Here is a 57,671-nt window from a genome sequence, read left to right on the forward strand (position 1 = left end):
CAGTACCCAGAAAAATTGCTAGTCAGGTATCTAGTCAGGTATCTATTCAAGACGAAGATTTTGCAGCTTTAGAAGCACTACTGGGTGAGAATGAAGATAACGCACCAGAAGTTAATCAACCTGCTGTAGTCAAGGATCAAAATACTTCTTCTCCATCAAAACTAGAAGATGAGTTTAGTGAGTTGGAGGATTTGTTAGCACAGGCTGATCAAACAATATCCAATACATCAACAACATCAGGAAAAACTGCCAGTAGTAAAATTCCTCGTCCGGCTACTCGTCGGACACTCAAAGAAGAAACCATGAAAGTCCCAGTTAAACAACTGGATGACATGAGTAACTTGGTTGGGGAGTTGGTAGTAAATCGCAATACCTTAGAGCAGGATCATGAACGTCTGCGACAGTCACTAGATAACCTGTTGGTGCAGGTACAGCATCTTTCAGACGTAGGAGTAAGGATGCAGGAATACTACGAGCGATCGCTTTTGGAAGCATCTCTCCTTGCCAGTCGTCGTTCTAGAGAACAAGGTCACTCATCTGGCAATTCCCATGATCGTGGCTTTAGCGAAATCGAAATGGATCGGTTTACGCCTTTCCATATTCTGGCGCAAGAAATGATTGAGTTCATCGTGCGAGTTCGGGAGTCAGCCAGTGATATTGACTTTGTTACCGAAGAAACAGAACAGGTCGCCCGACAGTTACGCCAAGCAACTAGCCAGCTACAAGAAGGACTAACAAAAGCCCGAATGGTTCCCTTTACCCAAGCTATTGACCGCTTGCGGCGAGGAGTGCGGGATAATGCCATTAAGTATGGCAAACAAGTAGAGTTAGTCACGGAAGGGGTTGATACCTTGGTTGACAAGATGATTTTGGATCATCTCACAGATCCTTTGACTCACATGGTCAATAATGCGATCGCTCACGGCATTGAAAGCCCAGAAGTACGGCAAGCTGCGGGTAAATCAGCCACAGGTATGATTAGTATTCGCGCCTTACAACAAGGAAACCAAACTGTTATTTCTGTAAGTGATGACGGCGCAGGTATTGATCATCAAAAAGTTAAAAACAAGGCAGTTAAAAAAGGTATTCTGACCCCCGAACAGGCAAGAACCATGACTCGTCTGGATACCTATGAACTTTTATTCCTCCCCAGCTTTAGTACCGCCGATGAAGTAGACGATATCAAAGGTAGGGGTGTAGGTATGAACGTAGTTCAGAACGATATCAGCGAAATTCGCGGTACAGTTAGCACCGATTCCACCCTAGGTAAAGGAACTAGCTTTACGATTCGGCTACCACTAACGCTGAGTATTTGTAAAGCCTTATTCTGCGTTTGTAATAGAACCAGAATTGCTTTCCCAATGGATGGTGTCGAAGATACCCTAGATATTCCTACCAAAAATATTCAACAAGATGCTGATGGACAATCATTTATTGTCTGGCGGGATACCATACTTCCCTTCAAACCTTTAAAAGATATCTTAGTTTTTAACCGTCAGTTGACCCGTGGTAACGTCTATGGCGTTAGCAGAGATGATGACACAATTTCCGTAGTCGTCATCCGCTCTGGTAATACCATGATTGCTTTACAGATTGATCAAGTCCTGAGTGAGCAAGAAATTGTAATTAAGCAATTTGAAGGTCCAGCACCTAAACCCAGTGGTATAGCTGGTGCTACAGTTCTCGGTGATGGCATGATTATGCCTATTGCCGATGTCTTAGAAATCATTGATATCTTCCAAGGGAAGATGTCGAAAAATATTGGTGGTAGTTGGCAACAACACAATATTCCCCCTGCCCTTGACTTTCCTAGCGTTGATAAGGTGGAAACAACTGTGTTAATTGTTGATGACTCGATTACAGTTCGAGAACTCCTATCTCTCACCTTTAATAAAGCGGGTTATCGTGTAGAACAAGCCCGTGATGGCCAAGAGGCTTGGGATAAACTCCGTTCTGGTTTACCTTGCGATATTGTTTTCTGTGACATCGAAATGCCTCGTTGTGATGGACTAGAATTTCTCTCCCGGATTCAGAAAGATGACAGTTTGAATCACTTACCTATTGCTATGCTCACCTCTCGCGGTGCTGACAAACATAGACAAATGGCGGTGCAACTCGGTGCTAGTGGTTACTTTACTAAACCCTATTTGGAAGAAGCTCTTTTAGAAGCTGCTTCTCGGATGCTGAAAGGAGAAAAACTCGTGACTACTTAACCAGCTTTGATCACTATTGAGTAAATTAAAGAATTTTCAAGGTTTTACCCTAACTCAACTAAAATTTCTCTCTAAAGACGTATTGGAGGGCAAATTGAATCGTGGTATTAAAAAAACACGATTACAAAGAGAAAATCATGTTTAGAAATTTTAATGTTCGTATTAAATGGAAATGGATGTTTTTTGCGGTTTTGGGCATTATTTTAGTTAATACTCAAGTTTTTGCCCAAGTACCAATCAGACCGATTAAACCAGGTATCATCAAAGAGGGAGTAACACAAGTACAACTCAGGAATGCAACAGATAGACTCGATAAAATTGAAGCTTTATTCACCAACATAGAAAGTAAACAAGTCTTTAGACAAGAACAATCAGAGGAAATTAGTAAATCTACCTTTGAATATGCACAAGCTGTAAAAGCTGCTTTAGACAACGCCCTAAAAAATGCCGAAACTTTAGCTAAAACCCAAGGAAATAGAGGCAGTATAGACCCTTTAGCTACATTTGAAGAAGCCGAGAAAGCTAATGAGCCACGACTACAAAAAATTCAAGAAAGGGCAAATGTGATCGAAAGGCAGATTAAAACAGGAGTAGTTAAAGTTGATAAACCAGTTATTGAAAAGCTATCAGTTCCAGAACGCGCCGAGTTTTTAAATTCCCTAGAACGACCAACAAGACAAATTTACATTAAAAATTTACCAAATTTATTCAAACCTGTTATCAATACACCGCAAAAAGAACCAAAGCTGCTTAAAGATTCTGCTGAAAACTACCAAAGTTTTATTCCAGAAACTACACACAACACAATGGCTAACTATGATGTCGCCATTACAGTTTCTAATCTGCTGCAAAAAGTTAGTAACTTCATTATACCTCCGGCTTATGCCGCAGTTGCAGCACCATGTATTGGTTTAGCCATATCAAAAAATTGGACAGCTTTGGCTGCTTGTGTTGTTAACTCAAGTTCACAGGCTACACAAATATATAACGAGTTTGTTCGCTGTTGGAATAATGCTTCAGGATTTTGGAAATGGTTTAAAAAAGTTGCTTGTTTAGCAAAGTTGATTATTCGACTCGGTTAACAGGACTTAGACAAAACCGAGGTAGAAAAAAGGACTAGAGACTAAATTACAGTTTCTAGTCCAATTACAAACTAATTGGTAACACACTATAGCTACCAAAGATTTTCAAGATTTCTGTGTAATTTTGTAACTCTCTTAAAGCAGATTTCATGATCTGTGCATTCACATCTGCTTCAATATCTAAATAAAATAAATATTCTCCCAAAGAACGTTTTGTAGGACGGGATTCAATGCGACTGAGATTAATACCCAAACGAGCAAATACTTCCAATACCTTCATTAATGCGCCCGGTATATTAGCTGCTACGCTGAAAGCTAAGGATGTATGAGTACAATCAATAGTATTATTTTCCTCCGTACTAACTACCCAAAACCGAGTACAGTTTTCTGGATAATCATTAATCCCCCTAGCAAGAATAGGTAAATTATACAGTTGTGCTGCCCGACTAGAAGATATAGCCGCTGTTGTTGCTTCCTGTTCTAATCCCTGTAGTGCTTCAGTAGTCGAATTCCTAGGAATTAAGTTGACATTTGGTAAGAACTGTGATATCCATTCTTGACATTGGGCTAAAGCCTGGGGATGAGAATAGATAGTTTTAATAGTATCTAAGCTAGTTGCACAGGAAATTAATGTATGTTGAATTGGTAAAACTAAAGCTAATTGAATTTTTAAATTATCTAAGCTCCATAAGCTATCTAGTGTCATGTTAACACTACCTTCAATAGAATTCTCCACAGGAACAACAGCTAATTGGGTTTGTTTATCAGATACAGCTTGTAACGATTGAGCAATGGTAGAATAAGGGCATAAACTCGCTGTAATTCCCTGATGGGTTTTTAACCAGTTGAGATAGAAAAAAGCTGCTTGTTCGGCATAAGTTCCTGGTGGACCCAAATGGGCAATTTTCAGATTCATGCTTTTAAATTTGACGAATTTGATTAATAATAAATAAATAGTTTGATTTTTTGCAATTTAAATTGTTAAAAAATATTACAATAAAAAACAAATGGTTTAATTTGCTCATGGTTACTAAGTTTATTGCCTCTCAATCGGTGGAAATTTCCGTTCCTAAGCAATCTATTCCTATTCAACACTATTTGCGTCAGCCTCAACGGTTGGTGAATGCCTTAGCTGATAATACAAGAATTCAACAGTTGTCTGAGGAAGTTTTTCGGTTAAAAATGCGTCCTCTGTCTTTTATGTCACTGAGTATTCAGCCAACTGTAGACATGAGAGTTTGGGCAGATGCAAGCGGAACGATCTATTTGCGATCGCTCGGTTGTGAAATACTGGGTTTTGAGTACATTAACGAAAGGTTTGCGCTGAATTTAAAAGGCTATTTATCACCAGTTCAACTCAATGGTGAAAATCACTTGCAAGGAAAAGCTGATTTGGAAGTTTTAGTAGACATACCACAACCATTTTCCTTTACACCCAAATCAATTTTAGAAACTACAGGGAATGGATTACTTAAAAGTGTGTTGTTAACTATTAAGCAAAGATTGTTACATCACCTTTTAGCAGATTATCGGCATTGGGTAATCTCGCAAACTCAAAATATCGAGATAGATAATAACATTCCTGATAGCGGTAGAGTGACACAAGCCATATTACCAACTTTGAATTTTGAGTAGTTTTAAGATGGAATTTGGCAAGGACGAAAAGAGCGCCGATGTAAAGGTGAAGGTCCGTATTTTTGAAGCGCCAGTAAATGACGCGGACTTCCGTAACCTTTATTTCTGTCTATATCATACAGAGGATATTTTAACGCTAACCGCTGCACCAAATCATCACGCCAAACTTTAGCCATAATACTAGCTGCGGCAATATTCAGCGATCGCTCATCACCCTTAACAATTGTTTCTTGAGGCATTGATAAATTCTTCACCAACTGATTACCATCAATCAAACACAGTTCAGGCTTTACTTGCAACTTCAGAACAGCCCGCTTCATTGCTAAGAGAGTTGCCTGTAAAATATTAAATTCATCTATTTCCGCAGTTGTCGCATAACCAATTCTCCAGTCTAACGCCAGGGTATTAATTTTTTCAGCTAGTTTAGTTCTGCGAGAACTAGACAGTTTTTTGCTGTCCTTAATGTTATCGGCCATCAGGACTGATAAAGCCTCTACTGGTAATATAACTGCCGCTGCCACCACAGGACCAAATAAAGCCCCTCTTCCTACCTCATCTACACCCCCAACCGCACCCTGCATATCTGAGTAAGTGGAAAACTCCAACCAACTCGAATCATCCCAGGGTGCAGGTTTAATTTCTCCCATTGTCTAAACTGTGATTTGTGTGATTTGCTTGATTTCGATGATTAATTAATCAGTCGGAACTATGATTTGTGTAATTTATTTGATTTCGATGATTAATTAATCACATAAATCATCAAAATCATCAAAATCACAGTCCAATTTTAATCTTGTTCAAAACCATCTGTATCTAAAGCTGATGAACGACGACGACGACGACGATTAGGTACAGATGTAGAACTACTATTAGTTTCTGTTTCTATTTCTGTTTCCTTGGGAACTATTGTTAATTCTGGGACTATTGCTAATGGCGGAAAAGAAAATTCTGGTTCTGGTTCTGGTTCAAATGTTGGTGTCGGTAGTTTAATGGTGATAACTTCAGGAATTGTTTTTTCAGTAACAATTGGTTCGGGGATAAATCCAGTTTCCTCAATAGGTGATTGTCCTGGTTGCACAACATTAATAATCACCGATCTTGTATTTTTTCCCTCCCGATCTAACTTGAGTAAAGGAGAAATTCCCATTTCAGCAAATGTGTCTTGTTCCTTTGCTGACATCTCCACCGTAATCACCTCTGGTGGTTCTACCTTAATCGGTTCTAGTTTGACTTTTGCCCGTTCTGGTCTTTCTGTCCAACCGGATTTATTAATAGTAGGTGGAGCGATTTCTGGTATTGGTAATTCAGGTTCTTCTAAGTCTAAATCTGCATCATTAACAAAAGCTAAGGGACTAGTAGGCAAGCGAGATTCATCTTTACCGTTAGTGCCATTGACACCAATACGGCTGCGACGGGTACGGGTACGACGCTTATCATTTAATTCTTGATAACTAGGATGATTGATCAAATGGAGAGAACTAAATTCTGGTTCAGTTTCAAAACCATCTCCAAAACCATCATAAGTATCCCGTGGTGTGGCTTGGGCTACGCTACCAATATCAGGGATGCGGGTAGTGGGTGCAGGTGTCCGAGATTCCTGACGGGGCATTGGTACAAACCGCTCTGGGATGTCCGCAGCCGGTATGGGTAAGCGGTTTTCCGTTTCTCCTGGTAATCTGACGGTATGTCCTAAACCGCCGCAAGTAGGACAAGTTTCGCCAAATAATTCATAAATATTTTGGCCTTGACGCTTACGGGTAAGTTCAACTAAACCCAATTCAGTCAGTTGAGCAATTTGGGGACGAGCTTTATCAGCTTTTAGAGCTTTATTAAAGTGTTCTAAAACTTGCATTTGATCACGTCGAGATTCCATGTCAATGAAATCAACCACAATCACACCAGCAATATTCCGCAAACGTAACTGACGGGCAATTTCTGCCGCAGCTTCGCAGTTTGTCCACAGCACTGTTTCTCTAGCAGTTGCAGAACGGGTAAATGAACCGGAGTTAACATCTATGACGGTTAAAGCTTCTGTCGGTTGGATGATGACATAACCACCTGATGGCAAATCTACCCTGGGTCTGAGAGCTTCGCGGACCGCCGCATTGATGCGGAAATATTCTAAAATGGGAGAGCGATCGCGGTGATGATCAATTAACAATCCTTGGGGTGTTTGTCCACCACTCCAGTTTTGTAGATATTGCTTCACCCGTTTTAAGCCTGTGCTGGAATCAACAACAATGCGATTCACATCACTACCATACATATCTCTAAGAACGCGCTGAATAAAGTCATCATCACGATTCAGTAGAGCCGGCGCACGGGAGGTTACTGCTTCTTGTTGAACAATTTCCCACTGCTTTTGCAGCACTTCTAAATCTTCAATAATGGCTTCTTCTGGCTTGCCTTCTGCTTCTGTGCGTACCAGCAAGCCCATTCCGGCTGGTTTCACTAGAATTGCCAAGGCTCTGAGACGATTACGCTCACTTTCGCTCTTAATCCGTCTAGATAAATTTACCCCCCGTCCGTAGGGCATCAATACTACATAACGACCAGGTAAGGTGATGTTACCTGTCAGTCTTGGACCTTTTGATCCCGTTGGTTCTTTCATCACCTGCACTAAGGTTTTTTGCTGTGGTGTCAACAGTTCTGTAATCGCTGCTGCACTACGTTTTAGCCTTAATGGACCTAAATCAGTGACGTGAATAAAACCGTTGCGTTCTGGGTCGCCGATATTGACAAAAGCCGCATCTATCCCAGGTAAGACATTTTCTACTACACCTAAATAGATATCACCAATTTGGTGATGACCCGTAGCTACAACGAGTTCTTGTATTTGATCTTCCGAAAATACAGCAGCGATTTGATGCTGCTCCGCGATGATAATTTGTTTTGGCATTCAATTTCCTCAAAAATTGGCAGCACCGCTGGGAATTACAAGGAAGTTCTCTGTGATCCCGCTTGTCCTGACGGTCGCTGCTACAAGACGCTACTAGTAATAAAAATTCGCAATTTGAGTAGCTCTGCAAAGTTATGAAGAGCTAACTAATGATACTTTGGGTGCGTTTATACGCCGGATTATTCCTGAATAGCTGCATATATTTTACGGACTTCAATCAACCGCCTTTGGCTGATTTTCCATACTATACGCTGCTATTTAAACTTTGGATATCCGTAGACATCTGTTTCAAAGTTAACGCTTCATCAAGTAAAGTTGACTATATCTAAATAGCACACACTTTGTGGAAAACCTCCGCGTCTAGACACGGTTTCTTTTTGGGTTTACCATCTGCTGACGGAGGGAAATCTGCCTTTAGCACTGGATTCACTATCCGTGTTTTTACTAGAAAGTCTAGCTAGGTGCAGATAACTTACTGAGTCATCTTTACAAGAATTATGCCAGGGTTGTAATCTCTGTCAATACTTACGTGGTATTTTTTACAATTAAACACACTTGCATTTGTAGCAATTGCATAAAAGCCCGCAATAAAAGCAAGTCTTATTTAAGGGATAGAATGTATCAGTCAATGGAGAAGTTGACGAAAGCCATTGTTAGTGATTGATTCACAAGGTAGCTATAGAGAGAGTGGTTTGTAATCAGCAGCAGAGTTGGTCTGGGATACAATTTTAGAAGTTACACTCTTATATCTTTGCCTTCGCTCCTGTAATGATCACAGGCAGTGAATCAAGTCATTCAATGCAGCACCAGAAAATTTCTCTTAATTGTTATTCTAACGCAACCTTGCCAAAAATCAATTGCCACAACAGACTAATTTTTGACAATTACTAGCAAGTTATCCAATAACTAGACGCTTGCGGTGGATATGCAAGAGGTGAAATTCTAGATTAGCCACTGTTTCTAGCATAGACAGTATTTGCTCAGGACGCAAGATCACACCGTCAGGACGACAGACACCCAAATAACGTAATACTGCTATTGAGTCTGATTCTCGGTGAGATGTTGATACTAATTCTATCTCCCACAGGCGTTCGCGCAGATTTATTAATTGCTGCTTACCGGATTTGGTTGTATGTGCCGACAAAATCTCCTCTTGATTTTTAATAGTTTCAATCCAACCTTGCCATTGTGCCAGTTGTACCTCGCTTTGGGGTATAGACACTGTTAGTAAATACTCGGCTGCTTCTAGAGATTGGGTAGTAGAGGGAGACTTGATATCTACTTCTACCACATTATATATAGGGATGTCAGTAGGTAGCTGCTTAACCAATTGGGCATGAAAAGTTGCAATATCAATGGCTTGGGTCAACTCAAAATCTACTATTTCCCCTTCACTGGTAGCACCTAAAGTCAAAGCACTGGCTAGACAAATCCTCGGACCAGGATGAAAACCACCTGTGAATGTAATTGGTAAACTGGCACGGCGCATAACTCGATCAAATAGGCGCATCAAATCCAAGTGACTGACCAAAGCCATATCCCCTTGTTTACCAAAGCATACTCGCAATCGTTGGGCTTTGGTGGTGTTGGGAACAAAGTCACCAGCAAAGTTGGGAATAGGTGGTGCAGTCATAACCACATTATGACCGAAATCTGTGCCACAGACTCCACAATGAGAACAACCTTCAAAAGAGCAGTCAGGGACAATTGCCGCTTCTAGAGCGCGTTGCAGGTCTTCTTGCAGCCACTTTTTATCAATGCCAGTATCAATATGATCCCAAGGTAAGGGAGTATCCAAAGGTGAGAGGGTTTCTGGTTCTTTGTTGTCAGCAGCAAACAGATTCCATTCGCCATTTTCAACTTGACGGTATTTCCAGTCTAGACCGGCTTCGGTAATGGCTGTTTCCCAAGCTGTAAATGCTGCATCCACATTATCAAACCAAGCATCCATGCCTGCACCCAGTTCCCAAGCGCGACGTAACACTTTCCCCAGAGTGCGATCGCCTCTACCAATAAAGTCTTCCATGGCGGAAATGCGAAAATCCGTGAAATTTACTTTCACATTCTTCATTCCCCGAAATTCTTGTCGCAGGAGATTTTGCTTTCTGGCAAATTCCGTTGTGGAAACTGAATGCCATTGAAAGGGCGTATGGGGTTTGGGGGTAAAGTTAGAAATGGTCAAAGTAAAGTTTAACGATCTTCTACCCTTTTCCCAACATTCTTGCTTTAACCATCTGACCGTTTCCACAATGCCGATTACATCCGCATCGGTTTCTCCGGGTAAACCAATCATAAAATACAGTTTGATTTTATCCCAACCTTGCTCCCAAGCTGTTTTTACACCCCGTAATAACTCTTCATTTGTCAAACCCTTATTGACAATATCCCGCATCCGTTGTGTACCTGCTTCTGGGGCAAAAGTTAACCCGCCTTGGCGCGTACCTCCCAGGATATTGGCAATATTTTCATCAAACCTATCTACTCTCTGACTCGGTAAAGTGAGGGAAATATTGTCATTTTTTAAGCGGTTTTTAATTTCCATCCCCACCGCTGGTAGGGCTAAATAATCGGAACAACTTAAAGACAAGAGGGAAAACTCATTGTAACCAGTTTCCCGCATTCCCTTTTCTATAGCTTCTACCACTTTTTCCGGTTCGACATCCCTCGCTGGTCTAGTTAACATTCCTGGTTGACAAAAGCGACAACCACGGGTACAACCCCGGCGAATTTCAATGGTGAGGCGGTCATGAACTGTTTCTACATAAGGCACTAAGCCAATAGAATAGGCGGGAATGGGTGTGGCTACTCTTCTGAGGACTCTTTTGGGTACATCTGAACGCAGGGGATATACAGCCCCACCTGCACCCATTTCATAGAACTGCGGCACATAGACACCAGGGATTTGCGCCAAGTCTAATAATAGTTCTTGACGATTCAAGCTGGATTTTTTCCCTTCTTCTAAAATCAAGCCAATTTCGGGAAGCAGTTCTTCACCGTCTCCCAAAACAATGAAATCAAAGAAATCTGTATAGGGTTCGGGGTTAGAGGTTGCTGTTTGTCCACCGGCAAAAATTAGCGGGTAATTTCCCTGTAACCGTTCCTCTCTAGTGACAGGTATTCCTGCTAAATCCAACATTTCTAAGATGTTGGTTGCGCCTAATTCGTAACTGAGACTAAAGCCTAAAATATCAAAGTCCGTTAACCATCGCTTAGACTCCACTGCAAACAGGGGTGTCTGTGTCCTGCGGAGTTTTGCGGCTAAATCTGCTCCGGGTAAGTACGCGCGATCGCATAACTGGCGAGGCTGGGCATTTAAGATATTGTATAAAATAATATGCCCTAAATTTGATGCTCCCACCTCATAGACTTCTGGATATGTCAAAACCCAGCGGATTGTTGCCGTATCCCAAGGTTTATGGACTGCTAAACGCTCATTACCTAGGTAACGGGCAGGTTTTAAAATATCTGACGTTATTAATTGTTCAACTAAAACAGCCACTTTGCTATCTTCTAGCTACCCTAAATTACAGCTAACCACCTCTAACAGTAGCATTAATTTTAGATTTTAGATTTTAGAATAAACTTTTTTTTCTCAATTGACTACAAGTTTAATCTCTCTTTGCAGAATCTTTATAGCTTTACTCCCTTTGTGTAAAGATTGTCATAAGTCAAGGGGAAAATGTATTTATATATACATTTTTTTTTGAGAAGTTAAAAAACAATCTACATATACATCCTAAATGCAGATTAATCATCTGTAGCTATAGCAGTTACTGTTGCTAAAGCTATAAATAGAGGATGTTTCAGAACATTTCTCTGTAAATGTCAACCCTCATTTTTACCCGTGTTGTTGACAAAAAATAGAGTTATTGCATAACTGATCTTGTTAATTTAGTGGTGATCTAAATCACAAGAGTAAGGCGGCGTAGATCACCTTTTATACCGAACATTGTCTTAGATAATGACTAGTAACTGCAATTTGGTTTATTTCTTATGAAAACTCGATTCGTGATTCGTCAGTTGGTAGAAAAAGCCCTGCATATCCGCAAATTAACGCCAGAAATCGAAAATGAGATTAACTCAGAATTAACAAAGCTGGGTCATATCTCTGATGTTGACTATGAGGCTTTAGAATTACTAATGGCAGAGATGGATGCTGGCAGGGTGCAGTTAGTTCCTACCTGGGGATAATTCTCATACTCTAAAGATATCAACGCTGCTTACTAACATTGCTGGTGCGCTTGCCACAGTTGATGAATAAATAAATTAAATTCTTGTTTAGCTACTAAATCAGGTTCAAATTTCAGTTCTTTCGGGAAAATTTGCCCTAAAAAAGCAATAACTTCTGTATCTAGAGCCGCTCTAAACAATTCCAGTGGCCATAACAAATCAGATACATCTCGGACATCAATCACAAGTGGTAATTCTTGGGTAGAGTTCACAAGCAGTAAAGGACGCACCCAGCACAATTGACGAGAAACCACTATTTCAATGACTTCTGCATAAAGATTCTGATGGCTATAATCTAAGGACACAATTTGTCCTGGTTGAAATTTCGGGCTGATATCCATAACTATCTAGAGTAGTAACTATGTTGCAGTTTCCTTAATTTTAATAATTCCCGTTGCTAGTAGTCTGTCAAGGACTAATTGACGGGTAATAAATTTTTCTTCTTCCCTCTTCCTTCTTCCTTCGTGTTCTTCGTGTCTTCGTGGTTCATTTTTTCCTTATCCGTCAAAATTTATTTGACAGACTACTAGTGAGGAGATAGAAAGTCAAGAAAAATTTTTCTGCCCCATTATCAATTCAAATTACTTTTGTTTGTGTTATGATATTTTAGGGAAAAACTTCTCAGCAATGCCAAAAGTATTTCCAGGTGAAAATGCGGCAATGCAGAAGTAAGTAACTGTTAAGCAAATGCTTCACAGAACTGTATTGTAGTAAATCAACGATAAAAGAGCAAAGAATCGTGTCAGTCGAAACCATTGAGAAGCGTTCTACATCTCGCAAGCTTGCGCCTCAGTATCGCGTTTTGCTCCATAATGATGATTACAACCCGATGGAGTACGTGGTACAAGTGCTAATGACTACTGTTAATAGCATCACCCAACCGCAGGCTGTTAGTATCATGATGGAAGCCCACCATAACGGGTTAGCTTTAGTTATTACTTGCGCTCAAGAACACGCGGAGTTCTATTCTGAAACCCTCAACAATCATGGTTTAAGTAGTACGATTGAACCTGATGAATAGTCTTTGGTCATTAGTCAATAGAGTATAGTTTTGACTGATGATAATTGACTAATTTATGAAAATTAATCTCACTCAGCTTACCCAATACCCTGTTTATGTAAGGCTGGTCTGTTTTATACTGGCCTTACTCTTGCTATGGTTACCCCTAGCTATACCAATTTATTGGCTGGTCGCAGATACTAATTTAGAAAGTATTTTGACGCTGGTTATATTATATATAGAGTTTATTTTTCTCCTCAATATTTGGGGTAAACAAGTTTATCAGCAACCAAAAATATTCAGCCATTATGGGTTAGAATTCACGCGGTTTAATGGTGTAGATGTATTGTGGGGGTTAGCCATTGGATTAACTAGTGTTTTAGTTTTATTTGGTTTAGAAGGTTTGCTAGGTTGGTTGGTATGGCAACAACCCAAAGTATTTTTCGGAAAAATAATTTTAGAAGGTTTATTAGTTAGTTTGGGTGTGGGGTTTGCAGAAGAATTATTATTTCGGGGTTGGTTATTGGATGAGTTACAACGAGATTATAAATTAAATATCGCTATGAGGATAGATGCAATTTTATTTGCTGTAGCCCATTTTATTAAACCTTTAGAGGCAATTATTCATACTTTGCCCCAGTTTCCGGCTTTGGTGCTGTTGGGGTTAACGCAGGTATGGGGAAAACGTTGGCGACGCGGGCGTTTGGGCTTACCCATTGGTTTACATGGTGGGTTGGTTTGGGGTTATTACATGATTAATGTGGGGCAACTAACCAAATATTCGGGTCAAGTTCCTGATTGGGTGACTGGTGTGAATAATAATCCTTTGCAGGGAATTATGGGGGTATTATTTATGGGTGGGTTGGCTTGGTGGATAGGTAATCAGCAATTAAAAATTAAAAAAGATGATAGAGAATAGTTAAGGCAAATACTTTTGTACCACTGTCCAACCGCTGAGAGATACCCAAGCAAATCCGAGTAATAAGCAGAGATTACAACCAAGATGTAATGGTCTAGCCCAAAGCTTGCTGGTACTAATTTGAGTAGCACTAAAGGCAGATACTAAAACTAAGATGACGACTACTAACCCAGCCCCTAAATGTGGTGAGTGTCCTAATGAACCAAAGTGTCCTAATGTACCCACAATGCCAACGGCTAGAAGTAGCAATACTAAACTAACCATAGTTATGCCGATTATATAATGGAGCGATCGCAATTCACCACGATTCCACGGTAGGACAACCCCTAAAGGTACTTCTTCAGTAGTTCTGACCCGTAACATCAAAATACCAGTTATGGCTAAAAATAAGTATGCTAGTAAAGATAATCCCATTGACCAAGCCGCGATTTTCCATAACCAGAGAAAGGAAGGTAGGTGCATAAAACAGTTAAGTTCAGGAAAGTTACCTATTGAGCTTAACAGGACTTGGAAATAAAGCTAAACAGCTACAATCCAAAAACTATCTCAAAGCTAAAAATAGGTATGCCCTTGACACTCCCCGCGCTAAAGAGACGATTTTCCGGCAATGGCTAGAAGATTTTGGATACAAAGGAACATCGAAAATCCCCAATTAGGATTATGGGAAGTTTTCCCATGCTTGAGCAACCAATTGACTTAACCAGCGTCTTTGTTGTCTATCTAACATCTGGTCTTCTGCTAATACCTGGGCAGTTAATTGATCTAAAGACTGACCCTGAGCGCGAATAACTTTAACAACACCAGCAATTACCGCAGCTACTAATTCTTCATCTACGGGCTGTTTTCTCAATGCTGATATTTCTTGGGGACTGTCTGGGATAGGATAATTCATGGCATAGGTTTACGAAATTTACAACATGAACAATAAACTTGATAAATTATTAAAATTCTTTATGGAATCTTTATGAAGCTAATTAGCGCAGAGTCTAACCTAGTTTCTGCCGTTTTGAAATCTGTCTAAGTGAGTAGATTCATGAAATATCAGAATAATATGCAAGAACTTCTTTATTTAGAAATTCCTACACCCGATACAGAATTTGTCCGCAAATGGCTGCAAACAGATTTTGTTCTAGAAAATGGCAAAAAAATCATCACTCCAGATGGTTTTCGCTGGAAAATCCCGATTGAAAATAACACTGCTAGTGGAGTCGAACTGTCTATATTTGTGTGGTCGGTGCAGCGGACAACTTACCTGAAAGTATTCCGTTGGGGAGATAAGTCTTTTCCTGGTGAGAGACCTATTCTCCAATATCTGACCAAGGAAATCAGAAGCCGCTTTCCCAATTGCTACCCAGAACCACCTGTGATTGATGCCCAAAAATCAATTTTCGCAGAGCTAGAACCATACTATCCCCTAACTGTCAAGTATTTTCAGAAAATGCCCAATGGGGAATATGATCTGAACCGGGCTTATTGGTGGGAACAACGGTGGCGAGAAGGGGTGATAAATCCTCGAAGGCCCCGTGAGGTGGTATTTTTTCCCGAAAATAGTCAGGAAGAAGACAAAACCAGTCCTGAATATGACATCATTTACATTGGTGGGGCTTTGGGGTCAATTCATGCCGCAGTCATGGCTAAATTGGGCTATAAGGTGCTGTTGGTGGAAAGATTACCCTTTGGGAAAATGAACCGAGAATGGAACATTTCCCGTGATGAAATCCAAAGTTTAATAAATTTGGGTTTGTTGACAAATGCTGAAGTAGAAAAAATTATTTCTAGGGAGTATAAAGACGGGTTCAATAAGTTTTTTGATGGCAATAATCTCTCTAAATTAAAAGCTTCTATTCTCCATACTCCCACCGTTCTCAATATAGCTTTAGACTCAGAAAATTTCCTAGAATTATGTGGGCAAAAACTGAAAGCTGCTGGTGGTGAAATTTGTGATGAAACGGAGTTTTTGCGAGTAGATGTTAGTCCGACAAAAGTTAGTATTAATGTTAAGCATTTGCCCACTGGGAATGAAAAGCAAGTTAGTGGACGTTTATTAATAGATGCCATGGGAACGGCTTCACCAATTGCTTGGCAATTAAATGGTGGTAGGGCTTTTGATAGTGTCTGTCCAACGGTGGGAGCAGTGATTGAAAAAGGCTTTGAGCCTGGGGTATGGGATTCCGAGTATGGGGATGTTCTCTATAGTCATGGGGATATTTCTAGAGGCAGACAGTTGATTTGGGAATTGTTCCCTGGTGCTGGGGAAGAATTAACAATTTATCTATTTCATTATCATGAAGTTAATGAAAAAAATCCCGGTTCTTTGTTGGAAATGTATGAGGATTTTTTCACAATTTTGCCAGAATATCGGCGTTGTGATCTGGATAAACTAGTCTGGAAAAAACCCACCTTTGGCTATATCCCAGGACATTTTAGTACAAGTAGTAGCGATCGCACAATTGCGGTAGATAGATTAATTGCTATTGGTGATGCTGCTTCTCTACAATCTCCTTTAGTTTTTACTGGTTTTGGTTCTTTAGTCCGCAATTTAGAACGGTTAACGACTTTATTAAATACTGCACTCAAACATGATTTATTGAGTCAGCAGCACTTAAATAAAATTCGTGCTTACCAAAGTAATGTGGCTGTCATGTGGTTATTTTCTAAAGGAATGATGGTTCCCACAGGAAAATTTATTGCACCACAACTCATAAATTCTATGCTGAATACCTTCTTTGGATTATTAGCAGATGAAACCCCAGAAGTAGCAGATAATTTCATTAAAGACCGTTGTGATTGGTTTACCTTTAACCGTCTAGCTTTGAAAGCAGCGATGAAAAATCCGGCCTTATTAATATGGATTTGGCAACTAGCTGGTTGGCAAGATTTATTACGTTGGCTTGGTAATTATGTTAGCTTTGCTCGTCATGCTTTAGTTAGTGTCATGTTGCGGACATGGTTCCCGCAGTTCTTGAAATGGAGTCAGTCTTGGTTAGAATCCCACTTTCCAGGATTATGGTTGCAATTGTTAGTCATGAACTATGCAATTACTACAGGTAGACCACGATTACCGCCGGCATTGCGTTAGTTGAATTTATCTAGGAATTACGCAACTTTTACAGGTTGCGTAACTTCTATGATCACGATTATTGAGTCGTAAATTTGAACGATTTCAACGATTTTAAAGCTTATATCCTACATTGAAGTAAAAGCCCTCATCTTGAGCATTTACACCTCGGTCATCTAAATTAATTAAAGGTAAACCATAATCTAACCGCATATTTAGACTAGGTAGAAGTTGCCATAAAACTCCGACTCCCGTACCTGCTAAAAAGGTTTGTTTCTGTAAGCGATTAGGATTATCATCCGTATTCCAGACATATCCTAAATCAAAGAATGGTGCGATTTTAATTAATGGATTTCCACTCTCATCTTTGTGGATTGTTAGTTGGTTTTCTAGGACAAATCGGACTCCATTATCACCTGCACGGGCATTTTGCCGATAACCACGCACTGACTGACCACCACCAATTACAAATTGCTGTGAAGGTAATAAACCATTGGGAGTTAGTTGTACTTCAGCTTGGGCAATTAAGATGTTGTTATCACCAAACCTTTGTACTCGTTGTAGTTGTCCTAACCAACTGAAAAATTGACCATCAGGAATAGGATCAGCGTTGCTAGTAGCATCAAATACGTCAATACCAAAACTGAATAAAGAACGCAAAGACCATGCTCCTTTGATATCTCGTGCTACATAGTCTTGTCCAAATTTAATCACACGAGTGCGGCTATTACCTTGATCGTCGGGTCCAAAACCAAATGCTGTGGGACCTGCAAAGGTAAAGGTTTGACCATCTTGGACAGTAAACCCTAATGATAACGCAAATTCTTCACGGGGCGATCGCACTAATGGCTGACGAAAACTAATTTCATATAGTTGGGACTCTCCCCGAATATCAAAGGACTGAAAAGGTTCTTGAATGACTTTATTATTATTAATTGCGGTTCGCAATTGTACAGTCCCATTCATCGGATTCACTGGGATCTGATAACTGAAATCATAGATATTTGATCCCCCTCGAGGTGTAAAGTAATAGGATGCGGTGAGTTGATCGCCTAATCCTGTGAGATTACGATAACTAGTATTAATCCCAAATCTTTCTGAACCAATGCTTGGTGGAGAATAGTTATCAGCACTTAATCCTGCTTTCAAAGAGTTAGCTTCGGTAACTCTGATTACTAAAATATTTTGACCTACCTGAGTACCGGGACGGATACTGGCTTCCACATTAGAAAATAAGGGATCTGCCCTTAATAATCTTAACTGGTCTTCTATATTACTTGTGGAAAGAGGTTTATTAATTCCTAAACCTACACGCGATCGCACATAATTAGGATTGAGGCGTTTTGTCCCTTCAATTTCAATTTTCTCCACACCAGCTTCAATTACCCGAATTTTGGCTACACCATCACTAATTGTTTGGTTGACTAAAATTGCTCTTGAGGTAATATAACCCCGATCTAAGTAGAGTTGGGTAATCGCATTAGCCACTTCTCTGAGTTCTTCCAAATTCACCGAACGTCCTTGGACTGGCTTAGTCAGGGAGTTCAATTGCTCTTGACTAAAAATTGTACTGCCCGTCACCTCAATTTTATCAACCTGAATCTTTTCGGTGACTGTCTCAGGTGCAGTTTCTGGTATAGGTTCTGATGGGACTATCTGCTGATTTTCTGGTGTTAGAGGCTTAGGAATGGGTTCTGGTTGTAGAAATCTTTCCTGATTGGGATTACCTTTGGGATTTTCTGCTTGTGCCAGCAAATTGTTTGGTGGTTCTAAGAAAACAAATGAATCTGTTAATTCAGTGTTAGTTGATGATTTCTGCTTTAACTCAACTTGCTTATTTGTGACTTTTGCCAGCAAATTGTTTGGTGGTTCTAAGAAAACAAATGAATCTGTTAATTCAGTGTTAGTTGATGATTTCTGATTTAACTCAACTTGCTTATTGGTGACTTTTGCGACTAAATTGTCTGGTAGTTCTAACAAGACAGATGAACTAGATGATTGAGCATAGCTGGCTGATACAGAGACAGCCAAGAGTGTACTAGTCATTAAATATACATATAAAATTCTAGATTCTAAATGCCGACGCATAAAATTATTGCTCCTGGATTTGATTTTTATACTTATATAAGCTTATAGTTTCAAAATTAACACGCTATGTTACCACTGGATATATTAATGGCAAAATTTTGGTATTTTTTCGCTAAATAGCGGAAATAAGTTAAGCGGTAATATAAGCTAAAGTTATACTTAATACTAATTCATTAATTAGTAAACTGAGAAATTACGGAATTTTTATGAAAACTTCCATAAATCACAAAAAAAAATAAGTGCATATTATACGTAAATTTACTCTTACTATGTTATGGTATTCTAAGCTAGTCTAATAGTGAAGCATTAAGTCAAACAAAAAAATAAACAAACCTTCTGAAGTTATGTAAAGTAACAAGCAGAGGAAATTCCAGTAGAACTCATACAGATTTGCTTTAAAGCAACCAAGATACTTAAACAATCACTTAATTTAGGAGTCCTATACAATGCTACGTAAATCCTTAGCAATTCTCAGTGGAGCAGTTCTTGTCAGCAGTTTGGGAGCAGCAATGAGCAGCCCCAGTTATGCTGATCCCGGTGGTCCTTTTAGTTGTGATACAAATAGTCTAACAACCGTTGTCGGTCCAAACAGATCACCCGTAATGCGCTGGAAAACAAATGAGTTTGCAGGTTCAGGATATGACCGTGTCAGCAGATGTATCGAAGTATCGGCAAGGTTTAACCAATTTTACAGTACAGGTCAGTTAAACTACATTACTGCTGGGATGGTGAGAGGAATGCCCGTAGTTTGTGCTACTACTGGAACTGGTGATTCTTGTAACACTGCTAATGTTTTATTCACATTGAATCGCCGTAATAGCCGCAACGTAGCGGGTATCTTGCAAACACTGTTTGATAATCGGGCAGGTCTTGCTAGTTCAGTTATCAATGAGCAAAAGGATAAACGTCAGTCTCAAGCTGGTTACATTGATGTAAATAAAATGTTAACTAATATTGGTGTAGATGTGAATGAACGCGGACAAAAAGAACCTGGTGCAGTTAATAATAACCCCAGCACAGCACCTAATAACAGATCCTGGTAATACCGTTTCTTTGTGAAGCCGCGCCAAATTCCGTTTTAGAGTCAATCTTCTAGCACAAGGTAAATCACCAAATTGATTGAGGGCAACTTCACATAAAATTGGTATAAGAAACTGAAATTTCTACTAACATAGACTAAATCTCCTCTCCAAAGCCGAAAATCTCATGGGGAGGAGTTATTAGTTAACTGTTTGTGAGTTAGACGAACATGAATTTTTCTAGATTTAGTATTTTGGCTTTAATTAGCTGTTTGTCTTTTGCTTTTTCAAACAAGGCTGCGTACTCCATCGAAAAGCAAACACCGACTGCTGAGTCAGAGATTTCTCAAGCTACTGAGATATCCTCAGAAAAGGTTTTGCGTCAACAAGCCCGGGCGATAACAGTAAAAATTATGGCCGGAGAAAGTTGGGGTTCAGGAATTATGATCCAAAGAAAAGGTCAGAGTTACACAGTTCTTACCAATGCTCATGTTTTGAGAATGGGTAGTAATTATAAAATCCAAACTCCTGACGGTAAGATTTATCAAAGTCAAACAATTAAAGCTGTAAATTTCAATGATGATGATTTGGGATTACTCAGTTTTAAAAGTAGCAGTAATTATGCGATCGCCTCAATTGCTAAATCACCCTTAGCACTGGGAGAAAACACCTTTGCGGCTGGCTTTCCCCATGAAACCAAAACTTGGTCATTCACAACCGGAAAAGTTGACTATATATTATCTAAATCTTTCCGAGGGGGTTATCAATTAGGTTACAGCAACGACATCCTCCAAGGTATGAGTGGTGGACCCGTACTTAATCAGCGTGGTGAATTAGTAGCAATTAATGGGAGACACAAATTTCCTATTTGGGGAAATCCCTTTATTTTTGAAGATGGTTCTACCCCAAACTTACAAACCCGCAATCAGTTTGAGTATTCTAGTTGGGCTGTACCAGTAGGAACATTTCTTCATAGCGCCCCCCAATTTTCTCAAGGTATCAAACCACCAGCAGCATCGTCTTTTAGAGAAATTGAGGTTGATTCTCTTTATTCAACTTCTGCACCGCAAACCCCAATTTCTGCAAATAAGCCAACCCGTTCCGTTTCTGTACCGTCAATCCCCATCCCTGGAAATCAACCCAACCGTTCTGTGTGGATTTGGTAATTGATTTGCTAGTGAATTTGCTAATAGTCATAAATTAAAAGTTTCAGGAAATAGCATCATGTTAAATCGTTATTTATTATCAGGTTGCTTTATCGGTTCAGCAATGGTCATGGTAGCCAGTCCAGCCATTGCTAAACAAGCATTATCACCCAGGGAAGTAGCCAGTATTGCTAAATCCACTGTCGTGCAAATTGTCCCCAAAGATAATTATCCCGGCTCAGGGGTGATTGTTGGTAGCTATAAAGAAGATGGCACAATCGTTTATGTCATACTGACAGCCAATCACGTCGTTAAATATAACAATACTGAATATCAAGTGATCACTCCTGTTCCCTTAGAAGGAGACAGAAGACGGCAAAAAATAAGTATTTCCACTGATAAAGATATTCAGAGATTGCCAGGCGTAGATTTAGCAATAGTCAAGTTCCGTAGTGAAGACAAGTTTAATACTGCTACCCTTGGTGATTCTGACCATACAAATGAAGGGTCTGGTGTTTATGTCTCTGGATTTCCTAACCCTGATCTGGCAATTAGAAAACGTGTGTTTCAATTTACTTCTTCCTTGGTTTCCGGTCGTTTAGATGGGGATACAGTGGTAGGTGAAGAAGACACCGCAGTAGATGATGGTTATGCTATATCTTATACGGCTGTTACTAGGGCAGGTATGAGTGGTGGTCCTGTTTTCGATGTAGAGGGGCGAGTTGTCGGTATTCATGGTAGAGGTGGGAGAGAATTAGATGAAATAGATGAAAACTCTTTGCAGATAGCATCCCAGGGAGGTAGTCAGGAAACAGGATCACAAAGTAGTCCTGTTATTAAAACCAGTAGTGAAATTAAAACCGGTTTTAATTTAGCCATTCCTATTAAGACTTTTCTGAAAAAGTTAGCGCCGAATTCTATCTATAAATTAGGCATGAAATTTGACAAGTCTGAACCGGGGACAGTGTTAGCTTTTAATAATACTAGAGGTGGTAACCCCAAAGATCCTCTCAACACTCGTATTACAGAAGAAGAACCAGCAGATGCAGCTGTTGAGGTGGTTAACCAATCTCCTAAAAATAGCACTCCATCCCGTCCTGCACCTACTCAAGTTACCCCTCCTCGTCCCCTCCCCACACAGCCCACACCTAATCAAAATACTGCTCCTGCTCCGTCTGGCTCTCGTGTATGGTGATTAAGACTTGTTAAGAATCAATAAGTCATTCTCAAGCTTTTCAAAAGATAATATGCTAGAAAGCCCGCACCTGCGGGCTTTTGAGTTTTATATAGTAAAAACACTGAGGTCTATTTTAGGAGATTTCATTCATACTTGAGCAACTTTAGGCATATACACTTATATCAATAATGATGTTACATGAGGGATAATTCAAATTGAAAATTTATTGATACTAGGATTTATATGAATTCTTTAACTGGCAAAATTGGTTTATTTATTCTCACCCAAGCAATTACTTTAGCTCCTCTTTTCCAAACCGTAGCCCCCGTCGAAGCACAATCTATCACCCCTGCTAATGATGGTACTGGTACAGTTGTCACTCCTAACGGCAATCAGTTAGATATTAGTGGTGGTAGTCTTTCTAAAGACGGTGTAAATCTCTTTCAAAGCTTCCAAAAATTTGGACTCAATTCCAATGAGATAGCTAACTTTCTCTCTAACCCGAATATTCAAAACATTTTGGGGCGGATAATTGGTGGAGATCCTTCATTTATTAATGGAATTATACAAGTTACGGGCGGAAATTCTAATTTATTCTTAATGAACCCTGCGGGGATTGTATTTGGTGCTAATGCTAGATTAAATGTCCCCTCTGACTTCACAGCTACTACAGCTAATAGCATTTGGTTGGGTGAAAATAAGTTTAATGCCGTTGGTAGTAACGACTATGCCAATTTAGTCGGAACTCCTAACGCTTTTAGTTTTTCGGCTTCCCAACCAGGGAGTATTGTTAATTTTGGCAACTTAGCAGTTGGGACTGGCAACAATTTAAGCTTACTTGGTGGTACTGTCCTCAGCACTGGCAATTTATCAGCACCAGGAGGTAACATTACCGTCGCATCAGTTCCTGGTCAAAACCTTTTACGTATCAGTCAACCAGGACACCTGTTGAGTTTAGAAGTTGAACCTTCATCAAATACATCAGCTACTCCCGCGACTTTATTAGATTTGTTAACAGGTATTAATGGGGGTAATGCTAATAATGTCACTGTTAACAGTAATGGACAAGTAGAACTGACGGGTTCTGGACTGACTGTAAATGCCGGGGATATAGTAGCAAAGAATATTACAGCCCAATCGGCGACTTTATCAGCCGCCAAGAATTTAACTTTAGTTGAAAGTCAACTCCAAACTACTGGGGATTTAAACCTGTTAGCTAAAGATACTGTCCGAGTCCGTGATAGTATTGACAATCCTTTTTTAGCTCAAGCATTAGACAATCTATATATTCAAGGAAATCAGAATATTGATATTCTGGCTTTGAATCATCCCCAAACCCCCTTTGTCAGTGGTGGAAATCTGAGTTTAGTCAGTGGTGGTATAGTGTCTGGGGATGCTCACTTTTACAGTGGTGGACGGTTTGCTATTAAAAACCTTTCCGGTGGTGTAGGAACTTTTCAGAGTTTGTTTGACCCTATTATCAGGGCTAATGGAGATGTCCTATTTGGAGACTATACGGGTGCAGCCCTGAAGGTTGAAGCAACGGGAAGTATTCAAGGTGGGAATATTAGCATTACCTCTCCTGATACCAGTGGTAGTATTCCGGCTTCTGATCCAGATTTTACAACTTTGACAACTACTCCTTCCTTAATATTGCGTGCAGGTTTGACTTCGGTTATTCCTGAGAATTTTCCTAGTTCTAATGGTGGAACATCCTTTACTAGCGGTTCGTTGGGTTTACCACTTGGAAGTATTCAAGTAGGAAATATTAATACTTCCGCTGGGGTGGGTGGTTCAGTAAACGTATCAGCTACTGGTAATATCTCGACGGGGACTGTTACCACCAATAAAGGATCTATCTCTATCACTGGCGACAATGTTACGCTAGGTAGCCTATCTAACATTCCTAATGATTCTTCCAATATTTATGATTATTATTATGGGACATCTCTCTCAGTAACAGCAAATAAAATTGCTTTGTTGGGGGAAGCCACTTCAACGCGTCGCCTTGGATACTACATTAATCTAAACACTCCTTATAACAGTAATCGAGATATTGTAGTTGGAGGTTCTGCTGATAGTAGACCAGGAACACTAGACTTAACTACAAGCACCCTCAATGCTTTAAATGATGGCTTATCTCATTACATGAGTATTGGCACTTCTGGTACAGGAAAAATCAATGTTATAGGTACAACTATCAATGGTGGATTGAGTTTAACTGCCAATGAAATTGACTTTACAGGAGGCGTTGCTTCAGTTCGTGGTGTTTATAGCTATCCTTCAGGCTCTCTTTATTTACGTCCGTCTGATAGTAATCAAAATATTGTAATAAATGGTGCAAATGATAGCGGTACAGGAACACTAGATATAACTACAACTGATCTTGAGGCATTTAAAGGACAGTTGTCATCCGTTGATTTTGCTACTTATGGTACAGGTTCAATTGAAGTTCAAGGAGTTTTAGATATAGCTCAATCTGCCAGTTTCAGGGCTAATGAAATTAACTTTTTAGGAGGAGCAGGGTTAGTAAGTCAATCTGCCAGTTTCACAGCTAATGAAATTAATTTTTTAGGAGGAGCAGGTTCAATTCGTGCTAGTAATGTTACTCTACAACCTGCAAGGGGCAACCAAAATGTTATCGTGGGTGGCTTGTCCGACACTGGGACAGGAACACTTGACATAACGGAAAGTGACATTAATGCTCTACAAACTCCTTTATCATCACTTAGTATTAGTAGCTACGGTACAGGAACAATAGATGTGTTGGGAACATTGGCTGCTAATAATCTCAACTTCTATAGTGATGAGATCAATTTTTTAGGAGGAGTAGGGTCAATTCGTGCTAGTAATGTTACTCTACAACCTGCATGGAGCAACCAGAATATTGTGGTGGGTGGTTTGTCTGATACTGGAATAGAAACACTTGATCTAACAGTTGAAGACATCAATGCTCTACAAACTCCTTTATCTTCACTTACTATTGGACGTTACTACGGTGTAGGGATTGGAAGTGGAATTGGCAGCACCAGGACAGGAACAATAGATGTGTTGGGAACATTGGCTGCTGATACTCTTAAGTTATACGGCAATGAGATCAATTTCTTAGGTGGGATTGGCTCAGTTAATAGCAAATCTATTTATTTAGCACCAGGAGCTAATAATCAAAATATTTTAGTTGGTGGTTTATCTGATAGTAGTGCAAATACTTTAGATATTACTTTGGATGACCTCAATGCTTTAAACGCTAGTTCTTCAGCCATTAATATTAGCAATATTAACTCGACAGGCAATATTAGAGTAATAAATAACCCTACTCCACTGAACTTTGGGTCACTGTCATTATCCGCTACAACAAGCTCAGTTGAAATAGACGGAGCAATTAATGTGACCAACAGCTTATCCCTTAATAGCAAAGAGATTGATTTTCTTGGTGGATTTGGTTCAATTCGTGCTGGATCAGTTTCTATATCACCAGGGAATAATACAGATATTGCACTAGGGGGAACTAGTGATAGTGGGTTAGAAACATTGGATTTGACTGCAAATGATCTTAATGCTTTACAACTAATAGGTTCTAATCCCTATATGAGCATCAATAATTACAATACAGATGCTACTACTAGGGTTGTGAGTCCTATTAATGTAAGTGGTTCACTCAGCTTATATGGCAGTAATCTAGGAAAGACAATAATTGGATCTGATGTTACTGCTAATGGTTCAATTTACTTTGGCAATCCAATTAGTTTAACTAATGATACAAAGATAAGCTCAAGTAAAGCTGGTTCTCTGATTACTTTCTCTGACAGTGTAGCAGTTGGTATAAATAACCTAACTTTGGAAGCGGACAGTATTACCTTACCCTACCCTGGAACAGATTCTAATCCCAGAGCAGTTATAGGTACAGGAAATCTCACATTACAACCTACTACCCCCAGTCAAGATATAACAGTTAATGGATCTGGCGGATTTAGTGTTGGTTCTTTCAATAACCTGAATAATTTAAGTAATGGCTTCAATTCCATTACTATTGGTAGGTCTAATGGCACTGGAAGTATTGCCTTAAACTCTGTTACTTTTCAAGACCCTGTAAATATCCTCTCTCCCACAGGTTCAGTGATAGTTAATAGTGGTGGAATTACAGCTATAGATAATGCTTCTCTGAATTTCAATGTTGCCTCAAGCACCCTCAATGGAGGCATTACCACCAACAATCAACCTATCACTTTCCCCAACGCAGTATTACTGGGCAATGATTCTAATGTTGCTCTTAATACTGGCAATGCAGACATCAATTTTGGTAACACAATTGATGGTAGTGGCAATTTAAACCTGACTGCGGGTACAGGTAATATTAGTTTTGGTAGTGCAATTGGTGGGATAACTCCACTCAGTAGCTTTAACATTACCAGTGCTGCTAATACGACTATTCCCAGTAACATCTTCACCACTGGCAATATCAACTTTAGCAGCCCACTCACCCTCACTGGTACTGATAGCAAAGAATTTAATTCTAGTACAGGTTCAATCACCGCTAATGGGGCAATTACAAGCAATGCTTCAATTAAATTAATAGCTAACCAGAATATTACTACAGATAACATAAGGACAAACGGTAACAATATAGATATCACTAGCAATGACAGTATATCTACTAAAAGTCTTTTGAGTTCATCTAATAATTCTCCAAATGCAGGTAACGCTGGAGCAATTACACTAAATGCCAAAAATGATATTGATGTTGGTTCTATAGTAACTGGTTCTTATGGTAGCAGTTCCTTTGATTTTTATCGTCCTGGTTTTTATAGTCCTGGCTCGGCTGGTAATGGTGGAGCAATCAAAATTACAAGTACCGATGGTGGTATTAATGTAGGTTATCTAGCCTCAGATACATCTGCAAACGGGGGTCCTGCTGGAAATGGTGGTGATATTACTCTGAATGCTAAAAATGATATTGTTGTAGGTAATGTATTTTCTGGAACGCTTGGTAGTACAGTGGGTAATGGGGGAAAGATTAGCTTTCTTTCTACTGGACAGGGCAGTAATATTACTGTGAATGGTTCGATTGATTCCACCTCTTATGGCAGTAACACAACTGGAACAGGGGGAGAAATTACCCTAGAATCTGACAAAATTACCCTCAATTCAGTTAATAATAATACTTCTAATCCAGGCACTCAGTATGGAGCAATTAGCTTAACTGGTAATGAGATAGACTTACTAGGAAATACAAGCTCTGTTCGATCTGATGGAGCAAAAATCACACTTCAACCTAGAACAGCTACTCAAAATATTACTATTGGTGGTACTACCGATAGTGGTACAAATACTTTAGACTTGACTCAATCTGACATAACCGCATTAGCTAATGGCTTTAGTTCCATTACTATTGGACGTAGTGACGGCAGCGGTGCAGTAACCATCAATAATGCTACATTCCAAGACCCTGTAAATATTCAATCCCCCACTGGTACAGGTTCAATCACGACAACAGGAACAATCACAGGTACAGACAACGCCTCAATTAACCTGTTAGCCAACCAGAACATTACTACAGATAGCATCATCACAAATGGACAAAATATAGACATTACCAGTAACACAGGTTTTATTAACCTTAGTAACTCCTTCAATACGATCTCTAATCCAGGCATTGCTGGTAATATCAACTTGAATGGAAAAGTAAATCTTGTTAACGACATCATATTTAATACAGATGCCACTAGCCCAGGAAACATTAACTTTAGTAGTACAGTTGATGGAGCTAGAAATTTAACCTTGACTGCGGGTAATGGTAATATTAACTTTAGTGGTGCTTTAGGTAGTACAAATCCACTCAATAGCTTCAACATTAGCAATACTGCGAAGACAAGTATTGGTAGCGATATTTTCACCACAGGCAATATTAACTTTAGTAGTCCAATCAACCTCACAGGGACTGGTAGCCAGACTATTAATTCTAGTGCAGGTTCAATCACAGCCACGGAAAAAATTATAGGTATCGGTCAATCTGCCATTAATCTCTCAGCAAATAGCAATATTACCACTCAGGATATTGCCAACAACAACAATAACGTCACCCTCAAAAGTACGACTGGCACAGTTACAACTCAAAATATTACAACCAACGGTGGAGCAATTAATATTGAAGCCAAGGACAGTATCAAAGCTAAGGAGTTAAATTCCAGTTCTACTACTGGCAAGGGTGGTAATGTCTTGTTAGATCCAGATAATGATATTCAAGTTACTACTATCAATGCCCAAGGTGGTAGCACTGGTGGTAATGTAGATATTACAACTCGTCGCTTCTTCCGAGCTACTGGCACATTCACAGATAATAACGGCACAAATGCTAGTATTTCCACCGTAGGTGGTACAGGCAATGGTTCAGTTACCATCCGTCATGGTGGTAATGGAGATATACCCTTTGTAGTGGGTGAGGCAACTACCAACGGGACTGCGGCCGCCATTGCCACAGGTTTTGGTAATGTGATTGCACCTAGCAAATCTTTACCAGGTACTTATACTCAAGGTAATATTGGAGTCATTACTAAAGATCCAGAAAATGCTCCAAACTCCGATGTGGTAGGACGTTCTACAGTTAATAATGGACTTCTGGCTAATACTAATACTATTAGTTCCTCAGTATTGCTTGATACAGAATTTGCACAATTAGATGACAGTGCTACAAAACAGATAGAAGAATATCTAGGACAATCAGGGAAAACTGCCATCAAAAGCTTGTCTGATGTACAGGCTGCCCTGCGGCAAATTGAAGCAAAAACAGGCATTAAACCAGCAATAGTTTATGCAACCTTTACTTCCAGTGGTGACACATCAACAAAAGATAATGATGTACTTGATTTAGTTCTTATTACTGGTACAGGTAAACCCATTCGCTTGGCGGTAGCTGGTGCAACTAGGGCAAAGGTGATACAAGTAGCTCAGAAATTTTACGGTGAGATTTCTGATCCCAATCAAGCAAATACGACAAGCTATCTAACTCCAGCCCAGCAACTATATAAATGGCTAATTGCTCCTCAAGAGGCCGAGTTGCAAAAGCAAGGCATTAAAAATATGGCCTTTATTACTGATGTGGGTTTACGTTCTATCCCCTTAGCGGCTCTCCATGATGGTAAACAGTTTTTGATTGAAAAATACAGTTTAGGAATGTTACCCAGTGTCAGCCTCACAGACGGTAACTACGTTGATATCAAAAAATCCCAAGTCTTAGCAATGGGAGCTAGTGAGTTTACCAAAGACCAAAAACAGAACCCTTTACAGGCAGTACCCATAGAAGTTGAGAACATTGCCAAATTATGGAATGGTAAATCCTTTCTCAATCAGAACTTTACCCTGGAAAATCTCAAGATTAAACGTCAGCAAAATCCTTTTGGGATGATTCACCTAGCAACTCACGTAGACTTTGTTTCTGGTGACGCACGCAATTCCTATATCCAGTTGTACAATAGCAAGCTGGGACTAGATAAAGTCCGCGAGTTAGGATGGAATCAACCACCAGTAGAATTATTAGTTTTAAGTGCTTGTAAATCAGCTTTTGGAGATGAAAAAGCCGAGTTAGGTTTTGCTGGGTTAGCAGTACGAACTGGGGTAAAATCAGCCGTTGCCAGTTTGTGGTATGTTTCTGATGCCGGAACGATGGGGTTAATGAATGAGTTCTATCATCAGTTAAAAACTGCACCAATAAAAGCAGAAGCACTGCGACAAGCTCAGATAGCAATGATTCAAGATAAAGTAGCAATTGAAGGCAATAAATTAATCAGTGTTAACAGTAGCATTGATTTATCACCGGAAATGGCCACCTACTTGAAGAAAATTAATGGCAATCTTTCCCATCCCTATTATTGGTCTGCCTTTACCATGATTGGTAGTCCGTGGTAAAAGATTGCTTTAGATGATTACAATTAGACTGCAATTACCGCCGACATTGTGTTAGTTGAATTTATCATTAAAGAGTTCTGGATTTTGGAGTCATAAAATCTCTAAAATCCAAAATTTAAAAAGTTTTTAGAGTTCAAGTTTGTGGTTTTCAGCATATCTAGTGTAAATAAAAATTATGACTGGTTCTAGAAATGATTGGTTTCCCACCTCTGTTTGGCATTTTCCAGTAGAAAATCATCAACAATTAAATCCCCTCCTCTTACAAACTATCTATGCAGAAGAAAGTCGAGATAGTCAGGGTGAGAAGTGGTCAAATATACTCGGATGGCACAGTGTAGATAATTTACATGAAAGAGAGAGCTTTCACAATTTTACACAAATCATTAATCAAAATGTCTTAGAAGTTGCCACTTTTCTGCAATGGGATTTACAAAAATTCAGCCTCAACATTACAACTTGTTGGGCAATTATTAATCGCAAATTTGCTTCTAACTCTGTACATAATCACCCAAATTCTATCTTGAGTGGAGTTTATTATCTGAAAACTCCTGAAAATTGTGGCGGGATATTTTTTTGTGATCCTCGACCAGCCTCACAAATGATAGTACCACCATCTGTAGAGTTTAATCTCTGGACTTTTCCGAAAATAACTTACAAAGCTCGTGAAGGAACAATGTTAATATTTCCCAGTTGGCTCTCCCATGGTGTCGAAACAAATATGAGTGATGAAGATCGAGTCTGTATTAGTTTTAATATTGGCATAGTACCCATAAGAAAATAACATAATTCAGACTTGATTATTACTGCATTATCAAGGAAATTTTGATATTAATAATACTTGATTTTCAATTTATTTAATGTTTTTCTCATTCCTCTCTAAATATTTTTGATAATCTATTCATAACTAAAAATTAACGTTTAATCCTAATTTTTAATCAAAAAATAGTTAAGTCATAGTCCTGTCTTAATCTCTGCATGAGAGGTTAATGAAACGTAATATTCATATTCGGTAAATTAGGTTTTCCTAAATTTGCCAAACCCGGACTTATTCATTCAGTAAGCACTACCAAGAGGATTGATAAATTTCATGGCTATATCATTTGATACAACCCAACCATCTCAAGTCAAAGGGCTAAATGGTTACACAGTTGATCCTATTTTTACCGTTGGTGACAAAATTGGCGACTATGTTCCTGTCGGTATTCTTGATGGTATCGGAGCTTACTCACTGAATGATACAACTGTTCGTTTATTAGTTGTTAATGAAGTAGGTGCTGGTGATGGTTATAAGTACACCCTGAAAAACGGTACACAACTCCCTGGTGCAAGAGTTAACTATTTTGATGTTGACAAGTTGACATTAAAAATCGTTGATGCTGGATTAGCCCATGACACCATCATCAACCGTAAAGGTGAAGTTGTTGATGCTGCTGCTGATTTAGAATTTGGCGGTATTCAGCGTTTTTGTTCTGCTGCTTTGTTTGAAGCGAACAAGTTTGGTACAGGTATTGGTCTAGCTGATCGTATTTTCTTTTCTGGGGAAGAAACGAATGGCGGCACACAATTCGCCTTAGATACACAAAATAACACTTTATATGCGCTACCTGCATTTGGTCGGGCTGGATGGGAAAACATCACAGAACTAAATACAGGTCGCACTGATAAAGTAGCCTTTTTAATTGGTGATGACAGAAGTAACGCGCCTCTATACCTCTATGTTGGCGACAAAAAAGCTGGTAATTTCCTTGATCGTAATGGTTTAGCACAAGGTAAGCTATTCGCATGGGTGGCTGATGATCCCACAAGTACCACTGACATAATTGAAATTAACCCTGGCGAATTTAAGGGCAGTGGTAATAGTACAAACGGCAAGTTTGTAGAAATTCCTTACTACGATTCCAGCAAGGCAAACACCACAGGTTACGACGCGCAAGGGTATGTTACACAAGCCAAGCAAGATGAGTTAGCTGCGGCAGCTAGTGCCTTCAAGTTCTCTCGTCCTGAAGATATCGCTACAAATCCTTTCGATGGTACTCAAGCTGTTTTAGCCTCGACTGGTATTACTGCTGGACCAGATGTTTGGGGTACAACCTACAAAATTGATGTTGATTTTAACGACATTAATACAGGTAATATCACCGCAAAAATTGACATCCTTTACGATGGCAACGACGCTGGTAAACAAGACTTCGGTTTACGTAGTCCTGATAACCTTGATTGGGCTGACAATGGCAAAATCTACATTCAAGAAGACCGCGCACTAGGAGCAGATATCTGGGGTGCAGGTTCTAAACAAGAAGCCTCTATTTACGTTCTTGATCCTGCTGCTGCAAATCCAGCCGCCAGCTTAACTAAAATCGCACAAATTGATCGCTCGGCTGTACCTTCAGGTCAAACAGACCCTAGCCCAAATGATATCGGTAACTGGGAAACTTCCGGTATTCTTGATGTTTCTACTCTGTTCGGTAATGCTCCTGGTACACAGTTTGTATTTGATGTTCAGGCACACAGTCTTCGTGATGGCACAATCATTACCGCCACAAATATTGATGGCAATGGTGATGGTACAAGAACTAGACAAGAAAACTTGGTAGAAGGTGGTCAGTTATCGTTCTTAATTGCTCCTAATGCTTCCCTGATTCAAGATTCTAAATTGGTTGCAGGTTCTAGCAGTGCTGACGTAATTGAAGCAAATATCACACCAGGTTTTGATGGTACTAACGATACCGTCTTTACTGGTGCTGATAATGACTATATTGATAGTACAACAAGTGGCGCTCTTGCAGGTGGCAACACTATGGATGCAGGTACTGGCAACGATAAAATCTTCCTTGCTAGTTATGATATCGCTTTTGGTAGCGATGGTGATGACACATTCTATGCTTATGGCGCTAAAAACTATCGCGCTTCCGGTGGTGTTGGCAATGATGTCTTCTACCTTGGTGACGGTTCTAACGGTCGTGCCTTGGGTGGTGATGGTAACGATAAATTCTATGCTGGTCTTGGTGGCGGTAACTTCCTATCTGGTGGTACAGGTGCTGACCAATTCTGGATTTTCAATGCTGAAGCACCCACATCTGCTAATAGAATTTTAGATTTCCAAATTGGTACTGATGTAATTGGTATTGCTGGTAAAGGGGTGAGTTTTGGTTTCAGTAATCTAACTTTGAGTGGTAACAATATTGCCATTGGTGATACAGTTATTGCCACTTTAACTGGTGTTAATACCAATACCCTAACTGCTGCTAATTTTGCCTTCTCACCAGCAGCTATCGTTGTAGATTTGTAATACTGCAATTATCTTCGGTAGTCAAACTCTAGCGACTTTAACAGGCATTCAAGCAAGTTTCTTGAATGTGGCTAATACTAATCAATTTCTCCTTGTTTAATTAGACCTGGAATTTGATAGTAATTAATCGTAACTAAACATCTGGGCAGAACTTGGTATTTTTCCAAGTTTTGCCTTCCCTAATAAAAAATGAAGATTATATAATGTTTCCTTAACTTTTCCTTATTGATCTCTTAAAGCAAGTGGTATAAATTTTCTTTGTAGTAAGTTTTTAGGCTCAAAATGACTAAAATTTTTACTACAAAATAAGTCACAACAAACCTCTAATTGCAAATATAAAAATTATGAATTCAATTCAACTTAACAATGCTGGTACTATCAAATTAAGTGGCGCAGAAATTTCTGATTTTGACCCCAAATCTCAACGTCTTTTTGTAACTGGAGCATCTGGAAATCAACCTATTCTACAAGTGGTTGATGCTTCTAATCCAACTACACCTGTTCACGTTAGTAATATTGATCTTTCCAGCTTAGGGGCAGGAATTCAAAGTGTAGCTGTCAGAAAAGGAACAGGAACTGAAAATAGCATTGTTGCTGTTGCTATTTCTGCGAATACAAGTACCAACCCTGGTAAAGTTGCTTTTTATGATGCTGTTACTCTCACTAAACTCGCAGAAGTGGCAGTAGGAGCTTTACCTGACATGATTACTTTCACTCCCGATGGTAGCAAGTTACTTGTTGCTAACGAAGGAGAACCCAACGAAGATTATAGCATAGATCCAGAAGGTTCTATTTCTATTATTGATGTTTCAGGAAATATTGCCAACTTAAATAGTAATAATGTAAAAACCGCTAGTTTCACAGCATTTAATAGTCAAGAAGCCACATTAAAATCCCAAGGTGTGAGGATTTTTGGTAAACTGAAAAGCGGCGAAAATTCTACAGTAGCACAAGATTTAGAACCAGAATATATAACAACTTCTCCCGATGGAAAAACTGCATTTATTACCCTACAAGAAAATAACGCCTTTGCAGTTTTAGACATTGCTACTGCTAGTATTACTAAAATTGTTCCATTAGGTTTCAAAGACCATAGTTTGCCAGGGAATGGTCTTGATGCTAGTGATAGAGATGTTAATGGTACTTCTGGGGGTGGAGGTAAAATTAATATTCAAAATTGGCCAATTTTCGGGATGTATCAACCCGATGCAATTAGCTCTTTTGAGATTTCTGGTAAGACCTATTATATCACCGCAAATGAAGGAGATGCTCGTGTTCGTCCTACAGTAAGTGGTACTTTTGGTAATGAAGGATCACTTTTTAATGAAGAATCAAGAATCTCTAGTTTAAATCTTGATTCTATAGCTTTTCCTAAAGTTATTGCTGATGAATTGAAAAAAGCGGAAAATTTAGGACGTTTAACCTTTACTGATAAACTAGGAGATACAGACGGAGACGGCGACTTTGATAAACTCTATGCTTTTGGCGCTCGTTCTTTCTCTATTTGGGATGATCAAGGTAAATTAGTATTTGATAGTGGCGATCAAATTGAACAAATCCTAAAAGACAAAACACCCACATTTTTCAATGCTAACAATGGTTCTACGGCTGATTTTGATACTCGTTCCGACAATAAAGGACCTGAACCAGAAAGTGTAGTTGTTGGTGTGATTGATGATGTTCCTTATGGATTCATCGGCTTAGAACGTGCTGGCGGTGGGGTGATGGTTTATAATCTTAGTAACCCTAATGCACCTGAGTTTATCCAGTATATTAGAACTGAAGGTGATATCAGTCCTGAAGGTTTAAAATTCATCTCTGCGGAAAATAGCCCTAATTCTCGTCCCCTACTGGCAGTTGCTAATGAAGTTAGTGACACTGTTAGTTTTTATGAAATAGCTGTTACTATTACTGGAACTTCAGGAAAGGATTCATTATTAGCATCTGGAAGCGGTTATACTTTACTAGGCTTAGATGGTAATGATACTCTTGATGGTGTTAATGGTCGGGGTAATAACATCCTCAAAGGTGGTGATGGAGATGATTATTTGTATGCCTATACAAATGATGAATTATACGGTGATGCAGGAAATGATTATCTCTTTTCTAAGGAGAAAGGTAATAATAAGTTATACGGTGGTGATGGTAACGACTATATTTTAGCAGACCGCAATGATACTGTTTATGGTGATGCGGGTGATGACACAATTTTTGGCGGTCTTGGTGGCAATACTATAACTGGTGGTTCTGGTAAAGATACTTTCTGGCTGGCAAATGCTGCGTATCCAAATACTCCTAATATCATTACTGACTTTAAGTCAACTGAAGATATATTACGGATTAACGTAGATAATTTCAAAGACATAGCTCAACTAACCTTTACAACCCAGGGTGCTGATACATTAGTTAGTGCGGGCGATAAACAATTAGCCATTCTTCAAAACGGTGCTTCTCAAGCATCAGTATTTAGCATTACTTCAGCATCAGCGACGGAAGGAAATGCAATTAATTTCACAATTACCCGCACGATAAATACTCAAAGTAGCCAAAGTATAACTGTATCTACATCTATAAATTCAGATGATACAGCTAGTCAAAATGACTTTACTGCTAAAACTGAAATTCTCACCTTTGCACAGGGACAAACTACTAAAACTTTCACGGTGCAAACAACTCAAGATTTATTGGTAGAAAAAGACGAAACTTTTACAGTAGCTTTAAGTAATCCCATTAATGGGTCATTGATTAATAATGGGACAACTAAGGGGAGAATTATTAATGATGATGTTCCCTTAGCAACTGTTAATAACAATAACATTTTTGTGATTAAAGGTGAGAATAATCAGGTTAGATTGAAAGTAACTTTAGTAGAACGCAATTCTAATTTTATTAACGAATTAGGTGTATTTAGTGTTGATGATGCTGAAGGTAAAATCAATGGTATTGCTCCAGGTGCAGCGAATTATAACCAAGAAGTATTGAAGAGAGCAAAGACAGTTTTTTCCGCTGTTTCTAATTTGCCTAATGGTGTAAATACTGGAGATTTTACACGATCATTAGAATTTAATAGTGGTGATAATCTTAAATTTTTCATAGTTAAAAATGGCACAATAGATTCTCTTAAAACTGGTAAGACTCCTTTATCTAGTTTGATATTTGCTGATGCTTCTAGCCAAAAAATTACGGATTTTGGTGCTGAAGGTTTTAATCTTGCTTGGAAAGATGGATCTAGCAGTGGGGCAGATTTTAAGAATCTAGTGGTAAAGGTTCAATCCACTCAAACACCATTACCTATAGGTACAGGGTTACAGGCTGGGAATCAAGGAGAAGTAATTGATTTACGTGATATCAAAGGTCAGGTAAAAGCTAACTTTTCTGTACATAGAGAAGCTTCATATAATAATGAGGTTTACTTCTATAAAGTTGACAATGCTGACGGACAAATTGGTAATTTACAAGCGACTTCAGCTAATCGTGCTAATTACTTACAAGCAGCATTCAATAATATTCTCCAAGATACTAATGGTACAAATCTCAGATTTGCTGCGGCTAATCAAGGCATTCAAACTGGAACAACTACTGTTAACGGTGGATCAATTTTTGCTCCCATGATTATAGTTAATGGTACGTTGTCTCAACTTTTAGATAACAATACTAATAATGATCCTCAAGTTTATTTTTCCTATATGGGAGTAAACTCTGATGGTGTTGATCACATCCGTTTATTAGGAAATAATACTTTTGGTTTTGAAGATTTACCAAATGGCGGTGATTTCGATTATAACGATATCATTGTAAAAATGAACTTTACTCAGGTTGCGTAATTTCAATTCCCAAAGCTAGTTGATACAGATAGCGTCGAGATAATCCCGTATCTTTTGCTAACTGACGACTAGCTTGGGAACGGGAAATCCCCTGTTGCATTATTTGTAATAATTCAGTTTTCAGTTCTGTTTCTGTTAATTGAGGTTTGCTGGGTGGATTTCCTGCGACTAAGAGAGTATATTCTCCTTGAGGTTCTCTTTTTTGATATTCAGCGATCGCTTCTTCTATTGTCCCTCGCCAAAATTCCTCGTATAATTTAGTTAATTCTCTAGCTATAACTATAGAGCGATCGCTTCCTAAAACTTCCCCTAAATCTGCTAAAGTATCACGCAAGCGGTGGGGTGATTCATAAAAAACTAAAGTTCGGGATTCCCCTTGTAAAGTTTCTAAATATTGCTGACGTTGTTGACTTTTAGCTGGTAAAAAACCATCAAAAATAAACCTATCTGTTGGTAATCCAGCCGCACTCAAAGCCGTAATTACAGCACTTGCACCGGGAATAGGAACAACAGTTATACTATTATCAATACAAGCCTTAATTAACTCATATCCTGGGTCAGAAATTCCTGGCATTCCCGCATCACTTACCAAAGCGATTGCTTTTCCATATTGCAAATGTTCCAACAATTCAGGAATGCGACTATTACTGTTATGTTCATGATAACTGATCTGGGGAGTCTTCACTTGAAAATGTTGTAATAATCTGCCTGTGTGCCGTGTATCTTCTGCCGCAATCATATCCACAGCTTGCAGAATTCGCACTGCTCTAAAAGTCATATCTTCTAGATTACCAATGGGTGTAGCGACAATATAAAGTGTTCCTGGTTTTGGTTCGGTTTGCATATTAATTTGAACACGGATTAAACGAATGAAAATATTTCACAGATTACATGATTTGTAAGATAATAAATTAATCTGTGAAATCTGTAATTTAAAGCAAGAATTTATCAATTAGTTGTTAATGAATTTCTCAAAAACCTCACCAAAATCCTTACGCATATAAGTTTCATGGGCATACTTTAACCAATTAAAAGTATATTGGTTAATTGCTTTAAATTGCTCTTCTGAAGTAGAGGCAGTAGTACAACGACTAACTGTATTAGATGCTGTAGTTAAACTAGTTTGAGCATATTGATAGTAAAGAGCATTTTCTCGTTGAATAGATGAAATTTTCAGTAAAGCTTTGTACAAGTCTTTTAAAGCAACAATATGAACTTTTGCCACATCAATAGAATAGGATTGTTCACCCATATTTAACTTGATTTCAATATCCATATCTATTGTTCCTGCAGTTTCTAGTTTCACATCTTTAATCAGATGATGACTATAGGTAAACCGTTTAAGTAAGCGTTTTTTACTAACCGCAGAAGTTCCATCTAAATGAATCAACGCTAAATTAGTAAAACAGTATTCATCAGTTTTTGACTTGATCAAAAAATAAATTTTTTCACCTTCTTCATGAATCACATAATCATCACTGTCAACTTTATGAAAATCTTCGGGTTTGATGACAGCACCAATATCACTCAAACCTAACGCATCCATCGCCATATTTTTGAACATGATTTTTGGCTCTCTACAAAAAAGGATTTTTATTATGGTCGTGTTAATTATATATCAGTAATATTTAATTTGTGAATTTACTTAACAGTATTTTACTAAAATTTGCATTCAATCATAAAAATCATAATTATGGGTAGTTAAATTCATAAATTTCCCTATAATTTACTTAATACTTTGAGAAAGTTACCAATTAGCAATGACCCATTCTGCCTTATTTATCGGTTTAATTACCTTAGATTTAATTTATCTAGCGGACTCTCCCCCCGAAAATAATCAAAAGCTAGTTGCTAATGACTATACCATAGCAGCAGGTGGCCCAGCAACAAACGCTGCTGTCACTTTCAGTCATTTAGGAAATCAAGCTACAGTCTTAGCTGTACTGGGTTCTCACCCTATGACGCAGCTAATTTCTACCGACTTAGAAAATTATCAAGTCGCAATGATTGACTTAGACTTTAATAAGGATACACCACCACCTGTCTCTTCGATTATCGTCACTCAATCTACTGGAGAAAGAGCGGTAATTTCTATTAATGCAATTAAAACTCAGGCAAATATTACTTCTATCCCACCAAATATTTTAGATTTAGAAAATATTGACATTGTCTTAATTGATGGACATCAAATAGCAGTAAGTAAAGTTATTGCCCAAATAGCTAAAAACAAAAATATTCCGGTTGTCATTGATGGTGGTAGCTGGAAACCTGGATTTATAGAGATATTACCTTTTGTAGATTATGCCATTTGTTCGGCTAATTTTTATCCTCCTAATTGCCACAATCAAGAAGATGTTTTTGCCTATTTGCAAAACTTTAATATTCCTCACATTGCCATTACCCAAGGGGAAAACCCAATCCTCTACTTAAGTTGTGGGAATAATGGTATTATTAATTTGCCAAAAATACAGCCAGTAGATACACTAGGCGCAGGAGATATTTTTCACGGCGCTTTCTGTCACTACATTCTTAGTACAAGTTTTATAGAAGCATTAACACTAGCTGGTAATACTGCTGCTAAAGCTTGTCAGTATTTTGGTACACGCCGTTGGATGAATTAAAATTTGTAGAATACTAAATTTCACTGAATTTTAAGCCTACTTAACAGAGAATTTATTACCTGTATTCACCTTAATTTTAGCCATCTTAATATCTATTTGCATTTGTTTAAAACAGCTAATACCTAATAATTCAAACCCCATTAATAATGACCGATTATGTCAATTTATGCTTATCCACGATTGGATTTATTTAACTTTCGTCAAGTCACTTGGTGGAAACAGCTAGTAGTGGCGATCGCTTACTATATCACAGCCGAATTATCTTATACCTTGACCACATACCCCTCTACAGGATCAACCCCTATTTGGATTCCCGGAGGCATTGCTGTCGGACTGATCACTATCTGGGGTTATCCGCTATGGTTAGGAGTGATGATTGGGGTATTTATTACTGAGTTGACAACATATCACGGATGGGCAAACTTTTCCAGTCTAATATTGACTATCTCTATTGTTGTCATTGCCACAGTCGGAAAGCTTTTATCTGTCTATTGGACTGAATATTTGGTTGGTAATCGCTACTTTTTGCACCGTGCTAAAGATACTACCCAATTTATCATTTATGGCTGTTTTCTTAGTCATTTACCTGTAGCAATTTTCTGTCCATTGCTATTATGTATCTTTGGCAAAGCTCCCTGGTCACTATATTTTAATATAGCCATATCTTGGTGGTTGGGTGATGCCTTTGGAATTCTCATTCTTGCCTCTTTAATCGTCGCTTGGAACAAAAATATTATTTCATTCACTCACTTAATAAAACATCGTTGGCTAGAAGTAACTATTATCTTATTTTTAACATTAGCTGTTAGTAATATTATTTCCAAAGGTAACAATGTAGAATATTTTCTAGTTCCTCTTTTGCTATGGGCAACCTTTAGATTTAAAGAACTAGGTGCAACCCTTTTAATGGTCATCATTACTGTAATTGTGGCAATCTGCACAGTTAAGGGGCATAGTTCATTTGTCCATAATTCTATTCAAATTTCTTTACTATTATTGCAGTCTTTTATTGCCTGTATTGGCATGACAACCTTAATCTTAAATGCGGTTTTAAATGAAAATAATCAAGTAAAGAACGATTTGCAGATAGCCAATACTACCCTAGTAAATCAAAATCTGAAATTACAAGAACTCAATCAACTAAAAGATGCCGAACGTAAAAAAGCAGAGAAAGTTCTCAATGATTACAATGAAGCTTTAGAAAAACAGTTTACTCTATCTCAAGCGAAGGAAGTAGCAGAAACTGCAACTCAAGCTAAAAGTGAATTTTTAGCAAATATGAGCCACGAAATCCGCACACCTATGAATGGCGTAATTGGTATGGCTCAACTCCTTGCCATGACAAATCTTTCAGAAGAACAACAAGATTTAGTAGATACGATTCGAGATAGTAGTGATGCTCTTTTGCGAATTATTAATGATATTCTTGATTTCTCAAAAATTGAATCGGGAAATTTGCAACTAGAAAACAATTCCTTGGTTTTGAAAAATATCATCAAATCTGTGTGCAATCTTCTTGCTCAAGCAGCAGCTAATAAAAATATTCACCTTGAATATTCAATTCACCCAGATATTCCCACTCATATTTTAGGAGATGATTCTCGTCTTCGCCAAATCTTACTAAATCTGATCGGCAATGCTATTAAGTTTACCGATAAAGGCCGTGTTTATATCTCAGTTGTAGCCAAGAAAATACAGAATAATGAAGAATTAAAATTAATGATCTCTATTCAAGATACAGGAATTGGTATTGATGAAAATCACTTAAATAAATTATTTCAACCTTTTACCCAAGCGGATGCTTCTATTAGTCGCAAATATGGCGGTACAGGTTTGGGATTAGCAATTAGTAATAGCTTAGTGGCTTTAATGGGGGGGACAATTTGGGTAGAAAGTCGCGGACATATTGGGGGTAATCCTCCTTTTAATTGGACTGTCAAAACTAAAAATGATCATCCCCAAGGTTCAATCTTTAATTTTACATTTATTGCTAAAGAAGTTTTAGTTTGTGACTTAATATCAGCAGATACTTCCGTGCCATCTCCAGAAGAAAATATCTTGCCCATATCTTCCATAAAAATTCTCTTAGCAGAAGATAACAAAGTTAACCAAAAAGTTGTCCTTTTTTCTCTGAAAAGACTTGGTTATACTGCTGATGTTGCCAATAATGGTGTAGAGGTATTAGAAATACTAGAAAAACAATCCTATAATGTGATTTTAATGGATATGCAGATGCCAGAAATGGACGGAATTACGGCAACTCGGATGATTCGTCAATCGTCAAAACCTCAACCTTGGATTATTGCTATCACTGCTAACGTCTTAGAAAAAGATCGTCTTGCTTGCTTTGATGCGGGGATGAATGACTTTATTACTAAGCCAATTCAAATAGAAGAACTTACCAAGTCCATAAAAAAATCAAAAATCTAAATTTTACTGTTTAATTTTGTCATATCCATCCAAATTTCTCATTAGTCGAATTTATGAAACACTTACCAGAAATATTAACAATTGCGCGAGAAGTTGGTTGGGGTGCAGCCAGTCTACTCAGTTCTTATTATCACGGTACTGCCGCCGCACCAAATTTAGATATCAAGTATAAGGACAATGAACCCATTACAGTTGCAGATTTAGCTGTAAGTGAATATATCTTGTCACAGCTACAAGCAGCGTTGGGCAATCAAGACTTTGGTTATATCAGCGAAGAAACTTATAAATCTCAACAGGGAAAAAATCCCTCTGAATGGGTATGGATCATTGATCCTATAGATGGGACAAGAGACTTTATCAACAAAACTGGAGAATATGCCATTCACATTGCCTTAGTACAAGGAACACAGACAATGTTAGCCGTGGTGGCAGTTCCAGAAACACAAAAATTATATTATGCGACAAGAGGCAATGGAACTTTTGTGGAAACTTCTACTGGTTCTGTGCCTGTGCGAGTTAACTCCAATAAAAATATCCAAGATCTAATTTTGGTGGTTAGTCGCTCACACCGCAACGATAGGTTAGAATATCTATTACAGCACTTGCCCTGTCAAAATCAAAAAGCAATTGGTAGCGTCGGTTGCAAAATTGCGGCGATAGTTGAACAGCAAGCAGATGTTTATATTTCCCTGTCTGGTAAATCCGCACCTAAAGATTGGGATATGGCTGCTCCCGAACTAATTCTGACGGAAGCAGGTGGCAAATTTACTCATTTTGACTGCACGCCATTAAAATACAACACCGGCGACATTCATCAATGGGGAGAGTTACTCGCAAGTAATTATCAGAATCATGAGTTACTGTGTCAAGAAGCACAAAGCATTCTTGCCCAGTTTACTTCCCACTAAAACGGTATTGAGCAGGGAGATTCCCCTCGCAATGCTTAGGTTTTTATTGGGAAATTTTGCCTATTATGGGTTAATATTCTCATGTGATGCTATACTTGGGGATATAAAGATTATTTTCGGTTGAGTAAGTCGTTTTAAGATTTTTTTAAATACGTCCCTCCGAATCTAACTCTCTACACTCTCTGATTTGGGAGACCCTCTTCTATGTCGATTTACGTTGGTAATTTGTCCTATCAGGTAACAGAAGCAGACCTGAAACAGGCTTTTGCAGAGTACGGAACAGTGGGTCGTGTGCAGCTACCTACAGACCGGGAAACTGGTCGTCCACGGGGGTTTGCCTTTGTGGAAATGGAATCAGAAGCGGACGAAACCAAAGCCATTGAAGCACTTGATGGTGCTGAATGGATGGGTCGTGATCTGCGCGTAAACAAAGCTAAACCCAAGGAAGACAGAGGTTCTGGTTCTTCGCGCGGTGGTGGTAGCAGTTGGGGCAATCGCGGTGGCGGTGAAGATCGCAACCGTTATTAAGTCTGTTTAAAAAAATTAACATCTAGAGTATCCAGCAGATACAGCCCCAGGTGAAATGCTGCTGGAATGTTTTATTTTTGCTCTAGTTCTCAAATATTGATTCAAAATACGGAGGAATACGAATGACACAAGTGGTTTTGGGCGAAAATGAAGGTATTGAATCAGCACTGCGAAGATTTAAGCGGGAAGTTTCCAAGGCGGGAATTTTCCAAGATATGCGGAAAAAGCGTCACTTTGAGACACCTTTAGAAAAAGAAAAGCGTAAAGCCATCGCTAGACACAAGCAACGTCGTCAACAACGTTCTCGCTTCAAAAGATAAATTTTAGTCATGTCGGCTAACACAGGAAATCCTGACAGGATTTCCTTTTAAGTAAAACAGATTACTTAAATAGCAATACCATGAAGTACAATTTATTCAGTGATTAGGGGCGGGTTGATCCTGCCCCTAAGTTGTTTTTACACAATTAATAATTAATTGCTAGATTTCAGCTATTGCCCGTTCAATTAAGCGTTTTGCTAAAGTCTGCGTTCCTGTGTGTTCATAGTAATTTGTAGACACATCTAAGAATGCGGCTACATAGTCCAACTTATCATCAGCAAAGTCGAGAAAGCCTTTGCAATGTCCTAAGACTGATTGGGCTGTTAAAGCATTAGCTGTAACAATACCATTCATCCAGCCTTTAACTCCATCTAAACTTTCGCCAATAAAGTCAATTTTACCACCAACACCATTACCAGGAATTGTATCTTGGATGGTTCTAAAAGTTGGGTTTTGTTGTAACTCTTGGGGGTTCATTTGACTCATCATTGATAACGATTTATCAATAAAATCAGGTCCGAGAGGAATTAAACCATCAACACAAATTAAAGCCACCATGCGGATCAGTGATTCGCCACCATACTCACCTAAAGCACCAACAAAATCACCAATGCTGTCCCCAGGAATGCCATTAATTTGACAAAAGGCGACTAATTCAGCAACTATTTTTAAGGTGAGATCAATAGTTTGAGCTTTGTCAGGTTTGGGAGTCAGAGAGTTTAAAAAACCGAACAGGGGAATTGTTTCCCCAATTTTGTTAGCTAAAGCGGCTGCACCTAAAACTTTATCTGTACCATCAACAGTTTGATACAGCCAGAGGGCGGTTTGATAGCCTTGAGATTTGTCGTTAAATAGGTAAATGGCTCGTTCGCCAATTTGTTGAATTAAGTCTTCGTCATCTTCACCAGTAACGGTTTTAATGGTATTCACGAAACCAACAGTATTTTGCCATTCACCAGGAGCAACAAAATCTAAAGCGTTCAACATGGAAACAGTCAAGTTACTGCTAGGAAGTTCATCAACTAACTGCTGAATTGGTTTATTCACAAAAGTCTCCTTATCTATGTTTTGTATTAACGTCAGTTACTAGTTAGCAAATAGGTAAAACTTTTCCCAATTATCAATTACTAATTACTAGTACACAACGGCGTAAATCAACCAACCATTAAAAATTCCTATAAAGCCTATGTAATCTGCTTTTTTAATTTTTAATTATTAATTTTTAATTCCGCCCTGCGGTACTAGCCTAAACTAGATAACTAGAAATATGGGTTAGCTACCTATTTCAACTTTGCTAAACCATCAAGATTAAACTTCTCTATCCATGCTGCGCGATCGCTGGCTGTGAATAATGGATCTTTAGAAATAACCTTCACTTGGTACTTATTCACCAAAACCGAAGTTTGAGTTTTACCAAGTTTTACTGAGGGATAACCGCCTATTTTCTCCGTGCTGTTGGCAAATTTTGATGCTGTTGCTGGTGTGCTACTAGTATCAGAAATAGCCAATTGAGCAACTACTTTGCCAGCTTTTTTCAAGTTTGCTTCTGAAAAGCCTTTTTTCTCTTGAGTATAGACTCGACTATAGCCGTCTCCGTCACTGGGGAAAAATTGATTTAATTTACTACCCTGAGTCGCATTTTTAACTACAGCCTGGCCACTTTTTTGCTTGGTACTTTCCTGTTGTACCTGATCAAAACGACTAGGTGCTTTTGTAGAACAGGCTGTAGTTAGGATGACAACTGATAGTAATAAAGCAGCTAAAACTCTCGATCCACGATTTTTCACCATTTTTGGCTTCTCCTTGATACTTGAGCTTGTGACGCAATTATCAACTATTTTGTCACGAACAAACTAGAAAATTTACTTTTAAATAATGATTGGAGGTATTGATAATCACAAATGTTTTGGTATTTTTGGATGACAATACTAGGTCAGACGATGGGCTATGACTGCATACAAGGGATCTCCTCCTGGTACTCCCAGCCATTGGAAGAAATTTGGGGCTGTTGACTTTGAGCAAATGACTTCTGGAGTTGTGAATCCCGGTACTGAGGTAAAATAACCCTTGACCAATTCTACTCTAAAAGCTTCCGAACCATCTCGCCAAGCTTGAATGGCTTTTTGGAAAAACATCCGGTTGGAAAAACTGATAATTGCTATGCCACCAGGTTTCAGAATCCGGTGTATTTCTGAAAATATGGCCTCTGGGTATTGGATATATTGCACAGAAACACAGTTAATAACAGCATCAAAGTTTTGATCTGGGAAAGGTAACTGGGGATTTGTGTTGATATTTTGGACAAAATAATGATTTAATTGAGGGTTTCGGGCTAATTCCTCGGCGTTGAGTCCATGTCCTTCCACATGAGCAAAATCTATATCCTTGGGTAGATGCGACACCCAGCTACTCATCATATCAAAAATACGCATATCTGGTTGCAGTCGCTGACGATATAAATCAGTTAACTGTTGAATAAAGCCTTCATCTACATGAGTAACAAAGCGGGGGTAATTGTAAAATAATTGATCATCTGAGTCATCTAACTTAATACGTTGATTTGGTTGAAGTAGCATAAACGTCTTATTTGGTAGATTGGATGATTTTGGCTAGTTTTTTCATTGATGAGTTAGTATTCATAAATGTTTTTTAAATCACCTGTAATTATCACTATTTTACAATTAATTCGACTATTTTGGCAATATCCCTATTGCAAATTATTGATTTGGCTACTCCCTTTATTGCTATTTACTTCTGGGGAAACCAGTCTCATGGCTCATGATGAAACACTTTATGCTTTGAGAGCCAGAAAAATATTTGAAACTGGTGACTGGGTATCTCCTTGGGGCAATGCTCATCATAAAACCCCTGGTTTTTATTGGTTAATTGCTATTTTTTATCAGCTATTTGGTGTTAGTGATACTACGGCCAGAATGCCTACAATGATTGCTGGTATTTTGAGTATATTTGTTATTTATAAAGTTGGAAAAATTCTCCTATCTCAAAGATTAGCATTTCTGGCGATTATTATTTTAAGTGTACAATTTCTCTGGGTACAATATTGTCGTTTAGCCACCCCAGATTTACCAACTATATTATTAGTATTTATCGCAATTTTCTCTTTACTAAAATCTGACATTAATCCTCAAAAACGCCATTTTTATGGTTTCATAGTGGGGTTAAGTTTTGGCTTAGGATTTTTGATGAGAAGCTTGATGATTTTTTTACCAATGATGGCATTATTACCTTATTTAATTATAGATCATCGCCGTCATCGTCATTTAACTAACCCTATGTTGTATTTAGGGTTTTTAGTTGGTTTAATTCCTAGCTTAATCTGGCTTTATTTTAGTTGGTTGCGTTATGGTAGCGATAGTATTGGGGCTTTATTGGGATTTGTGATTGAACTAGGTAGTCATGAACAACATCAAAATGGCATTCTATTTTATCTGTGGAATCTACCTTTAAAATCTTTCCCTTGGTTCTTTTTCAGTTTATTAGGTTTAGGATTAGTAATTCGTCGTTCAACTTCTAACTATCCATTAATATTAATCGGGTTTCCCATTATCTTATTTGCTGAATTGAGTCTATTTTCTACGCGTTTATCTCATTATAGTCTTTGCATTTATCCATTTATCGCTTTTTTAGCTGCGGTGGGTTTAGATTGGTTAGGAAAAATTTATCAAAAAGGATTTGCAGATCAATCTTTATCGCGTCAAATTGTCTATTTACCCAGAAATATTAGTTATGCTTGGGGGATATTAGGCATAATTTTAGTTTTAGCAGGAATAGGTATTTTAGTTTGGGGTGAGGTAGATATTCACAAATATGCAACTTTAATCATATTTTCTGGTTTTGGTAGCTTGATTGTGCCATTAATTTGGATAGGTAATTTTCATTATCACCACAAGTTTCTTACTTCTGGTTATTGGCTAGGTGGGTTATTAATTAGCTGTTGGTTATCTGTAGCTACAGCAGGTGGTTTAGGTTTATTAGGTGATTTTAACCCAAAATTTAGAGTATTTTATCAACAAAAATCAATTACAGAAATTTTACAGAATCATCCTATTAATTTTGTCAAAGGAACAGGGTTTAATGATAAAGAATCTCTGTTAATTGACTTTTATACTCCTCAATATGGTAAAAGTGTGGATTCAGTTTCTCAGTTACCTGTTTTTAGTTATGCTTGGATTTATCAACAAAGTTCTGTTGGTTTACCAATCCATTATCGGGTTATTGGTAGTTTTCAGGATTATCAATTAATTCAGGTTTTATCTAGAAATAATTCTGATATGTGAATATACAGCAGATTGCATATCAATGAGGTACAGAATCTAAATTTAAAGCCATACACCAAGCCAGTTTTACTCCTGACTCCTGACTCCTGAATTCTGATGTAATGAGGTTTATGTTAAAATATAGGTATATTCTCAACTATTGTAATTTCTCCATGAAAAAATTAATTCCCACAATTTCTCTAATTCTTAGCTGTATATCTCTAATAAGTTGCGGTAGCACACCAAAGGATATCGTTAAGGAAGATTCGAGTAATACTAGAGAACAAAGTCAACCGGAAACTTCTCCAGTCGCGGTAAAGGAAAAAGAGGATCAAGAAGAGTCTTCTCCAGAATCAGAAACTCAGGAAAATGAAAATAATAAAGGAAAGAATCAAAAACTTGTTCGTAAAAATCTAGATGACAATAAAAACACTCGGAAAAATGCCAGTAAACAACCAAAAGTAGGAATAGTTAAGGAGTTAGTGAATGGTGATTTAATGTGTTACGTTACTTTAGTAGATAAGAAGGGAATTGAACACAATGTTGGTGCGAGTTTTGAAATTTGCGCGGAGGAAGGGAAATTTTTAAATAAAAAAGTCCGCGCTGTTTATCAAATAGAATCAGTTAGTGATTGTCAAAGTGCTGAACCTTGTGGGAAAACTCGCAAAGAATCTATTATCACGAAAATGGAGGTTGTGAGTGAAGATACAGAAAAAAAATCACCAAGCGGTAATTCTAAAAGTAGTAATTCCCAAACTTTAAGTAATGGTGAATGGACTATTAATCTCAGTAATACTAACTCTTGGAATGGGGTTAATGGTACAGGAAATGTCAGTTATAAAGGATGTGATACTAATGGTAAATGTGTTAATTTGACAGGTGGTAAAGTCTCCTGTCGAGATGGTAAATGTCTGACAGGTTGGAAAAATGGAGATTATATCTATATTTTAGAACAACCTATTACTGAAGATGGCAATTCTGCTGCTACTTTAATAGTGAGAAAAAATTCTACTGAAATCTTGAACGCTACAGGATTTAAAGCTGTATCTGGTAATTAAGTTTTATGACAAGGGAAAAATTCTTTCACCACTATTAGAGTTAAATACAAATAATTGATTTAAGTCTAATTGTAAATTCAAGTTTTCTCCTGGATGTAATCGCACATTTCCCCCAATTTGCACATTGATAAAACTTGAAGAACCAGGTAAATTCACCCGAATTAGAGTTTCTCTTCCCAGCGGTTCTACAACCTTAACCTCTACAGTTAATCCTCCCGAATTTTCGGCAATATTGATATGTTCAGGACGAATTCCTAAATGATAATTTTCTCCAGAAATTAACTTTAATTTCTGTGAAAAATTGGCAGGAATTGCTAATCTCTGTCCACTAATATCAAAAGTATCACCTTTGTAAATACTATGCAGAATATTCATGGGTGGATTACCTAAGAAACTTGCTACCATTTCATTAGCAGGTAAAGCATAAATAGTTTGAGGATCACCAATTTGTTGAATTTTTCCTTGATTGAGAACAACAATTTTATCAGCTAAAGTCATGGCTTCAACTTGATCATGGGTGACGTAAATTGTCGTGATTCCCAATTCTTGATGTAACTGTTTTAATTCTGCTCTAGTATTATCTCGTAATTGAGCATCTAAATTAGATAAAGGTTCGTCAAGTAAAAATAATTGGGCTTGACGGGCTATTGCTCTTCCTAATGCTACACGTTGTTGTTGTCCCCCAGATAACTGTTTGGGTTTACGATCTAAAAGATGATCTAGTGCGAGGGATGTTGCTACAGTTAATACTCGTTGTTTAATAGTGCTGGGATCAACTTTTCGCATTTGTAAGCCAAAGGCGATGTTTTCCGCTACCGTCATGTGTGGATATAAGGCGTAGTTTTGAAATACCATCGCTATATCCCGTTGTCTGGCTGGGATATCATTAACTAAGCGATCGCCTATATATAAATTACCAGATGTGGCAGTTTCTAAACCAGCAATAGTTCGCAAAATTGTGGATTTACCGCAACCAGAAGGCCCAACTAAAACCCAAAACTCACCATCGGGAATTTCAAAGCTAATATCCTCAATAGCGGTGACATTGTTGAATTTACGCTTAATATTTTCGAGCAGGACTTTTGCCATTTTTCATAATAGGTAAAAATTCTTATCAGTCCCTAGTCCCTAGCCCCCAGCCCCTAGTCCCCTAACTCCAAGCAGGATGACACAATAAAGAAGACATCACCCGCACCCCACGCAATTGATTAGAGAGGGGTAGATGACCTCTAGGGGCGCTTAAATCCCAGGTGAACCCGTTAGGGTATCTTGTCCAGTTATTACCATTCTTCCAGTCAATTTTCGGCCACAAGTTGACCCAATTTTTACTTAAACCTAACCAAATTTCGCGCTGTACGGAAAAGCCAAATTTACCTTCTGAGTGGACTACCCAGAGTTGATTAATGGTGCGTAAGTCCTGAATTGGGAAATTTTCTACTTCTGTAAAGTACAGCCATTTTCTTTTTACTGCTTGGGGACCTGCCGCTTCACACATCTTCTGAATTGTCAAGAGATCCGCAGCTTGAAAATCTTGATCTGCAAGTAGCTTTTGCAAAGAATTGTAACTGATCCCACAGTCCGATTTTAGAGGTACAATTCCTTCAGGAAAGTTAGTTTGGAGAAATTCCTGACTTGTTGGTGCATCGGTATTGTAAATGACTTGGTAGACTTTGCCATCAATCCAAGTTGCTGGGTTGTCACGACGTTTCAGCAAAAATTCCTTTAACACATCTAACCCATCATTACCCAAGTCAGCTAACTGCGGGATGATTTGTTGTTGGACTTTTTCGGACCCAGCGATTAACTTTTGGCGGAGGGAGTCGAGATCATTTGTAGTGCCTGATACAATCATTGGGTCTGTCATGCCATTACTCGTGTTAGCGTGAGCGTGAATAAACTATCTATTACTATCGGTTATTCTACAAAATGAAAGACGAATAGCGAAAAGTAGTTTACAGGAATCTTGGGTAAATTTAGAAAGCCCCTGAGTGTGGATCTGAAAAAATGACTCACGGCGGCTTTAGCGAAATCCTAGCCCACAATACTTTATCAGGTAAGGAGTTACAGAATCCAGGAGTTGCAGAAATTATGACTCCTAACTCCTGTACGGACGGGGAAACCCCGCCCCTACTTGGTGAAATTCTTCTATTTGGAATTTGTAAATTATGTACGAAAAGATTACTCCTCCTACCACCGGCGCGAAAATTACCTTCAAAAATGGTGAACCGGTTGTTCCTGAAAATCCCATTATCCCTTTTATTCGCGGTGACGGTACGGGGATAGATATTTGGCCAGCGACGGAAAAGGTGCTTGATGCGGCGATCGCTAAAGCATACAAAGGTAAAAGGAAAATTAGCTGGTTTAGGGTTTATGCTGGTGATGAAGCCTGTGAGCTATACGGCACATATCAGTATTTACCCCAGGATACATTGACGGCTATTAAAGAATATGGCATAGCTATTAAGGGTCCTTTGACTACTCCCGTTGGTGGCGGGATTCGGTCTTTAAATGTGGCATTACGCCAAATCTTTGATCTTTATACCTGCGTGCGTCCTTGTCGTTATTACGCTGGGACTCCTTCTCCCCACAAAACTCCTGAAAAACTCGATGTCATTGTTTATCGGGAAAATACGGAAGATATTTATTTGGGCATTGAGTGGAAGCAAGGTAGTGAAATCGGCGATCGCCTGATAAAATTCTTAAACGAGGAATTGATACCCGCTACCCCAGAACACGGTAAAAAGCAAATTCCTTTAGATGCTGGTATCGGCATCAAACCCATCAGCAAAACCGGTTCTCAGCGGCTTGTGCGTCGCGCTATCAAACAGGCGTTGGTATTGCCCAAAAATAAGCAACAAGTCACCTTGGTGCATAAAGGCAATATCATGAAGTACACCGAAGGCGCTTTCCGGGATTGGGGTTATGAATTAGCCACAACGGAATTCCGTCAAGAAACTGTGACAGAACGGGAATCTTGGATTTTGGGTAATAAGGAGAAAAACCCCAATATCTCCTTGGAAGAAAATGCCCATGAAATTGATCCTGGTTTTGATTCTTTGACTCCAGAGAAAAAAGCGCAAATTGTTAAAGAAGTAGAAACAGTTCTGAATACAATTTGGGAAAGCCACGGAAACGGCCAATGGAAAGAGAAAATCATGGTCAATGATCGCATTGCTGATAGTATCTTTCAACAAATCCAAACTCGCCCAGATGAGTATTCTATTCTGGCGACAATGAACCTCAACGGCGATTATTTATCTGATGCTGCTGCTGCTATCGTCGGCGGTTTAGGCATGGGTCCAGGGGCAAATATTGGCGATTCCTGCGCCATTTTTGAAGCTACTCATGGGACAGCACCAAAACACGCCGGTTTAGACAGAATTAACCCCGGTTCGGTGATTCTTTCCGGTGTGATGATGCTGGAATATATGGGTTGGCAAGAAGCCGCAGATTTAGTTAAAAAAGGATTAGGTGCAGCCATAGCAAATGGCCAAGTTACCTATGACTTAGCGCGGTTAATGGAACCACCTGTAAAACCTTTAAAGTGTTCTGAATTTGCTGACGCAATCATCAAACATTTCGGTTAATTTCAGGTATTTAGATCCCCGACTGAGAAGTCGGGGATCTGATTCTCTAGGGGTTTTCCCGTAAGATGGTTAATGGTGATTTTGGCGATACCGTCGGTTTTTTGATAGATGATTTCTTCGTAGGTTTTGACGGTTTTCCAGTCGGTTTGCATGGTTGTACAGTGGGTTTATTATGCTTGAAAATTTTATTGCGGACTTGGGGTGATGCGATCGCTATGGTATCTCCAGCCTTTACAATTTGGTAATTATCTGTCAGGCTATCTTTTGCTATGGTCTGTAAATGCGTTTTTATGTTCGTAAATGAAACTGATTATGTAATTGATAATTGCAGTAATATAATATTCTGTTCATGACTTATAATTCAAGGAGGTTGGAATGAGAAAAGCCGGTATCACCCCTCGTTAAAAGTTGGATTTTACTGAGTTAAAATCAACTAAAACCTAATTGTAAAACCCTGACAAGATTAAACATTTACAGCTTGTAAAAGCTGGCTTTCTAGATTTTACCTTTTTTAAAATTGGAGTAATAACATGGGACTTCAGGAAGAAATTGACAAAATGAGACCAGAGATCCGATCTGATCACTATTCAATGTCTATTGGGGAATGGATCAGTCTATATGAAGATGAATCAATTAATTTACATCCTGAGTTTCAAAGCTTTTTTCGCTGGACTTCTAGCCAAAAAACAAGGTTAATAGAATCTATTTTGCTGGGTATACCTATTCCACCAATTTTTGTGGCTCAACGTGAAGATGGAGCTTGGGATATTGTAGATGGTCTTAACAGATTATCTACGATCTATGAATTGATTGGAAAATTAAAAGATGAACATAATAACTGTGTTGCACCATTAATTCTTGAAGGTACTAAATATTTGCCAAATCTAGCAGGTAAAAAGTGGGAAGATAATGATAATCCTCAAAACTCTCTAACACAAAATCAGCGTCTTTTAATAAAAAGAGCTAAAATTGATGTGACTATTATTCTTGAAGAAAGCGATGATAATGCAAAATATGAGTTATTTCAAAGATTAAACACTGGAGGATCAATAGCTACTGTACAGGAGGTAAGAAATTGCATTCTTGTAATGAATAATCAGAAAATGTTTCATTGGATGAAAAAATTAAGTCAAAGTGAAATTTTTAAAGATTGTGTAGGACTAAGTGAAAAATCAATTGCAGAACAATATGATATGGAACTATTATTAAAATTTTTAGTTTTTAGGAATTTGGAAGCAGATGAAATAAAAAATATAAGCACTAATTTCAATGAATTTTTAACAGATAAAATGATTGAACTTTCAGAAAATCCATATTTTGATTATTCAGAAGCAGAAATGGCATTTAATAAGACATTTGAAATTTTAAATGAACAAATGGGTATTGATAGTTTTCGTAGATATTCTCCCACGAAAGACAAGTTTTTAGGAGGATTTTTAGTATCAGCTTATGAATTTATTGCGTTAGGTATTGGTTACAACTACAAAATTTTATCTAATTCATCTATAAATGTAAGAGAAAAAGTTAAGCAATTTTGGATAGACCCTGAAAATCCAATTGTGTCGAGTCAAGGGTGGTCAAATGCAAATACACAGCGAAGAATCACAAGATTAATCCCCCTTGGTCATAAACTATTTCAGCCATGAAAATACGTACCGTAGAAGAGCTTAGTGATAAGCTAGACAAAGAACTTGCATGGCGAAAAATAGAGCTTTCAGCATTGAAAAGTTTAATTGATTCAAAATCTTTTGCATCAGGAAAACGAAAAGCATTACTTCGCAGTGGAATCACTATGCTTTATGCTCACTGGGAAGGATTTGTGAAAGAAGCAGCTAATAGCTACTTAGAATTTGTTGCTATGCAAAAACTACCTTATAATCAACTAGCAAATAATTTTATAGCCTTAGCAATGAAAGATAGATTAGATGAAGCTAAGGAAACAGAAAAAGCAACTATATATAATGAAGTTGCAGAATTTTTTATGACTAAATTAAATGAGCGCAGTGTGATAAAATATGAATTTAGAATAGCTACGTCTAATTTATCATCATCAGTTTTTAAAGAAATAATATGTATGATTGGTTTAGATTATTCATTCTATAAATCAAAGGAAGTATTAATAGATGAAAAATTGTTAGGGAAAAGGAATATTATAGCTCATGGTAATTATCTGGATATAGATGAAAAAGATTACGATGAATTGCATAGAATAGTAATAGAAATGATGGATACGCTCAGAAACCAAATAGATAACGCTGCTGCAACAAAAGAATATTGTTGTCAAAGTCCATCTAATACATCATCATAAAATTTTTCAATACTTAATTTCCTATTAAATCGGGTTTGCTAAAGCAAGGGGAAAGACAAGAAAGATTAGCATTCATTAGGGTAGAACAAAAAAAGGTGAGCTTTGCAGCCCACCCAACAAAATAAAAATCACAGAATATTCTGCAATAATTAACCTAACAAAGCCTTAGCTTTAGCTAAAACATTATCAACAGTAAAGCCAAACTTCTCCAAACAAATACCACCAGGAGCAGAAGCACCAAAAGTATCAATACTTACAGTGTCACCTTCTGAGCCAGTATATTTGTGCCAACCGAAGCTACTAGCAGCCTCTACAGATAGACGCTTAGTAACAGCTTTTGGTAGAACAGATTCTTTGTAAGCTGCATCTTGTGTATCAAACAAGGTAGAAGAAGGCATAGAAACAACACGAACTTTCTTACCTTCAGCCGTTAATTTTTCCGCAGCACTAACGCAGAGGCTGACTTCTGAACCAGTACCAATCAAGATAATATCTGGTGTACCTTGAGAATCAACAATTGTATATCCACCCTTAGCGACACCTGCAATGGATGTACCTGCTAAGTTAGGAACGTTTTGACGAGTGAACGCCAATAAAGTAGAAGCGTTTGCTTTAGACTTCTCAATTGCGACTTTGTAACCACCAGAGGTTTCATTGCCATCAGCGGGACGAATTACGGTTAAATCAGGAATAGCTCGTAAAGAAGCAAGGGTTTCAATGGGTTGGTGTGTAGGACCATCTTCACCTTGGCCAATGGAGTCGTGAGTCATGACCCAAATTGAACCAGCTTCGGAAAGAGCAGCCAAACGAATAGCAGCCCGCATATAATCTGTGAAGATTAGGAAAGTTGCACCGTAAGGAATCAAACCTGAGTTATGCAACGCCATACCGTTACAGATTGCACCCATGGCGTGTTCACGTACACCGAAGTGAATGTTGCGGTTAGCGAAATGTCCTTTTTGGAAGTCCCCAGCACCTTTGAGTTCGGTGAGGTTGGAGTGGGTTAAGTCAGCAGAACCACCAATTAACTCAGGTAAAACAGCCCCTAGTTTGTTGAGGCAGTTTTCTGAGTGTTTGCGGGTGGGTAATGCTTTATCTTCGGTTGTGTAGGTAGGTAATACTTGATCCCAACCTTCTGGTAATTTACCGCTAATGAAACGATCAAATTCCGCCGCTTCTTGGGGGTATTTAGCTTTGTAACCAGCATAAACTGTGTTCCATGCGGATTCGTAACCAGCACCGCGTTCTACCGCTTTACGAGCATGATTAAGAGCAGCTTCAGGAACTACAAAAGCATCATATTCCCAACCCAAATTTTTGCGGGTAGCGATGGTTTCGTCTGGACCCAAAGCCGCACCGTGAATACCAGCGGTATCTTGTTTGTTGGGAGAACCATAACCAATGGTGGTTGTCACCTTAATCATGGTGGGTTTATCGGTGACAGCTTTTGCGGCTTCAATAGCTTGGGCAATTCCGGCTAAATCGGTGTTACCGTCTTTAACGTGGAGAACGTGCCAACCGTAAGCTTCAAAGCGTTTGGAAACATCTTCAGTGAAAGCTACATCTGTAGAACCATCAATAGAGATGTGGTTGTCGTCATAAAGAGCAATGAGTTTACCTAATCCCCAGTGTCCTGCAATAGAAGCAGCTTCACCGGAAATACCTTCCATGTTGCAACCATCACCAAGAATTACATAGGTGTAGTGGTCAACAATTGTGGCATCAGGCTTGTTAAACTTAGCAGCTAGGTGTGCTTCGGCTACTGCTAAACCAACTGCATTGGCAATTCCTTGACCCAAAGGACCAGTTGTGACTTCTACACCCGGTGTAACAAAGTTTTCGGGGTGGCCTGGGGTCTTAGCACCCCATTGACGAAATTGCTTGATGTCGTCTATGGTAACGCTATCGTAGCCGGTCAAGTACAGTAGGGCATACTGCAACATTGAACCATGACCAGCAGATAAAACAAAGCGATCGCGGTTGAACCACTGAGGATTTTTGGGGTTATAGCGCATGAAGCTATCCCAAAGGACAAAAGCCATTGGAGCCGCGCCCATCGGTAGTCCAGGGTGTCCTGATTTGGATTTTTCTATGGCATCTACAGCCAAAAAGCGGATCGAATTAATACAAAGTTCTTGGACGGATTGGGTTGCA

General features: G+C 38.6%; 40 protein-coding genes and 1 pseudogene (1 of these 41 cut by a window edge). 24 read left to right on the top strand and 17 right to left on the bottom strand.

Translation table 11 applies throughout. The features are described 5' to 3' along the window. On the top strand, positions 1-2,213 hold a 2,213-nt coding region (locus tag FJR11_RS13815), incomplete at its 5' end, for a response regulator (RefSeq protein WP_168504589.1). A gap of 137 nt (positions 2,214-2,350) precedes the next feature. After that, positions 2,351-3,295, top strand: coding sequence for a hypothetical protein (locus FJR11_RS13820; RefSeq protein WP_168504591.1), 945 nt, complete (start codon positions 2,351-2,353; stop codon positions 3,293-3,295). 64 nt (positions 3,296-3,359) lie between these two features. Here the strand turns inward: FJR11_RS13820 and pheA are convergent, their stop codons facing one another. After that, positions 3,360-4,211 (bottom strand): prephenate dehydratase, encoded by an 852-nt coding sequence (gene pheA, locus FJR11_RS13825; protein ID WP_168504593.1) that lies wholly within the window; start codon positions 4,209-4,211, stop codon positions 3,360-3,362. Between the two features lie 107 nt (positions 4,212-4,318). Here pheA and FJR11_RS13830 point away from each other — a divergent pair, with 107 nt between their 5' ends. After that, on the top strand, positions 4,319-4,930 hold the full coding sequence (locus FJR11_RS13830; RefSeq protein WP_168504595.1) for a DUF1997 domain-containing protein: 612 nt from the start codon (positions 4,319-4,321) through the stop codon (positions 4,928-4,930). Between the two features lie 2 nt (positions 4,931-4,932). Here FJR11_RS13830 and FJR11_RS13835 read toward each other — a convergent pair whose 3' ends face one another. The 3 genes from FJR11_RS13835 to FJR11_RS13845 form a co-directional block, all read right to left on the bottom strand. Beyond that, entirely contained in the window at positions 4,933-5,577 is a 645-nt protein-coding gene (locus FJR11_RS13835; protein WP_168504597.1) for a ribonuclease HII, read from the bottom strand. 140 nt (positions 5,578-5,717) lie between these two features. After that, the gene (locus tag FJR11_RS13840) at positions 5,718-7,829 is read right to left on the bottom strand and encodes an Rne/Rng family ribonuclease (RefSeq protein ID WP_168504599.1); all 2,112 of its coding nucleotides are present in this window, start codon (positions 7,827-7,829) and stop codon (positions 5,718-5,720) included. An 895-nt stretch (positions 7,830-8,724) separates the two neighbouring features. After that, on the bottom strand, positions 8,725-11,328 hold the full coding sequence (locus FJR11_RS13845; RefSeq protein ID WP_168504601.1) for a TIGR03960 family B12-binding radical SAM protein: 2,604 nt from the start codon (positions 11,326-11,328) through the stop codon (positions 8,725-8,727). Between the two features lie 494 nt (positions 11,329-11,822). Between FJR11_RS13845 and FJR11_RS13850 the strand changes: the two genes are divergently transcribed. Then, a complete protein-coding gene (locus tag FJR11_RS13850) occupies positions 11,823-12,020 on the top strand; it encodes a hypothetical protein (protein ID WP_168504603.1) in 198 nt (65 codons plus the stop codon). Between the two features lie 32 nt (positions 12,021-12,052). Here the strand turns inward: FJR11_RS13850 and FJR11_RS13855 are convergent, their stop codons facing one another. After that, the gene (locus tag FJR11_RS13855; RefSeq protein WP_174763052.1) at positions 12,053-12,400 is read right to left on the bottom strand and encodes a hypothetical protein; all 348 of its coding nucleotides are present in this window, start codon (positions 12,398-12,400) and stop codon (positions 12,053-12,055) included. Positions 12,401-12,798: 398 nt separating this feature from the next. Between FJR11_RS13855 and clpS the strand changes: the two genes are divergently transcribed. Then, on the top strand, positions 12,799-13,080 hold the full coding sequence (gene clpS / locus FJR11_RS13860; RefSeq protein WP_168504605.1) for an ATP-dependent Clp protease adapter ClpS: 282 nt from the start codon (positions 12,799-12,801) through the stop codon (positions 13,078-13,080). A gap of 55 nt (positions 13,081-13,135) precedes the next feature. Next, on the top strand, positions 13,136-13,978 hold the full coding sequence (locus FJR11_RS13865; protein ID WP_168504607.1) for a CPBP family intramembrane glutamic endopeptidase: 843 nt from the start codon (positions 13,136-13,138) through the stop codon (positions 13,976-13,978). Here FJR11_RS13865 and FJR11_RS13870 read toward each other — a convergent pair whose 3' ends face one another. Beyond that, a complete protein-coding gene (locus FJR11_RS13870; RefSeq protein ID WP_168504609.1) occupies positions 13,979-14,440 on the bottom strand; it encodes a DUF4079 domain-containing protein in 462 nt (153 codons plus the stop codon). A gap of 196 nt (positions 14,441-14,636) precedes the next feature. Then, positions 14,637-14,870 carry a hypothetical protein gene (locus FJR11_RS13880; RefSeq protein WP_168504613.1) on the bottom strand — a complete coding sequence of 78 codons (234 nt, stop codon included), beginning with the start codon at positions 14,868-14,870 and terminating at the stop codon, positions 14,637-14,639. 159 nt (positions 14,871-15,029) lie between these two features. Between FJR11_RS13880 and FJR11_RS13885 the strand changes: the two genes are divergently transcribed. Beyond that, a complete protein-coding gene (locus FJR11_RS13885; protein WP_168505556.1) occupies positions 15,030-17,057 on the top strand; it encodes an NAD(P)/FAD-dependent oxidoreductase in 2,028 nt (675 codons plus the stop codon). Positions 17,058-17,150: 93 nt separating this feature from the next. On the opposite strand, the gene FJR11_RS13890 is transcribed toward FJR11_RS13885, so the two are convergent. Next, on the bottom strand, positions 17,151-19,082 hold the full coding sequence (locus tag FJR11_RS13890; RefSeq protein WP_168505558.1) for a ShlB/FhaC/HecB family hemolysin secretion/activation protein: 1,932 nt from the start codon (positions 19,080-19,082) through the stop codon (positions 17,151-17,153). Between the two features lie 488 nt (positions 19,083-19,570). Between FJR11_RS13890 and FJR11_RS13895 the strand changes: the two genes are divergently transcribed. From FJR11_RS13895 to FJR11_RS13925, 7 genes are all read left to right on the top strand, one after another. Continuing rightward, a complete protein-coding gene (locus tag FJR11_RS13895) occupies positions 19,571-20,167 on the top strand; it encodes a COP23 domain-containing protein (RefSeq protein WP_168504615.1) in 597 nt (198 codons plus the stop codon). A 206-nt stretch (positions 20,168-20,373) separates the two neighbouring features. Continuing rightward, positions 20,374-21,309, top strand: coding sequence for a serine protease (locus tag FJR11_RS13900; RefSeq protein ID WP_168504617.1), 936 nt, complete (start codon positions 20,374-20,376; stop codon positions 21,307-21,309). 58 nt (positions 21,310-21,367) lie between these two features. Beyond that, on the top strand, positions 21,368-22,483 hold the full coding sequence (locus FJR11_RS13905) for a trypsin-like peptidase domain-containing protein (protein ID WP_254444753.1): 1,116 nt from the start codon (positions 21,368-21,370) through the stop codon (positions 22,481-22,483). A gap of 225 nt (positions 22,484-22,708) precedes the next feature. Then, on the top strand, positions 22,709-30,367 hold the full coding sequence (locus FJR11_RS13910; RefSeq protein ID WP_168504619.1) for a CHAT domain-containing protein: 7,659 nt from the start codon (positions 22,709-22,711) through the stop codon (positions 30,365-30,367). A 175-nt stretch (positions 30,368-30,542) separates the two neighbouring features. Beyond that, on the top strand, positions 30,543-31,148 hold the full coding sequence (locus FJR11_RS13915; protein ID WP_168504621.1) for a TIGR02466 family protein: 606 nt from the start codon (positions 30,543-30,545) through the stop codon (positions 31,146-31,148). Between the two features lie 306 nt (positions 31,149-31,454). Next, entirely contained in the window at positions 31,455-33,656 is a 2,202-nt protein-coding gene (locus tag FJR11_RS13920; RefSeq protein WP_168504623.1) for an alkaline phosphatase PhoX, read from the top strand. A gap of 344 nt (positions 33,657-34,000) precedes the next feature. After that, positions 34,001-37,480: a choice-of-anchor I family protein gene (locus tag FJR11_RS13925; protein WP_168504625.1), complete on the top strand. Its 3,480-nt coding sequence runs from the start codon at positions 34,001-34,003 to the stop codon at positions 37,478-37,480. Here the strand turns inward: FJR11_RS13925 and rsmI are convergent. Together rsmI and FJR11_RS13935 are read right to left on the bottom strand one after the other, a co-directional pair. Continuing rightward, positions 37,464-38,324, bottom strand: a complete 861-nt coding sequence (gene rsmI / locus FJR11_RS13930) for a 16S rRNA (cytidine(1402)-2'-O)-methyltransferase (RefSeq protein ID WP_168504627.1) — start codon at positions 38,322-38,324, stop codon at positions 37,464-37,466. The genes FJR11_RS13925 and rsmI overlap by 17 nt on opposite strands. Positions 38,325-38,432: 108 nt before the next feature. Continuing rightward, positions 38,433-39,044 (bottom strand): PH domain-containing protein, encoded by a 612-nt coding sequence (locus FJR11_RS13935; RefSeq protein ID WP_168504629.1) that lies wholly within the window; start codon positions 39,042-39,044, stop codon positions 38,433-38,435. 196 nt (positions 39,045-39,240) lie between these two features. Between FJR11_RS13935 and FJR11_RS13940 the strand changes: the two genes are divergently transcribed. The 5 genes from FJR11_RS13940 to rpsU all read left to right on the top strand — a co-directional run bounded on the left by FJR11_RS13940 (position 39,241) and on the right by rpsU (position 44,287). Continuing rightward, complete coding sequence (locus FJR11_RS13940; RefSeq protein ID WP_168504631.1) at positions 39,241-40,101, top strand: sugar kinase; 861 nt, start codon at positions 39,241-39,243, stop codon at positions 40,099-40,101. Between the two features lie 156 nt (positions 40,102-40,257). Beyond that, complete coding sequence (locus tag FJR11_RS13945) at positions 40,258-42,531, top strand: MASE1 domain-containing protein (RefSeq protein ID WP_168504632.1); 2,274 nt, start codon at positions 40,258-40,260, stop codon at positions 42,529-42,531. A 53-nt stretch (positions 42,532-42,584) separates the two neighbouring features. Next, positions 42,585-43,439, top strand: a complete 855-nt coding sequence (locus FJR11_RS13950; protein WP_168504634.1) for a 3'(2'),5'-bisphosphate nucleotidase CysQ — start codon at positions 42,585-42,587, stop codon at positions 43,437-43,439. A gap of 204 nt (positions 43,440-43,643) precedes the next feature. Next, positions 43,644-43,967 carry an RNA-binding protein gene (locus tag FJR11_RS13955; protein WP_168504636.1) on the top strand — a complete coding sequence of 108 codons (324 nt, stop codon included), beginning with the start codon at positions 43,644-43,646 and terminating at the stop codon, positions 43,965-43,967. 122 nt (positions 43,968-44,089) lie between these two features. Then, entirely contained in the window at positions 44,090-44,287 is a 198-nt protein-coding gene (gene rpsU / locus FJR11_RS13960) for a 30S ribosomal protein S21 (protein WP_015078697.1), read from the top strand. A 159-nt stretch (positions 44,288-44,446) separates the two neighbouring features. Here the strand turns inward: rpsU and FJR11_RS13965 are convergent, their stop codons facing one another. The 3 genes from FJR11_RS13965 to FJR11_RS13975 all read right to left on the bottom strand — a co-directional run bounded on the left by FJR11_RS13965 (position 44,447) and on the right by FJR11_RS13975 (position 46,863). Then, positions 44,447-45,334 (bottom strand): hypothetical protein, encoded by an 888-nt coding sequence (locus FJR11_RS13965; RefSeq protein ID WP_168504638.1) that lies wholly within the window; start codon positions 45,332-45,334, stop codon positions 44,447-44,449. A gap of 233 nt (positions 45,335-45,567) precedes the next feature. Next, positions 45,568-46,077 (bottom strand): hypothetical protein, encoded by a 510-nt coding sequence (locus tag FJR11_RS13970; protein WP_168504640.1) that lies wholly within the window; start codon positions 46,075-46,077, stop codon positions 45,568-45,570. A 138-nt stretch (positions 46,078-46,215) separates the two neighbouring features. Further along, on the bottom strand, positions 46,216-46,863 hold the full coding sequence (locus FJR11_RS13975) for a class I SAM-dependent methyltransferase (RefSeq protein WP_168504642.1): 648 nt from the start codon (positions 46,861-46,863) through the stop codon (positions 46,216-46,218). Positions 46,864-46,929: 66 nt separating this feature from the next. Between FJR11_RS13975 and FJR11_RS13980 the strand changes: the two genes are divergently transcribed. Both FJR11_RS13980 and FJR11_RS13985 read left to right on the top strand, forming a co-directional pair. After that, positions 46,930-48,585: a glycosyltransferase family 39 protein gene (locus FJR11_RS13980; protein WP_168504644.1), complete on the top strand. Its 1,656-nt coding sequence runs from the start codon at positions 46,930-46,932 to the stop codon at positions 48,583-48,585. A gap of 152 nt (positions 48,586-48,737) precedes the next feature. Beyond that, the gene (locus tag FJR11_RS13985; RefSeq protein WP_168504646.1) at positions 48,738-49,622 is read left to right on the top strand and encodes a hypothetical protein; all 885 of its coding nucleotides are present in this window, start codon (positions 48,738-48,740) and stop codon (positions 49,620-49,622) included. 3 nt (positions 49,623-49,625) lie between these two features. On the opposite strand, the gene FJR11_RS13990 is transcribed toward FJR11_RS13985, so the two are convergent. Together FJR11_RS13990 and FJR11_RS13995 are read right to left on the bottom strand one after the other, a co-directional pair. After that, entirely contained in the window at positions 49,626-50,711 is a 1,086-nt protein-coding gene (locus FJR11_RS13990; protein WP_168504648.1) for an ABC transporter ATP-binding protein, read from the bottom strand. Between the two features lie 61 nt (positions 50,712-50,772). Next, positions 50,773-51,486 carry a GUN4 domain-containing protein gene (locus FJR11_RS13995; RefSeq protein ID WP_168504650.1) on the bottom strand — a complete coding sequence of 238 codons (714 nt, stop codon included), beginning with the start codon at positions 51,484-51,486 and terminating at the stop codon, positions 50,773-50,775. Between the two features lie 301 nt (positions 51,487-51,787). Between FJR11_RS13995 and FJR11_RS14000 the strand changes: the two genes are divergently transcribed. Continuing rightward, positions 51,788-53,209, top strand: a complete 1,422-nt coding sequence (locus FJR11_RS14000; RefSeq protein WP_168504652.1) for an NADP-dependent isocitrate dehydrogenase — start codon at positions 51,788-51,790, stop codon at positions 53,207-53,209. 68 nt (positions 53,210-53,277) lie between these two features. Here FJR11_RS14000 and FJR11_RS14005 read toward each other — a convergent pair. Then, positions 53,278-53,361, bottom strand: a pseudogene (locus FJR11_RS14005) (1,4-dihydroxy-2-naphthoyl-CoA synthase); the annotation flags it as partial. A 378-nt stretch (positions 53,362-53,739) separates the two neighbouring features. On the opposite strand from FJR11_RS14005, the gene FJR11_RS14010 reads away from it, so the two are divergent. Both FJR11_RS14010 and FJR11_RS14015 read left to right on the top strand, forming a co-directional pair. After that, on the top strand, positions 53,740-54,855 hold the full coding sequence (locus FJR11_RS14010) for a DUF262 domain-containing protein (RefSeq protein ID WP_168504654.1): 1,116 nt from the start codon (positions 53,740-53,742) through the stop codon (positions 54,853-54,855). Then, entirely contained in the window at positions 54,852-55,517 is a 666-nt protein-coding gene (locus FJR11_RS14015; RefSeq protein ID WP_168504656.1) for an MAE_28990/MAE_18760 family HEPN-like nuclease, read from the top strand. Before FJR11_RS14010 ends, FJR11_RS14015 begins: the two co-directional genes overlap by 4 nt. Positions 55,518-55,666: 149 nt before the next feature. On the opposite strand, the gene tkt is transcribed toward FJR11_RS14015, so the two are convergent. Further along, positions 55,667-57,671: the 3' portion of a transketolase gene (gene tkt, locus FJR11_RS14020; RefSeq protein ID WP_168504658.1), read on the bottom strand. Its footprint extends 8 nt past the window's final position; only the last 2,005 of its 2,013 coding nucleotides appear in the window; its start codon lies off the right edge, out of view; its stop codon occupies positions 55,667-55,669.

It is taken from the genome of Anabaena sp. UHCC 0187 (assembly GCF_009712035.1).
In the GTDB taxonomy this organism is placed as follows: domain Bacteria; phylum Cyanobacteriota; class Cyanobacteriia; order Cyanobacteriales; family Nostocaceae; genus Dolichospermum.

Bases quoted from the DNA above. Each gene is read 5' to 3' on its own strand.
- FJR11_RS13820 (WP_168504591.1), top strand. From the start codon at position 2,351: ATGTTTAGAAATTTTAATGTTCGTATTAAATGGAAATGGATGTTTTTT.
- pheA (WP_168504593.1), bottom strand. From the start codon at position 4,211: ATGAATCTGAAAATTGCCCATTTGGGTCCACCAGGAACTTATGCCGAA.
- FJR11_RS13830 (WP_168504595.1), top strand. From the start codon at position 4,319: ATGGTTACTAAGTTTATTGCCTCTCAATCGGTGGAAATTTCCGTTCCT.
- FJR11_RS13835 (WP_168504597.1), bottom strand. From the start codon at position 5,577: ATGGGAGAAATTAAACCTGCACCCTGGGATGATTCGAGTTGGTTGGAG.
- FJR11_RS13840 (WP_168504599.1), bottom strand. From the start codon at position 7,829: ATGCCAAAACAAATTATCATCGCGGAGCAGCATCAAATCGCTGCTGTA.
- FJR11_RS13850 (WP_168504603.1), top strand. From the start codon at position 11,823: ATGAAAACTCGATTCGTGATTCGTCAGTTGGTAGAAAAAGCCCTGCAT.
- FJR11_RS13855 (WP_174763052.1), bottom strand. From the start codon at position 12,400: ATGGATATCAGCCCGAAATTTCAACCAGGACAAATTGTGTCCTTAGAT.
- FJR11_RS13865 (WP_168504607.1), top strand. From the start codon at position 13,136: ATGAAAATTAATCTCACTCAGCTTACCCAATACCCTGTTTATGTAAGG.
- FJR11_RS13870 (WP_168504609.1), bottom strand. From the start codon at position 14,440: ATGCACCTACCTTCCTTTCTCTGGTTATGGAAAATCGCGGCTTGGTCA.
- FJR11_RS13880 (WP_168504613.1), bottom strand. From the start codon at position 14,870: ATGAATTATCCTATCCCAGACAGTCCCCAAGAAATATCAGCATTGAGA.
- FJR11_RS13885 (WP_168505556.1), top strand. From the start codon at position 15,030: ATGCAAGAACTTCTTTATTTAGAAATTCCTACACCCGATACAGAATTT.
- FJR11_RS13890 (WP_168505558.1), bottom strand. From the start codon at position 19,082: ATGACTAGTACACTCTTGGCTGTCTCTGTATCAGCCAGCTATGCTCAA.
- FJR11_RS13895 (WP_168504615.1), top strand. From the start codon at position 19,571: ATGCTACGTAAATCCTTAGCAATTCTCAGTGGAGCAGTTCTTGTCAGC.
- FJR11_RS13900 (WP_168504617.1), top strand. From the start codon at position 20,374: ATGAATTTTTCTAGATTTAGTATTTTGGCTTTAATTAGCTGTTTGTCT.
- FJR11_RS13905 (WP_254444753.1), top strand. From the start codon at position 21,368: ATGTTAAATCGTTATTTATTATCAGGTTGCTTTATCGGTTCAGCAATG.
- FJR11_RS13910 (WP_168504619.1), top strand. From the start codon at position 22,709: ATGAATTCTTTAACTGGCAAAATTGGTTTATTTATTCTCACCCAAGCA.
- FJR11_RS13915 (WP_168504621.1), top strand. From the start codon at position 30,543: ATGACTGGTTCTAGAAATGATTGGTTTCCCACCTCTGTTTGGCATTTT.
- FJR11_RS13920 (WP_168504623.1), top strand. From the start codon at position 31,455: ATGGCTATATCATTTGATACAACCCAACCATCTCAAGTCAAAGGGCTA.
- FJR11_RS13925 (WP_168504625.1), top strand. From the start codon at position 34,001: ATGAATTCAATTCAACTTAACAATGCTGGTACTATCAAATTAAGTGGC.
- rsmI (WP_168504627.1), bottom strand. From the start codon at position 38,324: ATGCAAACCGAACCAAAACCAGGAACACTTTATATTGTCGCTACACCC.
- FJR11_RS13935 (WP_168504629.1), bottom strand. From the start codon at position 39,044: ATGTTCAAAAATATGGCGATGGATGCGTTAGGTTTGAGTGATATTGGT.
- FJR11_RS13940 (WP_168504631.1), top strand. From the start codon at position 39,241: ATGACCCATTCTGCCTTATTTATCGGTTTAATTACCTTAGATTTAATT.
- FJR11_RS13945 (WP_168504632.1), top strand. From the start codon at position 40,258: ATGTCAATTTATGCTTATCCACGATTGGATTTATTTAACTTTCGTCAA.
- FJR11_RS13950 (WP_168504634.1), top strand. From the start codon at position 42,585: ATGAAACACTTACCAGAAATATTAACAATTGCGCGAGAAGTTGGTTGG.
- FJR11_RS13955 (WP_168504636.1), top strand. From the start codon at position 43,644: ATGTCGATTTACGTTGGTAATTTGTCCTATCAGGTAACAGAAGCAGAC.
- rpsU (WP_015078697.1), top strand. From the start codon at position 44,090: ATGACACAAGTGGTTTTGGGCGAAAATGAAGGTATTGAATCAGCACTG.
- FJR11_RS13970 (WP_168504640.1), bottom strand. From the start codon at position 46,077: ATGGTGAAAAATCGTGGATCGAGAGTTTTAGCTGCTTTATTACTATCA.
- FJR11_RS13975 (WP_168504642.1), bottom strand. From the start codon at position 46,863: ATGCTACTTCAACCAAATCAACGTATTAAGTTAGATGACTCAGATGAT.
- FJR11_RS13980 (WP_168504644.1), top strand. From the start codon at position 46,930: ATGTTTTTTAAATCACCTGTAATTATCACTATTTTACAATTAATTCGA.
- FJR11_RS13985 (WP_168504646.1), top strand. From the start codon at position 48,738: ATGAAAAAATTAATTCCCACAATTTCTCTAATTCTTAGCTGTATATCT.
- FJR11_RS13990 (WP_168504648.1), bottom strand. From the start codon at position 50,711: ATGGCAAAAGTCCTGCTCGAAAATATTAAGCGTAAATTCAACAATGTC.
- FJR11_RS13995 (WP_168504650.1), bottom strand. From the start codon at position 51,486: ATGACAGACCCAATGATTGTATCAGGCACTACAAATGATCTCGACTCC.
- FJR11_RS14000 (WP_168504652.1), top strand. From the start codon at position 51,788: ATGTACGAAAAGATTACTCCTCCTACCACCGGCGCGAAAATTACCTTC.
- FJR11_RS14010 (WP_168504654.1), top strand. From the start codon at position 53,740: ATGGGACTTCAGGAAGAAATTGACAAAATGAGACCAGAGATCCGATCT.
- FJR11_RS14015 (WP_168504656.1), top strand. From the start codon at position 54,852: ATGAAAATACGTACCGTAGAAGAGCTTAGTGATAAGCTAGACAAAGAA.